The 55337-nt window shown below is 72.4% G+C and carries 52 protein-coding genes; 23 read left to right on the top strand and 29 right to left on the bottom strand.

The features are described from left to right. Window positions 1-36 precede the first annotated feature (36 nt). Complete coding sequence (locus tag Pme01_RS06920) at window positions 37-447, bottom strand: DUF2795 domain-containing protein (RefSeq protein WP_203935472.1); 411 nt, start codon at window positions 445-447, stop codon at window positions 37-39. Window positions 448-610: 163 nt separating this feature from the next. Between Pme01_RS06920 and Pme01_RS06915 the strand changes: the two genes are divergently transcribed. Beyond that, window positions 611-1387, top strand: coding sequence for a hypothetical protein (locus tag Pme01_RS06915; protein ID WP_168114857.1), 777 nt, complete (start codon window positions 611-613; stop codon window positions 1385-1387). A 68-nt stretch (window positions 1388-1455) separates the two neighbouring features. Here the strand turns inward: Pme01_RS06915 and Pme01_RS06910 are convergent, their stop codons facing one another. After that, complete coding sequence (locus Pme01_RS06910; protein WP_168114856.1) at window positions 1456-2253, bottom strand: SigB/SigF/SigG family RNA polymerase sigma factor; 798 nt, start codon at window positions 2251-2253, stop codon at window positions 1456-1458. Between the two features lie 364 nt (window positions 2254-2617). Here Pme01_RS06910 and Pme01_RS06905 point away from each other — a divergent pair, with 364 nt between their 5' ends. The 8 genes from Pme01_RS06905 (at window position 2618) to Pme01_RS06870 (ending at window position 13608) form a co-directional block, all read left to right on the top strand. Beyond that, window positions 2618-3340 (top strand): hypothetical protein, encoded by a 723-nt coding sequence (locus Pme01_RS06905; protein ID WP_168114855.1) that lies wholly within the window; start codon window positions 2618-2620, stop codon window positions 3338-3340. Window positions 3341-3441: 101 nt separating this feature from the next. Then, window positions 3442-4047, top strand: coding sequence for a hemerythrin domain-containing protein (locus Pme01_RS06900; RefSeq protein ID WP_168114854.1), 606 nt, complete (start codon window positions 3442-3444; stop codon window positions 4045-4047). A 95-nt stretch (window positions 4048-4142) separates the two neighbouring features. Next, window positions 4143-5033 (top strand): AraC family transcriptional regulator, encoded by an 891-nt coding sequence (locus tag Pme01_RS06895; protein WP_168114853.1) that lies wholly within the window; start codon window positions 4143-4145, stop codon window positions 5031-5033. Between the two features lie 44 nt (window positions 5034-5077). Continuing rightward, the gene (locus Pme01_RS06890; RefSeq protein WP_168114852.1) at window positions 5078-6337 is read left to right on the top strand and encodes a fibronectin type III domain-containing protein; all 1260 of its coding nucleotides are present in this window, start codon (window positions 5078-5080) and stop codon (window positions 6335-6337) included. Between the two features lie 97 nt (window positions 6338-6434). Continuing rightward, on the top strand, window positions 6435-9077 hold the full coding sequence (locus Pme01_RS06885; RefSeq protein WP_168114851.1) for a fibronectin type III domain-containing protein: 2643 nt from the start codon (window positions 6435-6437) through the stop codon (window positions 9075-9077). A 31-nt stretch (window positions 9078-9108) separates the two neighbouring features. After that, window positions 9109-10104: an AAA family ATPase gene (locus Pme01_RS06880; RefSeq protein WP_168114850.1), complete on the top strand. Its 996-nt coding sequence runs from the start codon at window positions 9109-9111 to the stop codon at window positions 10102-10104. A 13-nt stretch (window positions 10105-10117) separates the two neighbouring features. Then, complete coding sequence (locus Pme01_RS06875; protein ID WP_168114849.1) at window positions 10118-11305, top strand: DUF58 domain-containing protein; 1188 nt, start codon at window positions 10118-10120, stop codon at window positions 11303-11305. Continuing rightward, on the top strand, window positions 11281-13608 hold the full coding sequence (locus Pme01_RS06870; RefSeq protein ID WP_239088060.1) for a transglutaminase TgpA family protein: 2328 nt from the start codon (window positions 11281-11283) through the stop codon (window positions 13606-13608). The genes Pme01_RS06875 and Pme01_RS06870 overlap by 25 nt, the downstream gene beginning before the upstream one ends. A 6-nt stretch (window positions 13609-13614) precedes the next feature. Here the strand turns inward: Pme01_RS06870 and Pme01_RS06865 are convergent, their stop codons facing one another. Together Pme01_RS06865 and Pme01_RS06860 are read right to left on the bottom strand one after the other, a co-directional pair. Next, window positions 13615-14403, bottom strand: coding sequence for an SDR family oxidoreductase (locus tag Pme01_RS06865; protein ID WP_168114848.1), 789 nt, complete (start codon window positions 14401-14403; stop codon window positions 13615-13617). 2 nt (window positions 14404-14405) lie between these two features. After that, complete coding sequence (locus Pme01_RS06860; protein WP_168114847.1) at window positions 14406-15401, bottom strand: LLM class F420-dependent oxidoreductase; 996 nt, start codon at window positions 15399-15401, stop codon at window positions 14406-14408. 139 nt (window positions 15402-15540) lie between these two features. Here Pme01_RS06860 and Pme01_RS06855 point away from each other — a divergent pair, with 139 nt between their 5' ends. The 4 genes from Pme01_RS06855 to Pme01_RS06840 are packed head-to-tail and all read left to right on the top strand — an operon-like array spanning window position 15541 to window position 19763. Beyond that, on the top strand, window positions 15541-16041 hold the full coding sequence (locus Pme01_RS06855; RefSeq protein WP_168114846.1) for a hypothetical protein: 501 nt from the start codon (window positions 15541-15543) through the stop codon (window positions 16039-16041). Further along, complete coding sequence (locus tag Pme01_RS31405) at window positions 16038-17420, top strand: hypothetical protein (RefSeq protein WP_168114845.1); 1383 nt, start codon at window positions 16038-16040, stop codon at window positions 17418-17420. The genes Pme01_RS06855 and Pme01_RS31405 overlap by 4 nt, the downstream gene beginning before the upstream one ends. After that, complete coding sequence (locus Pme01_RS06845; RefSeq protein ID WP_168114844.1) at window positions 17417-18598, top strand: S8 family serine peptidase; 1182 nt, start codon at window positions 17417-17419, stop codon at window positions 18596-18598. The genes Pme01_RS31405 and Pme01_RS06845 overlap by 4 nt, the downstream gene beginning before the upstream one ends. Before the next feature lie 22 nt (window positions 18599-18620). Further along, complete coding sequence (locus tag Pme01_RS06840) at window positions 18621-19763, top strand: hypothetical protein (RefSeq protein ID WP_168114843.1); 1143 nt, start codon at window positions 18621-18623, stop codon at window positions 19761-19763. 3 nt (window positions 19764-19766) lie between these two features. Here Pme01_RS06840 and Pme01_RS06835 read toward each other — a convergent pair whose 3' ends face one another. Both Pme01_RS06835 and Pme01_RS30775 read right to left on the bottom strand, forming a co-directional pair. Further along, window positions 19767-20432: a response regulator gene (locus Pme01_RS06835; RefSeq protein ID WP_168114842.1), complete on the bottom strand. Its 666-nt coding sequence runs from the start codon at window positions 20430-20432 to the stop codon at window positions 19767-19769. After that, window positions 20429-21664: a sensor histidine kinase gene (locus tag Pme01_RS30775; RefSeq protein WP_168114841.1), complete on the bottom strand. Its 1236-nt coding sequence runs from the start codon at window positions 21662-21664 to the stop codon at window positions 20429-20431. Before Pme01_RS30775 ends, Pme01_RS06835 begins: the two co-directional genes overlap by 4 nt. A 230-nt stretch (window positions 21665-21894) precedes the next feature. Between Pme01_RS30775 and Pme01_RS06825 the strand changes: the two genes are divergently transcribed. The 3 genes from Pme01_RS06825 to Pme01_RS06815 all read left to right on the top strand — a co-directional run bounded on the left by Pme01_RS06825 (window position 21895) and on the right by Pme01_RS06815 (window position 24213). Next, complete coding sequence (locus tag Pme01_RS06825; RefSeq protein ID WP_239088059.1) at window positions 21895-22416, top strand: DUF1707 SHOCT-like domain-containing protein; 522 nt, start codon at window positions 21895-21897, stop codon at window positions 22414-22416. Between the two features lie 106 nt (window positions 22417-22522). Continuing rightward, window positions 22523-23335 (top strand): metal-dependent hydrolase, encoded by an 813-nt coding sequence (locus Pme01_RS06820; RefSeq protein WP_168114881.1) that lies wholly within the window; start codon window positions 22523-22525, stop codon window positions 23333-23335. Then, window positions 23335-24213, top strand: a complete 879-nt coding sequence (locus Pme01_RS06815) for an amidohydrolase family protein (protein ID WP_168114840.1) — start codon at window positions 23335-23337, stop codon at window positions 24211-24213. Before Pme01_RS06820 ends, Pme01_RS06815 begins: the two co-directional genes overlap by 1 nt. Window position 24214: 1 nt before the next feature. Here Pme01_RS06815 and Pme01_RS06810 read toward each other — a convergent pair whose 3' ends face one another. After that, window positions 24215-26995: a helix-turn-helix transcriptional regulator gene (locus Pme01_RS06810; protein WP_239088058.1), complete on the bottom strand. Its 2781-nt coding sequence runs from the start codon at window positions 26993-26995 to the stop codon at window positions 24215-24217. An 82-nt stretch (window positions 26996-27077) separates the two neighbouring features. After that, entirely contained in the window at window positions 27078-27200 is a 123-nt protein-coding gene (locus tag Pme01_RS31400; RefSeq protein WP_275408503.1) for a hypothetical protein, read from the bottom strand. A gap of 181 nt (window positions 27201-27381) precedes the next feature. Here Pme01_RS31400 and Pme01_RS06805 point away from each other — a divergent pair, with 181 nt between their 5' ends. After that, complete coding sequence (locus tag Pme01_RS06805) at window positions 27382-27891, top strand: NUDIX domain-containing protein (RefSeq protein WP_168114839.1); 510 nt, start codon at window positions 27382-27384, stop codon at window positions 27889-27891. Here Pme01_RS06805 and Pme01_RS06800 read toward each other — a convergent pair. From Pme01_RS06800 to Pme01_RS06780, 5 genes are all read right to left on the bottom strand, one after another. Then, window positions 27873-29552 carry a bifunctional 3'-5' exonuclease/DNA polymerase gene (locus Pme01_RS06800; protein ID WP_168114838.1) on the bottom strand — a complete coding sequence of 560 codons (1680 nt, stop codon included), beginning with the start codon at window positions 29550-29552 and terminating at the stop codon, window positions 27873-27875. The two genes, Pme01_RS06805 and Pme01_RS06800, sit on opposite strands and share 19 nt — an antisense overlap. Before the next feature lie 132 nt (window positions 29553-29684). Next, window positions 29685-30599 carry a carbohydrate ABC transporter permease gene (locus Pme01_RS06795; protein ID WP_168114837.1) on the bottom strand — a complete coding sequence of 305 codons (915 nt, stop codon included), beginning with the start codon at window positions 30597-30599 and terminating at the stop codon, window positions 29685-29687. Window positions 30600-30612: 13 nt separating this feature from the next. Continuing rightward, window positions 30613-31518, bottom strand: a complete 906-nt coding sequence (locus Pme01_RS06790) for a carbohydrate ABC transporter permease (protein ID WP_168114836.1) — start codon at window positions 31516-31518, stop codon at window positions 30613-30615. A 14-nt stretch (window positions 31519-31532) separates the two neighbouring features. After that, the gene (gene ngcE, locus Pme01_RS06785; protein ID WP_168114835.1) at window positions 31533-32957 is read right to left on the bottom strand and encodes an N-acetylglucosamine/diacetylchitobiose ABC transporter substrate-binding protein; all 1425 of its coding nucleotides are present in this window, start codon (window positions 32955-32957) and stop codon (window positions 31533-31535) included. A 90-nt stretch (window positions 32958-33047) separates the two neighbouring features. Further along, on the bottom strand, window positions 33048-34007 hold the full coding sequence (locus Pme01_RS06780; protein WP_168114834.1) for a MurR/RpiR family transcriptional regulator: 960 nt from the start codon (window positions 34005-34007) through the stop codon (window positions 33048-33050). Between the two features lie 318 nt (window positions 34008-34325). On the opposite strand from Pme01_RS06780, the gene Pme01_RS06775 reads away from it, so the two are divergent. After that, the gene (locus Pme01_RS06775) at window positions 34326-35339 is read left to right on the top strand and encodes a coiled-coil domain-containing protein (protein ID WP_168114833.1); all 1014 of its coding nucleotides are present in this window, start codon (window positions 34326-34328) and stop codon (window positions 35337-35339) included. A gap of 10 nt (window positions 35340-35349) precedes the next feature. Here the strand turns inward: Pme01_RS06775 and Pme01_RS06770 are convergent, their stop codons facing one another. The 5 genes from Pme01_RS06770 to Pme01_RS06750 all read right to left on the bottom strand — a co-directional run bounded on the left by Pme01_RS06770 (window position 35350) and on the right by Pme01_RS06750 (window position 40437). Beyond that, window positions 35350-36993 (bottom strand): PucR family transcriptional regulator, encoded by a 1644-nt coding sequence (locus Pme01_RS06770; protein ID WP_168114832.1) that lies wholly within the window; start codon window positions 36991-36993, stop codon window positions 35350-35352. Between the two features lie 3 nt (window positions 36994-36996). Next, window positions 36997-37809 (bottom strand): TrmH family RNA methyltransferase, encoded by an 813-nt coding sequence (locus Pme01_RS06765; RefSeq protein WP_168114831.1) that lies wholly within the window; start codon window positions 37807-37809, stop codon window positions 36997-36999. Window positions 37810-37875: 66 nt separating this feature from the next. Further along, window positions 37876-38943, bottom strand: a complete 1068-nt coding sequence (locus Pme01_RS06760; protein WP_240947922.1) for an SPFH domain-containing protein — start codon at window positions 38941-38943, stop codon at window positions 37876-37878. Window positions 38944-39043: 100 nt separating this feature from the next. Beyond that, window positions 39044-39472, bottom strand: a complete 429-nt coding sequence (locus tag Pme01_RS06755) for an NfeD family protein (protein ID WP_168114829.1) — start codon at window positions 39470-39472, stop codon at window positions 39044-39046. A 128-nt stretch (window positions 39473-39600) separates the two neighbouring features. Continuing rightward, a complete protein-coding gene (locus tag Pme01_RS06750; RefSeq protein WP_168114879.1) occupies window positions 39601-40437 on the bottom strand; it encodes a DUF3097 domain-containing protein in 837 nt (278 codons plus the stop codon). A 117-nt stretch (window positions 40438-40554) separates the two neighbouring features. On the opposite strand from Pme01_RS06750, the gene Pme01_RS06745 reads away from it, so the two are divergent. Continuing rightward, window positions 40555-41340 (top strand): Rv1486c family protein, encoded by a 786-nt coding sequence (locus Pme01_RS06745; protein WP_168114828.1) that lies wholly within the window; start codon window positions 40555-40557, stop codon window positions 41338-41340. Window positions 41341-41376: 36 nt separating this feature from the next. Here the strand turns inward: Pme01_RS06745 and Pme01_RS06740 are convergent, their stop codons facing one another. The 6 genes from Pme01_RS06740 to Pme01_RS06715 form a co-directional block, all read right to left on the bottom strand. Then, complete coding sequence (locus tag Pme01_RS06740; protein ID WP_168114827.1) at window positions 41377-42201, bottom strand: hypothetical protein; 825 nt, start codon at window positions 42199-42201, stop codon at window positions 41377-41379. A 49-nt stretch (window positions 42202-42250) separates the two neighbouring features. After that, window positions 42251-42766 carry a hypothetical protein gene (locus Pme01_RS06735; protein ID WP_168114826.1) on the bottom strand — a complete coding sequence of 172 codons (516 nt, stop codon included), beginning with the start codon at window positions 42764-42766 and terminating at the stop codon, window positions 42251-42253. A 12-nt stretch (window positions 42767-42778) separates the two neighbouring features. Continuing rightward, window positions 42779-43726, bottom strand: a complete 948-nt coding sequence (locus tag Pme01_RS06730) for a hypothetical protein (RefSeq protein WP_168114825.1) — start codon at window positions 43724-43726, stop codon at window positions 42779-42781. Beyond that, window positions 43723-44106, bottom strand: a complete 384-nt coding sequence (locus Pme01_RS06725; RefSeq protein ID WP_168114824.1) for a hypothetical protein — start codon at window positions 44104-44106, stop codon at window positions 43723-43725. Before Pme01_RS06725 ends, Pme01_RS06730 begins: the two co-directional genes overlap by 4 nt. A gap of 159 nt (window positions 44107-44265) precedes the next feature. Beyond that, window positions 44266-45051, bottom strand: coding sequence for an HAD-IIA family hydrolase (locus Pme01_RS06720; protein ID WP_203935471.1), 786 nt, complete (start codon window positions 45049-45051; stop codon window positions 44266-44268). Between the two features lie 76 nt (window positions 45052-45127). Continuing rightward, window positions 45128-46162 (bottom strand): ferrochelatase, encoded by a 1035-nt coding sequence (locus tag Pme01_RS06715; RefSeq protein WP_168114823.1) that lies wholly within the window; start codon window positions 46160-46162, stop codon window positions 45128-45130. A gap of 136 nt (window positions 46163-46298) precedes the next feature. Here Pme01_RS06715 and Pme01_RS06710 point away from each other — a divergent pair, with 136 nt between their 5' ends. The 4 genes from Pme01_RS06710 (at window position 46299) to Pme01_RS06695 (ending at window position 50544) form a co-directional block, all read left to right on the top strand. Beyond that, window positions 46299-46634, top strand: a complete 336-nt coding sequence (locus Pme01_RS06710) for an effector-associated constant component EACC1 (protein WP_168114822.1) — start codon at window positions 46299-46301, stop codon at window positions 46632-46634. A 1-nt stretch (window position 46635) separates the two neighbouring features. Further along, entirely contained in the window at window positions 46636-47901 is a 1266-nt protein-coding gene (locus Pme01_RS06705; protein WP_168114821.1) for a YqgE/AlgH family protein, read from the top strand. 15 nt (window positions 47902-47916) lie between these two features. Beyond that, window positions 47917-50076, top strand: coding sequence for an SIR2 family protein (locus tag Pme01_RS31395; protein ID WP_203935470.1), 2160 nt, complete (start codon window positions 47917-47919; stop codon window positions 50074-50076). A 108-nt stretch (window positions 50077-50184) separates the two neighbouring features. Then, a complete protein-coding gene (locus Pme01_RS06695) occupies window positions 50185-50544 on the top strand; it encodes an antitoxin Xre/MbcA/ParS toxin-binding domain-containing protein (RefSeq protein WP_168114819.1) in 360 nt (119 codons plus the stop codon). A gap of 9 nt (window positions 50545-50553) precedes the next feature. On the opposite strand, the gene Pme01_RS06690 is transcribed toward Pme01_RS06695, so the two are convergent. The 5 genes from Pme01_RS06690 to Pme01_RS06670 form a co-directional block, all read right to left on the bottom strand. Then, window positions 50554-51129 (bottom strand): hypothetical protein, encoded by a 576-nt coding sequence (locus Pme01_RS06690; RefSeq protein ID WP_168114818.1) that lies wholly within the window; start codon window positions 51127-51129, stop codon window positions 50554-50556. 219 nt (window positions 51130-51348) lie between these two features. Continuing rightward, window positions 51349-51915: a class IV adenylate cyclase gene (locus Pme01_RS06685; protein WP_168114817.1), complete on the bottom strand. Its 567-nt coding sequence runs from the start codon at window positions 51913-51915 to the stop codon at window positions 51349-51351. Window positions 51916-51945: 30 nt separating this feature from the next. Beyond that, on the bottom strand, window positions 51946-53166 hold the full coding sequence (locus Pme01_RS06680) for a radical SAM protein (protein WP_168114816.1): 1221 nt from the start codon (window positions 53164-53166) through the stop codon (window positions 51946-51948). Between the two features lie 129 nt (window positions 53167-53295). Next, window positions 53296-54063, bottom strand: coding sequence for an enoyl-ACP reductase FabI (fabI, locus tag Pme01_RS06675; protein WP_168114815.1), 768 nt, complete (start codon window positions 54061-54063; stop codon window positions 53296-53298). A 13-nt stretch (window positions 54064-54076) separates the two neighbouring features. Next, window positions 54077-54781: a beta-ketoacyl-ACP reductase gene (locus Pme01_RS06670; protein ID WP_168114814.1), complete on the bottom strand. Its 705-nt coding sequence runs from the start codon at window positions 54779-54781 to the stop codon at window positions 54077-54079. Between the last annotated feature and the right edge of the window lie 556 nt (window positions 54782-55337).

Below are 55337 nucleotides of genomic sequence, written 5' to 3'. Positions count from 1 at the left end.
CCGGTCGCGGCCTTCCGCTGTCGTGTCCGGATCTGATCAGACCCGCCGCTCCTCGTTGTGCCCGCCGAGGGCGGCCCACACCTGGTTGATCGTCTCGAATACCCGGTCCGCGGGCAGACTGGCCAGCCGGTCGATGACGTCGTCCGGCGCCTCCATCTCCTCGGCGGCGGCGAGCAGGTCGTCGCGGTCGCCGGGCAGCGCCGACATGGGGATGAAACGTCCGATCCGGCTGCGCTGATCGACCTCCTCCGGGGTCATGCCGATGGGTGCGCCGGCCCGCTCGTACCCGCGGGGCGCACGGGTAGCGGTCGGCTGGTCCTCACCGGGCGGCTCGGGATCGCGCCACTCCTCCACGCGGGTCTCGACCCCGCCCTGGAGCATGCCGCGAACCTCGTGTTCCATCTCGTCATCGAGCCGTGGCCCGTGCTTTGAATTGCCGCGTTCCATGGCACGTGGGTACCCGCCACTCCGCCTACGCAAACCACGACACAACCGGGCCAACCCCACCGTGTAGCGGGCGCCACTGGTGGGTACTTCATCAATATGTCCCGCCCGCGGTGCGCCCCCGTACCGCGTACCGAGGCGGCGGGCGAACCATAGGAGGTGCGTGATGGCCACTGGCCTGGACAAGCAGCAGACCCGCGACGGGCGGGACGCGGATCAGGTAACCACGACCGCTACGACACCCGACGACGCGCCGGCCACCGGCAAGACCGCCGGCCAACGGCGCTACCTGCCGGACACGGCGAGCGACGCGGGCGCCGTCGACGGCGTGCGGGGCGCCGCCCTGCCGCGCCACCAGCGGTCCGGCGACCAGCCGGTCCCTACGGGTGGCGCCGTCGCCTCTCCGGTCCCTCCGGGTGGCGCTGTCGCCCCGGTCCCTCCGGGTGGCGCTGTCGCCCCGGTCCCTCCGGGTGGCGCCGTCGCCGCTCCGGCGGAGCAGACCCGGCGGCTCGACCCGGTCCGCGACCCGGTCCTGCTGGAGCGCGGCTCGACCGCGACCGAGCGGGACGAGACCGCGGCGGCCGACCGGGCCGAGGTCGCCGAGCCGGTGCGCTGGGCTCGTACCAGCTTCACCGCCACCCTCAGCCTGATCATCGGCGTGACCGCCACCCTCGCCGCGCTCAGCGGACGGCTGGCGCCGGTCGCCATCGCGGTCGGCGTACTCGGCCTGCTGTTCGCGGCGGCGGCGCTGACCGCGGTCTCGCGCCGGCACGTGACCGGCCACCACGTGGCGCTGTTCGGGCTGGTGTTCAGCATCGCCGGTGTCGTCTTCGGCATCCTCGCGATCAACAAGTCGCTGCCCTGGCTCAACGGCGGGGTCGACCAGGCCGCCGCGCTGCGCGACTGGCTCAACGCCCACCTGCCCTGGCTGAGCCGCTGGTAGTTCGGTACCCCTCAGTGATCATGCGGCGCCGGTGACACCGGCGCCGCATGATCATGGTCAGGGGCGGGTCAGTCCGCCAGCAGGGCCTCGCGCAGGACCCGCAGCGAGCGGCCGAGCAGCCGCGACACGTGCATCTGCGAGATCCCGGTCTCGGCCGCGATCTGCGACTGGGTCATGTTGGCGAAGAAGCGCATGCCGAGGATCCGCTTCTCGCGATCGGGCAGCCGGGCGATCAACGGTCGCAGCGTCGCCCGCTGCTCCACCCCTTCCAACAGCGGGTCGGCCGCGCCGAGGGCGTCCAGCAGCTCCGCGCTCTCGGTACCGGGGAGCACCGCCTGCAGCGACAGCGCCCGGTACGCGGGGGCACAGACCAGCGCGGCGATGATGTCCTCCTCCGGCTCGCACAGGTCCGCGGCCAGGTCGGCGACGGTCGGGGACCGCCCCAGCCGCTGGGTCAGCGGCCCCGCCTCCCGCGAGATCCGGAGCTGAAGCTCCTGCAGGCGCCGGGGTACCCGCAGCGCCCAGGCCCGGTCCCGGAAGTGTCGTTTGATCTCACCCAGGATCGTGGGCACCGCGTAGTTGCCGAACAGCACTCCACGCTCCGGGTCGTACGCGTCCACCGCCTTGATGAGCCCGACGGTGGCGATCTGTACCAGGTCGTCGAGCGGCTCCCCCCGGTTGCGGTACCGCCTCGCCAGGTATGCGGCCAGCGGCCGGCACCGATTGATCAACTCAGCGCGTACCTCGGCCCGGGCGGGATCGTCCCGCGCGAGCGCGCACATTCTCGCCAGTAGACCGGGAACGCGCCCGTCGAGGTCCCCGTCGGACGGGGACGGTCGGCGGGCCCGGTCGATCGCGACGGTCATCGCGGTTCGCCCCCTTGTGCACCCCGACGGGCCGGCGCACCGGGTCGGTCGGGGTCAACTCGCACAAACACGGCTTCGCACGAAGCTCGCACACACACGGCTTCGCACGAACACGGCCTTGCACACAAACGGCCCAGGAGGCCCGGCGTCCGATCCGGACGCCCAGCTGGCGGCCGCTTCGGGCACGACCCGCCCGGCGCGGCGGCGTCACCGGGGCGGACGCGGCTCGCGTGTCGCCGGCCGGTCGGTCACCGGCTCGGCGCAACGCAGAACACGGTACGCCCCGGTACGAGATCACCGAGTAAACACGCCGGATCCGGGTAACGGACGAGGGCCGACCGGCCGGCACGAGGAGGCGATACCCGTGACCGCTGAGACCCGTCACGCCGTCCGCGCCGGTGCGCTTCCCGGGCCCCACCCGGTCATGGCCGAACACGCCCAGCTCGCCGGCCGTACCCAGGTCGCGTCCTTCGCCCGGTACGCCGATGCCGAACGGACCGTCGAACTGCTGGCCCGTACCCGCTTTCCGCTGCACCGCCTGTCCGTGGTGGGCGGTGACCTGAAACTGGTCACCGAGCCCGGCGCGACGGTCACCGCGACCCGCGCCGGATCGGTGGGCTTATGCTGCGGGCTGTGGATGGGCGCGCTGCTGGTGCTGTTCACGTTCCTGGTGGACCGGCCACCGCTCGGCGAACTGCTGTGGGGGCTGCCGCTCGGCGCGCTGTTCGGCGGCGCGCTGGGGCTGGCCGGGTACGCGGTCCTCAGCGGCACCCGTGACCTCACGCCCCGCCGGCGCCTGGTGCCGGCGCGCCACGAACTCCACGTCGACGCCGAGGTGGCCGCGTCGGCCTGGCGACTGCTGCTCAAGCTGCACCCGGCCGGCATGACCCTCGTCGACCGGGTACCCCCTCAGGTGGTGGCGCTGCCGAGCGACCTCGCCCTGATCGAGGCGTTCGAATCCCCCGAACCCGCGGCCGAGCCGGCCTCGATGCCGTCGCCCATTCCGGAACCGTCGCCATCACAGCCGCAGTCGCGGCAGCAGACCTCGCCGCCGCTACGGCCGGTCGTCGAGCTGCCCGCGGTCTGATCGCTACGTCGGCCGTTCCAGCTGTGCGAATGCGTTGATTCTGATCGTTTCGCCTGCTCATCGGCGGGTACGACGGTGACAGTCGAGAATCAGGAGGAATCATGGCGTCAGATGCGGTCACTCTGATCATGAACGACCACCGCCTCATGGAGAGCATGTTCGAACAGGTGCAGGCCGGCGAGGGCGACCGGCGAGCCCTGGTGGAGGAGATCGCCGCGCGGCTCACCGCGCACGCGCGCGCCGAGGAGAAGAAGGTCTACCCGGCGCTGGCGAGGGCCGAACCCAGCGAGAAGGACGAGGTCCACCACGGCGTCGACGAGCATCACGAGGCCGAGGAGCTGCTGGAGAAGGTCATGCAGAACCTCGACTCGCCGAAGTTCGACCAGATGTTCAGCGAGTTCGCACAGGCGGTCAAGCACCACGTCGAGGAGGAGGAGAGCGAGATCCTGCCGGCGCTGCGGGACGCCGTCGACCGCTCCACCCTGGAACAGCTCGGCGATGAGTTCATGCGGGCGCGCCTGGCGGAGCTGCGCAGCGCCGGCTACGACTCCGACGACGAGCACGCGGCCGCGTACGACAAGGGCCGGTCGGACCTCACCGAGGCGACCCGCGACGAGTTGTACGAAATGGCCAAGGAGGCGGACATCTCCGGACGGTCCACAATGAACAAGGACGAACTCGCCGAGTCCCTGCGCCGGGAGCGCTGACCGGTCAGGCCGGCGCGAGTACCGGCGGCCCGGTGCCCGCGCCGGCCTTCTTGACCTGCTCAAATCGCTCCGATCGAGTACAGTAGCGTTTGATCATGGTCGAAGTCGGGCAGCTCCTCGTCGCGGCCGGCAGCCCCGCCACCGGCCTCGACGTGTTGCGCCTGAGCGACCTGCGGCGACGCCTTCCGCCGGCGCTGCTGACCCGGCCACTGCTCGCCCCGTGCCACGTGCTCATGCTCTTCACCGCCGGCCGGGGCCGGCACGCCATCGACTTCGTCGACTACGGTTGCCGCCCCAGCACGCTGCTGTGGGGCCGCCCGGGCCAGGTCCACCAGTTCGGTACCGAGCCGGGGCTGGACGCCAACGTGCTGCTGTTCACCCCGGAGCTGCTGCCCGCCCCGGACGGGCCCGGCGACCCGCTGCGCGGCCTGCTGCGCGACCCGTTCGCACCGGTCAGCTGGCTGCCGACCGGCGAGGACGAGGAGGCGATAATCAGCGAGTTCACCCAGCTCGCGACCGATCGGGAGCGATACGCCGCCGGCGAGGGCGTACCGGTCGAACTGCTGCGGCATCAGCTGGCCGTCCTGGTCGTACGGGTCGCCGCCCTCGCCGGCGCGTCGGCCACCCGGTGGGCCGGCGACGCGGTCCTGACCCGCTTCCACCGGGAGCTGGCCGCCTCGTTCGCGGTGACCCGGCGGGTCGAGGACTACGCCGAGCGGCTCGGCGTCTCCGTGCGTACCCTCACCCGCGCCTGCCTGGCCGCCACCGGCCGCAGCGCCAAGCAGGTCATCGACGCGCGGGTGGCGCTGGAGGCCAAGCGCCTGCTGGCGTGCGGCGACGACCCGGTAGCCGCAATCGGCCGGCGGCTCGGGTTCGGCGAACCCACCAACTTCGGCCGCTTCTTCGTCCGCGAGACCGGGCTGACCCCCGGCGAGTTCCGGTCGGCTCTGGTCACCGAAATCACCGCGCGCCCCACGTCGGGGTGAGGGGCGGGTAGCGGACCGCCGGGTCGGGAGGGCAGCATAGCGGCGTGTCCGTGCCCGATCACCTCACCACCGTCTCGCACCACGCGCGCGCCCTCGCCACCCGGGGCGACCTGCGGGGCGCGCAGGCGATGCTGGACCAGGCACTCGAACCGGCGGCCGCGATGCTCGGCCCCGACCACCCCGAGGTCCTCGCCGCCACCCGACTGCTCGCCTCGCTGCACCGGGACTCGGGCGACCTGTCGGGCGCGCGCCGGCTACTGGAGGAGGCGATCGCCGCCGGCGAGTTCACGCCGGGTGGGGACAGCCCGACGCTGCTATCGCTCTCGTACGACCTGGCGATGCTCGCGGACGAGCTGGGAAACCGGCACGAGGCGCGGCGCAACTTCACCCGGCTGCTGCGGCAGGGCCCGGCGGTGCTGGGCCCCGACCACGAGTACGTCCGGGCGGCACGGCGCTACCTCGATGCCGGCGCGTCGACGCCCGCGTCCGCGCCGCCGGTCGCGCCGGTGACGCCGGCCCCACCGGCCACGTCGGTGACACCCCCGGTCCCGCCGGCCACGCCCGCTGCCCCGCCGGTCACGCCCGCGCGGCCGACCCGGCAGGCGCCGCATCCGCCACACCCGACACCGAACCCACCACAGTCGACGCACCGTGCGACACCGTCACCGGCAGCACCCCCGCCGGTGGTTGCACACCCCGCCGACCCGGTGTCGCCGGTCGCGCACCCGTCCGACCCGGTGCCGCCGGTGTGGCACCCGAGCGACCGGATCCCGCCGGCCGCTCCCCGCTCCGCGCCGCCCATCCCGCCCTCGGCACCCCCCGCGTTCCGGCCGACGCCGACCTGGTCCCCCGACGACCGGGACGAGCGCCGCCACTCCCGCGCGCCGTTGCTGGTACTGGTCGTCGTCGCGGCGATGGCGCTGGTCGGTGGCGGTATCGCCGGCTTCCTGGTGCTCCGCACGCCGCCCCGCGACCCGGGCCCGGCGGCCAGCGCGACGGCCGGCGCCGACGCGCTCAAGCCGCCCGGCGACCTCAAGGTGCGCGACGACGGCTCTTCCGTCACGTTGACCTGGACAGATCCGTCAAACGGCACCGTACCGTTCATTGTGGCCGGCGGCCGGGAGGGCAGCGGGTTCAGTCCTCTTCAGTCCGTCGAGTCCGGAAAGACGACCTACACTCTCCACGGCATCAGCTCGACGGCCGACTATTGTTTCATGGTCGCGGCGGTGTATTCGTCCCAGCGCACCGTCCCGTCGCAACTCGCCTGCACCAGGCGCGGCGCGTCCCCCACCCCACGGGGCTGAACTGCGGTTACCAGAGTTTTCCACAGCAATACCACACGGGTATCGACGCCGCTCGAGCAGCGAATAAGATGGGCGCCGGTTACGGGGAGGAGTGCTGATGGTCAGCACACGAATGCGCAGGCTGGCGCGTGGACGCGGCGGTCTGGTGACGGTCGGCACCGTGACCGCGCTGCTGCTCGGAATCGGCGCCACCCTCTTCGGTCTCGGCGCGGCAAACAACGCCATCGCCAACTTCGACGCGGCGTCGTGGCTGTGGAGCACCAACAAGGGCGAGGTGGCCCGGGTCAACGGGGTCACCGGCCGGGTCGACACCCGGTACAAGGTCTCCGACTCCCTCGGCCACACCGTGCAGGTCAGCCAGACCGACCGGTACGTCATCCTCCGCGACCTGACCACCGGCAAGGTGAGCGTGCTCGACCTGGCCAGCCTGCAGTTGGCCGCCAGCACCCAGACCACCGCCGGCCTCGGCGTCACGGTCGCTCTGCACGGGGACGCAGCCTTCGTCATCGACGCGGTGCAGGGTGTGGTCAGCCAGCTCAACCCGGCCACCCTCACCCCGATCGGCGCGCCGCTGCGGTTCATGCCCGGCCTGTCCGGCGGGGAGTTCGACTCCGACGGCCGGCTGTGGCTGCTCGTACCGGGTGAAGGCACCGTGGCCGCCATCGAGCCGGCCGAGGTGCCGGCCGGCAAGCCGTCGGCCAACGGCGGCGCCGGCGGATCGGCCGCCGGGGAACCGAAGGTCAAGACGTCCCAGGTTGCCGACCCCAGCCACGACCTCACCCTGTCGGTGCTCGACAGCGGCGTGGCCGTGCTCGACAAGACCGCCGCCGTGCTCACCACCTTCCGCGGCGACGTCACCAGGACGATCTCGCTGTCGCTGTCCGGCCCGGGTGCGATGCCGCTGCGCACCAACGGCGCGGATGTGCCGGTCACCGTCGTGGACGGTCGCAACGTGTACGTGGTGAGCGGCGACCGGGTCACCGGCACGTTCACGGTTCCCGGCGAGGGCGCGAAGCTGAAGCCGTGCGTGGCGTGGGCCAAGCGGCTCTACTGCGGCGACGAGGCCACGGGCAACGTGTACGTCCTGGACGTGGCGGGACACCTCACCACCACCCTCACGCTGCCCAACTCCGCCGGCGGCCTCCTCGACCTCGAGGTGCGCGAGGACCACCTCTTCATCAACGCCCCGAGCGGGTCGAACGCCCAGGTCGTCGACCTCCAGGGCCGCGCCAAGCTGGTCGACAAGTACGCCAACAACGTCCTCGGCGGCGACCCACCGCCGCCGGTTCCGCCACCACCGCCGCAGCGGCCGCCGGTTGGCCCGCCCAGCGCGCCGGTCAACGTGCGCGCCGCCGCCGGCAACGCACAAGCGCGGGTGACCTGGAACCCGGCGCCGCCCAACGGCGCGCCCGTCATGAAGTACGTCGTCGAAGGCGACGGCAAGCCGCACGAGGTGGGCGCCAACCAACGGTCACTGGACGTGACCGGCCTGACCAACGGCCAGACGTACACCTTCACGGTGTACGCGGTGAACGCCAAGGGCAGCGGCCCGAAGCGCGCGGCCAACCCGGTCGTACCCACCGCCGAGGTGCCGGACGCGCCGACGAGCGCCACCGCCGCCGACAACAAGGACGGCACGGTGACGGTCACGTGGCCGGCGGCCAACGGGCAGGGCCGCAAGGTGGTGCGTTACCTCGTCTCCGCCATCTCGGCCGGCGGGCCGCCCGTCCAGGTCGCCGAGACCGACAAGACGACGGTGAGCATCCCGGCAGGCCAGCAACTGGCCTACGGCACCCAGTACGCGTTCACCGTGACCGCGGTCAACGACCGGGGCGCCAACTCCAAGCCGTCGCCGCTGAGCAACACCGTCGTGCCGTACGCGGTACCGGGCAAGCCGGCGAACCTCGTCGCGCGAACGGCGACCGACAAGGCCGGCACGGTCACGGTGAGCTGGAACCCCGCCGCGTCGAACGGCCGACCCGTCACCGGCTACGTGGTGACCGCCAACGGAAAGACCCAACAGGTCGGCAGCGGCACCACGTCGACCACGATGAACGGGTTCGGCAACGGCGAGAAGGTGAACGTCGCGGTGCACGCCGTCAACGCCGCCGGCAACGGTGCGGACGCGACGACGACCGCCACCACCATCAAGGCGCCGGGCGTCACCGTCACCGGCTCGTCGGCGGCGAGCGCCACGTCCATCTCGGTCACCTTCTCCGCCGACAAGGGCGGCGCGACGACGGCGACCTGCACGGTGTCGGCGGGCGGGCAGCAGGCGAGCAACAACTGCGGCTCGAACACCCTGACCGTGGGCGGCCTGCGCCCCAGCACGGCGTACGACTTCACGGTCACCATCACCACGCCGGCCGGGTCGGCGAGCGGCACCGGTCGGCAGGCCACCGCCGACGTCTGGGGCCAGGCCTACTGCCAGAACTACAACGGCAGCGACCCCGCGACCCGTACCTGGTGCAACAGCCCTGACAACGCGCTCGAGCTTCAGACCAGCCCGGCGGTCCTCCACAAGACGGTCGTGGGCAAGACCACTCACAAACAGAACTACAAGGCGTTCTGCTGGACCACGGGTGACCGCGTGTACGCCTACAACTACAACAACAACAAGGACAGCACCCGCTGGGTCCGGATCGAGGCCAACGGCGGCCAGTACTACACGCCACTGGCCTGGTTCAACGTCGACGGTAACAACAGCAACAACTACGTGGGCGCACTGCCGCAGTGCTAGCCCGTACGCTCCCCGAACAGAAGGCACATCCGTGACCCAAGCACCGCCCCGCACCACGGCCTCGCTCACGCCCGAGGAGGTGCACGGTTTCGCCACCCTGGTGGCGAGCCTCGCCGCCAACATCGAGTCGGTCGTGCTCGGCAAGCCACAGGTGGTGCGGCTGGCGCTGACGGCGCTGCTGGCCGAGGGGCACGTCCTGCTCGAGGACGTCCCGGGCGTGGGCAAGACGACCCTCGCCCGGGCCATCGCCGCCTCGGTGCAGGGCCAGTGGCGGCGCATCCAGTTCACACCGGACCTGCTGCCGTCCGACGTCACCGGCGTGACCATCTTCAACCAGGCCAGCCGCGGCTTCGAGTTCCACCCGGGGCCGGTCTTCGCCAACATCGTCATCGCCGACGAGATCAACCGGGCGTCCCCGAAGACCCAGTCGTCGCTACTCGAGGTGATGGAGGAGCGCAAGGTCACGGTCGACGGCGTGCCGCACGCCGTACCGCGCCCGTTCCTCGTCGTCGCCACCCAGAACCCGGTGGAGATGGACGGCACCTACCGGCTGCCGGAGGCCCAGCTCGACCGGTTCCTGATGCGACTGTCGGTGGGCTACCCCACCGAGGACGCCGAGATCGACGTGCTCAAGGGCGCCGCCATCGGGCACAGCCCGGACAGTCTGCAGCCGGTCACCGACACCAGCGTGGTCAGCCAACTCGTCACGCTGGCCCAGCGCGTACACGTCGCGGAGCCGCTGCTGGCGTACACGGTGCGGCTGGCCGCGGCGACCCGCGAGCACCCCCAGGTACGGGTCGGGGTGAGCCCGCGCGGTGCCATCGCCATCACCCGGGCCGCCCGCGCGTACGCGCTCACGGCCGGCCGGGCCTACGTCATCCCGGAGGACCTGAAGGAGCTGGTCGAGGCGGTCTTCGCGCACCGGCTACTACTCTCCCCCGACGCGCAGGTACGCGGCGTCACCGCTCTCGACGTCCTGCGGGAGGCGGTCGAGGCGGTCGCCGTCCCGATGCCCACCACGGTCTGACCGGCAGGCTCACGTGAGGATCACCGCGCGCGGCGCGGCCCTGCTCATCACCGGCCCGGTCCTGCTCGCCATCGGCTTCGGGTTCGGGTACCCGGAGCTGGCCGTGCTCGGCTGCGGCGCGCTCGTCGCCGTGCTGCTCGCCGTCGGGTACGCCCTGTGGCGTCCGGTGCTGGGCGTGACCCGGCGGGCCGAGCCGGACCGGGTGATGCGCGGCGAGGACTGCGGCATGACGCTCACCGTCCGCAACGGCAGCCGGCTGCTGGCCGCCACCCTCGTCGCGGACGACCGCTGCGGCCCGACCGTGGTACCCGTACCCGTGCTGCGCCTGCGCCCCGGCAACGACACGGTCACCGAGTACCCGGTGCCGACCAGCCGGCGCGGCATCGTCACGATCGGCCCGCTGCGGGTCGTCCGCCGCGACCCGCTGGGCCTGGCCACCGTCGGCCGCGCGCACGGCGAGGTGGCGCGGGTCTGGGTCTACCCGAGGGTGCACCTGCTGTCGGCCGTACCGGTCGGCGTGGTCCGCAGCCTGGACGGCCGCGTCGACCGGGTGCCGCACGGCACCATCACCTTCGACGCCCTCCGGGAGTACGTGGTCGGCGACGAACTGCGGCACGTGCACTGGCGGACCACCGCCCGCATCGGCGAGCTGATGGTCCGCGAGCACCTCGACACCAGCCTGCCCCGGCTGGTGTTGCTGCTCGACGACCGCCTCGCCGCCCATCCGGACGGTACGACCGGCACCGGCAACGACCTGACCGCCGACAGCTTCGAGGCGGCGTGCGAGGCGGCCGCCTCGATCGTGATGGCCACGCAGCGCGAGGAGCTGCCGCTGGCGTTGCAGACGGTCAGCGGCGAGGTCGTCGGCGGCGACGGCCGGCGCCCGGCCACCGCCCGGTCGTACCTGGACCTGCTGGCCGAGGCCCGGCTGCACCCGGCGGGCGACGGCGACGACCTGGACGGGGCGGTGGCCCGGCTGCGCCACCGGCGTGCCGGCGACACGCTCATCTACCTCACCGGTCCGGGGACCAACGCCGACCTCGGGCTGGTGGGCTCGCTGCGCGGTGCGTACCCGACGATCGTCGTCGGCGCGCTCGGCGCCGCGCAGGCGATGAGGGCAGGCGTGGAGGGCATGGTCGTGCTGTCCGCTGCGGACGGCGCGGAGTTCGCGTCCGAGTGGGACGGGGTACGCGGGTGGTGACCCGCTGGCTGCGCCGGCTTGCCGTACCGCCGGCTCTCATCCCGGTCGCCCTGGTCGGGATGCTGGCCATCGCCGGCCTGGCCCTGGGCCGCATCTACTCGGCGCCGCTCGCCGCCCAGCTCTTCTTCGGTGCCGCCGCCGGCTCGGTCGCCGTCAGCGTCGCCGCCCGGCGACTGCCCTCGTGGTCGGTCGGCCCACTGTCGGTCCTCGCTCTCGCCGGCTACACGTGGGTGGCGGTACGGCTCACCGCCCCGGCCAGCCGGGTCGACGGCACGCTGACCCGGCTGACCGTCGATGCCCTGCTCAACGGCGTCCCGCGGGTCCTCACCGCCATGATCCCGATCGAACCGCAGCCGGACACCGTCGTCGTGCCCGTCCTCGCGATCTGGCTGGCCGGGCTCGCCGGAGCCGAGCTGGCGCTGCGCGGCCGGCGGATCCTGCTGGCGTGCCTGCCGGCCGGGCTGCTGTACGCGACGGTGCTGTACGCGATCGGCCCCAACGCCGACCGGGCGCTGTGGCAGCCGCTGTGCTTCGTTGCCTTCGCCGCGGCCGCCCTCGCCGTGAGCGGCCGGGACCGTGGTGCGGCGCTCCCCGACCTGACCGCCGCGCAGCGGGCGGCGCTGCGGGTACGGGTCGTCGCCGGCACCGCCGTCGGCCTCGTCGGTACCCTCGCGGTCGTCGCCGCGGTCGGGCCGGTCGTCGCCAGCGGGGTGGATCGGCGCCCCACCGATCCACGCAAGTACGTGAAGCCGCCGCAGCTGGACATCCTCGACGAGAGCCCGCTGGTCCGGCTGTCCGGCTGGGCGCTCAACCCCGACCAGCACCTCTTCGACGTACACCTGTCCGGGGCCACGCGACAGGACACCCGCATCCGGCTGGCGGTGCTGCCCGACTACGACGGGGTGACCTGGCGGGTCGGTGCGACGTACCGCACCGCCGGGCGGGTCCTCGTCGGCCCGACCGCGGACGAGGAGCGTGCGGCGCCGGTCAGCCAGCGGATCACCATCGGCGAGCTGGACGGCCGCCTGGTGCCCGCCGCTGCCCTGCCCGAGCGCATCGAGGGGGCCAGGGTCGCGTACGACCAGGCGAGCGGCACGATCGCGATGCCCGAGGGGCTGCGGCCGGGGCTCGAGTACAGCGTGGTGTCCCGGGCGCCGAGGATCGACGTCAACCTCGTCCCGTCGGCGGACGTGCCCAGCGGCCCGACGGTGGCCCGGTTCCTGCAGACGGGCAACGCCGCGCCCCGGGAGATGCAGCAGCTCGGCGAGAAGCTGGCCGAGGGCAATGCGGCCGCGTTCTCCCGTGCCCAGGCCATCGAGCAGTTCCTCGCCGAGCACTACCGGCTCGTGTCGGACGCGCCCAGCGGCCACGCGTACCCGAACCTGAACTTCTTCCTGTTCGGCCCGCCGGGCGGCGGCGGCCAGAAGGGTACGTCCGAACAGTTCGCCGCCGCCTTCGCCGTGCTGGGCCGGCTGGTCGGGCTGCCGACCAGGGTCGTCGTCGGCTTCCGCCCGGAGCCGGGCCGTACCTCGGTGCGCGGCGCCGACGCGATCGCCTGGCCGGAGGTGCTGTTCACCGGCGTCGGCTGGGTGCCGTTCAACCCGCTGCCGCAGCCGAACACCCAGCCCCGACCGGTGGAGGACGACTTCAAACCCAAGCCCGAGCCGTCCACTCCCCCGCCGTCGACCGGCCCGACGCCGTCCGCCGCGCCGACGTCGGCGCAGCCCAGCCACTCCGCCACGGCCGCACCGCCCCCCGGTACGCCGGCCGGCGTGGTCGCCGCGGCGGTGACCACCGGGCTCTTCCTCGTCGTGGCGGTGTGCGCCGCATGGATCGTGCTGCTGCGCCGGGCGCAGCGGCGGCGGCGCCTGTACGAGGGCGATCCGCCCGGCCGCATCCTCGGGGCGTGGCTGGAGGTACTGGACGCGCTGCGGCTGGCCGGCCGGCCGCCGCCGGGACACCTGGCCGCCACCGAGGTCGCCGAGCACGCGGCCCGCACGGCCGAGGGCTTGTCCCGGCCCCGGCCGCCCGGATCCTCGCCGGACGCCGAGGGCCCGCCCGGATCCTCGCCGGACGCCGAGGGCCCGCCCGTGATCCGGCCGGCGGCGCCGCCCCTCGACGACCTGGCGGTCCTGGTCAACGCGGTCGCGTTCGCACCACAGGCCGCAGACGCGGCGCAGGCCGACCGGGCCGCCGCGCAGGCCGTCGCGTACGTCGAGGACCTGCGGGCGCGGCGGCCGTGGTGGCGGCGGCTGCTCTGGTCGGCCGACCCCCGTCCGATGTGGTGGGACCGGCGCCGTTGAACCGCCTCAGCCGAGGCCGGCCGCCAGCCGGCGCATGCCGCCCAGCCAGCGGTCCGGGTCCTGCGTCTTGTGCGCCAGGTAGGTGGCGACCTCCTGGTGCGGCAGGATCAGGAACCGCTCGTCGGCGAGCCCGGCGACCACCGCCTCGGCCACGTCCTCCGGTGACAGGACGGCACCGGCGGCGGCCGTCACCTTCGCCCCCACGTGGCCGACGGCCAGGCCGTCGCGCAGCATCGGGGTGTCGACGCCCTGCGGGCACAGGGCGCTGACCCGGATGCCGCGGTCGCCGTACGTGATGGACAGCCACTCGGCGAACCCGACCGCGGCGTGCTTGGTCACCGTGTACGGCGCGTCGCCGACCGCGGTGAGCAGGCCGGCGGCGGAGCAGGTCTGCAGCAGGTACCCCTCGCCCCGGTCCAGCATGGCGGGCAGCACCGCGCGGGCACCGTACACGTGCGCCCGCACGTTGACCTCCCACGACCGCTGCCAGGCGTCGCCGCCGTCCTCCAGCCCGATACCGGACGTGATCCCGGCGTTGGAGCAGAACAGGTCGATCCGCCCGTACCGCTCCAGCGCGGCGTCGACCAGCGCCCGTACCTCGTCCTCCACGGTGACGTCGGTGCGCACCCCTAGCGCGTCGACCGGCAGCCCCCCGGCGAGCGCGGTCACCGCCTCCAGATCGAGATCCGAGAGTACGATTCCGGCCGCACCCTCGGCCGCGAACCTCCGCGCCAGGGCCGTGCCGATGCCGCCCGCCGCGCCGGTGATGACCGCCACGCGTCCAGCCAGCTGCATGTTCAGACCTCCGTAACCGGCGGTGCCAGATCGAGCAGTACGGTCCGCAGCACCCCGCCCGAACCGGTCGCCAGCTCCGGGGTGGGCAGCAGCGCGATGACCGGCGTCTGTACGCCCTGGCGCACGTACTCCTCCACCTTCGCCCGGCAGGCCTGCGGGTTGCCGTGCAGGATCAGCGCGTCGACCACCTCGTCCGGGATTGCGGCGGTCGCCGCCCGCCGGTCCCCCGCCGCCCACGCCGTCCACATCGGTTCGAGCACGTCGCTCCGGCCCAGCCAACGGTGGAACGCCGCGTACGCCGGCACGGTCAGGTAGCCGGCGATCATCCGGCGCCCGAGTTCGCGCGCGTACCGCTCGTCGTCGGTGGGGCAGACGAAGATCCGGGCGACCGTCTCGAATCCTTCCTTCGCGCCGGCCAGTTCGGCCCGGACGCGCGGCAGGTCGTCGGCGGCCAGCCAGTTGAGTATGACGCCGTCGGCCTCGGCGGCGGCCAGCCGGAGCATGCCGGCGCGCAGAGCGGCCAGCAGGATCGGCGGCGGGCTCGCCGGCGGCCGTTCCAGTTTGAACCGGCGTACCGCGAACGTCGGGTACTCCTCGTCGACCAGCTCACCAGCTAGCGCTCGCTTGAGGAACCGCAGCGTGTCGCGGGTACGCCCGAACGGGTCCCGGTACGGCTGCGCGTTCCAGTCCTCGACCACCACCGGCGACGACGCCCCGATCCCCAGGACGAACCGGTCGGGCGCGGCCTCGGCCATGGTCGCCGCCGTCATCGCCAACAGCCCCGGCCCGCGGGTGAAGACCGGTGCGATCGCGGTACCCAGCCGCAGCGTCGGCGACCAGGTCGATGCCAGCGCCAGCGGGGTGAAGGCGTCGGTGCCGGCGACCTCCGACGACCACAGGTCGGTGTAGCCGGCATCGGCCAACTCGTCCAGCAGCGGCCGGTGCGAGATCAGCGGTACCCCGGTCAGCGGGACGGTGAGCCCCCATCGCGCACGCATCCGCCGATCATCGCACGGAGCCTGCCGGCGGGCGCCGGTACCGGCCGCCATGGGGCAGCCTCGGGTTGACCTGGTTCGATAATCTGGGTATCGACATCTGGCGCCGTATCGACCTCTGACGCCACTGCGGGGAGTTGCGATGGGTAATACGTTCAATTGGCGGAACATACCGGAGGAAGACCGGCCGCCGGGGTGGCTGCGCGACGAGGAAACCATCGACGTCCAGGTCGAGGGGTTGCAGACCTTCGCGAAGGCGTTGCTGGCGGACCTGGACAAGAACTTCGGTCCGCACCTGCCCCAGGTCTACGAGCCGATGGCCAAGCACGCCTGCGTCGGCGACGGCATGTTCTTCGCGGAGATGGACGCGGCCCGCCAGAAGCACTACGAGTGCCTGACGTCCGTCGTCAACCTGCTCCAGGGGTACGCCTCCGGCACGTTCGCCGTGGGGAAGGGCGCCGAGACGGTCGCGAAGAACTACGGCAACGCCGATGACATGGCCAAGGTGAGCGTCGCCGAAGTACACCAGGTCCTGCAACCGGGGACTCCCGGGGCGACTCTCCACAACACCGTGGCCACGTCGACTCCGATAACGGCGTCTGATCCATCTGACCCTGGGCTGACCGACAGGGGGACCCGATGATCCCTAGCGATGGTGGCGGCGGCACGGCCTGGAGCGCGTACAGCATCGAGGAACTGCACGCCATGGTGCAGGCTGTGGATGACGGCCAGATCAGCACGAGTCATGAGCAGGTCACGGCCTGGCGGAAGACCCACGAGTTGCTCGACGACCACATGGGCACGCTCAAGTACTACAAGCAGGGTCTGGTCGACAACTGGCCGCCGGAGAAGAGCCCGGCCTCGGCCGCGTTCGTCAAGTACGTCGACGACCTGATCACGTCGCTGGAGACGGCGTCCCAGGCCGCCAAGGCCAACGAGAGTGCGCTGTACAGCCTCACCACCGGGGTGGTGAAGGCCCGTGACGAGGTCAAGGCTGCCTACCGGGAGTACGCGGCCAACAAGGCGAAGCTGGACGCGGCGGCCAAGACGTCCACCCCGAGCGTGACCCCGACGCCCACGCCGACACCGACCCCCAGCCCAGGGCCGCCGCCGGTGGCACCCGGCCGGCAGGAGGAGCTCACCCAGCGGGCGCAGGCCGCGATGGCGACGCTGTCCACGACCGCGAATCAGTCGCACGCGCAGATGAAGGTCCCGCCACCGTACACGCCGCCACAGGGCGGTTTCATCCAGAATCGGGAACACATCGACACGCCGGCCGCGGTGATGATGACGCCGCCGGTGATCCCGGCGCCTCGCACGTCCGCGTCGCAGGGGGGCCTTGCCGCGGCACCGGCTCCCAACGCACCGTTCCCGACCACCGTTACCAGTGGCGGCGCCCCGGTCCTGACCGGCGGCGCGTTCTCTCCGCCGCCCACGATCACGCCCACGCCACCGATCGCTCCCCCGATTACGCCTCCTCCCGGCGGCGGGCCGCTCCCCGGCGTCATCGGCGTGCCCGGTGGCTTCGGCGGCGGCAAGAACCCGCCGAAGGGGCCCGGCCTGCCCAAGGTCGGCCCGCTGAGCGGCGGTGGTGGTCCCGTGCCGGGGCTTCCGGTCGAGGGCCACGGCCCGACCGCTGCGCCGGCCCGGCCGCTCGCGCCGGGAGGCGTGATCGGCGGTGCCCCCGGTATGGGCGGCGGTGCCCCCGGTATGGGTGGCGCCCACGCGGCGACCGGCGGCGGGCGGCCGGGCGGCCCCCGACCGAACCCGGTCGGCGGCGTCCTCGGACAGGGCGGCGGCGCCGGCGGGCCGGCGAGCCCTCACGGCGTCGGTGCCAACGCGGCGGGTCAGCCGCCCCTGGCTGGTCAGCGCCGCACTGGCGGCGACCGCGACGACGAGTCGCAGCAGTGGGACCCGGACGACCCGTGGGCGGTGGAGCGTGGCGTGGCGCCGGTCCTCCAGCCGAGCACGGAGCAGTCTTCGCACGAGCCCGGGCCCGGGGTCATCGGGATCGATCGGTGAGGTCACGCACCGGCCGGTTTCTTGCGGTGATGGTCGGCGGCGCCGCGGCAGTGATGCTTGCGGCGCCGCCCGCCGTCGCGGACTCCATCCGCGACCGGCAGTGGCACCTGACCTACCTGAACGTGGCACAGGCGCAGGCAGTCAACCAGGGCGAGGGCGTGACCGTCGCCGTGGTGGACAGCGGCGTGAACGGCAGCCATCCAGATCTGGCCGGGAACGTGCTGCCTGGCGTCGATGTCTCCGGCGCCGGGGTACCGAACGGGCAGACCGACGCCGACGGGCACGGCACCGGCATGGCGAGTCTGATCGCGGCTCACGGCCACGGCGGCGGTGACGGCGTGCTCGGCATCGCCCCAAAAGCCAAGATCTACCCGATCCGCAACGGCGTGACCGGGAAAATCGATCCTGAATTCATGGCCGCTGGCATCGACGCCGCGGTGAAGTCGGGCGCCAAGGTGATCTCCATCTCGGAGAGCGGCTCAGACGACCTGCGCGTCCGAGCGGCGGTCCAGGCCGCGCTCGCGACAGACGCTGTCGTCGTGGCCGGGATCGGAAACAAGCCGGACGACAAGAACTGGACTCCGGGTGCTCCGGGGGGCTTTCTTCCTGAGGCTCCGGCCATCTACGACGGCGTCGTCGCCGTCGGCGCCACCGACCAGAACGGCAACGCTGCCACCAGTATCGGCATCACCGGCAACGCCATGGTGCTGAGCGCTCCCGGCGCGCGCATCGTCTCCGCCGACAAGACCGGGTACGCGATCGGTGACGGCACGAGCGCCTCCACCGCGATCGTGGCGGGCACGGCCGCCCTGGTCCGGTCCAAGTACCCGAACCTCTCGGCAAAGGAGGTCGTGCACCGGCTCACCGCGACCGCCACCGACAAGGGTGCACCCGGCCGCGACCCGCAGTACGGGTACGGCATCGTCAACCCGGTCGCCGCGCTGACCGCCGACGTACCGCCGGCCGCTCCGAGCGCCACCCCGACCACCCAGGCCCCGGCACCCGCACCGGCGACCACCGGTCCCACGAACGCGGCCGGGCCCGACAAGGTCAGGCCAACGAGGATCATCACCGCGGCCGTGATCATCGGCATCTCGGCGGTCGTCGTCCTCCTCGCGGCGGGCGGCGTCGTGGCTTGGCTCCTGCTGCGCCGACGGGGGCAGCCGCCCGCCGCGTGACCGTACCGGAGATGATGGCCGGGTGCGGGTGTTCGCCGGCCTCCTCGGCGTGGTCCTGCTGGTCGGGACCATGGTCAACGTCGTTCGCACCCTGGTTCTGCCGCGCGCCATGGCCTCGCGGTTGCTCACGACGCTGTGGCGGTTCTGGCGGGCCGTGCTGCGCGGTGTCGCCCGGCCCCGGTACCGGTACGAGCCGCTGGACCGGCTTCTGGAATGGCTTGCCCCGCTGATCCTGGTCTCACAACTGCTGGTCTGGCTGCTCACGCTGTTCGCCGGGTTCGGGCTGCTCATCTACTCGGCCGCCCCGGGGATCGGCTGGTCGGTGGCGCTCCGCGAGGCCGGTTCGAGCCTGTTCACCCTCGGCTTCGCGGTACCTCACCGGCCAGAGCTGACGACGATCGACTTTGTCGCCGCAGCCTCCGGACCGTTGATGATCGCGCTGCAGATCGCGTACCTGCCGACGCTGTACGCCACGTACAACCGTCGGGAGACCGAGGTGACTCTGCTGCGGTCGCTGGCCGGCGAGCCGTCGTGGGGGCCGGAGCTGCTGGCCCGCCAGTGCCTGGTCGGCACCGTCGACAATCTGCGGCGGGTGTATCTGGGCTGGGAACGGCTGGCCGCCGACATCGGTGAGAGCCACGCCAACTACCCGATCCTGATGGCGTTCCGCTCGCCGAAACCGTACCGGAGCTGGATCATCGCGATGCTCGCGGTGATGGACGCCGCCGCCATCCACCTCACCCTCGCTCCGGGTACCGCACCCTCGGAGACGCGCCTGGTCCTCCGCGCCGGGTTCCTGGCGCTGCGGGACATTGCGGACGCGCGAGGGATCCCCTACGATCCCGACCCTCGGCCGGACGCACCGATCGCGCTCACCCTCGAAGACTTCCGCCAGGGCGTCACCTGGGCCACCGCCTGCGGGTTCCGGCCCGAGCGCGAGGTCGACGACGCCTGGTCGGACTTCAAGGGCTGGCGGGTCAACTACGAGTCCCTGGCGTACGCGCTGGCGCGCCGGCACGACGCGGTACCCGCACTGTGGAGCGGCCCGCGGGACTGGCCGGCCGACCCGGTTCCGCCGATGCGACCGCCGCACCGGCAACCGGGCGCGCCGGAGGTGAGGTTCTTTCCCGGGCTGGCCGCGAAACAGCGTGGCCGGGAAACCTGAGGATCAGCCGAGCCAACCGGGCCGCACCAGGCCGGCCTCGTACGCGTACACGACGAGCTGCGCCCGGTCCCGCGCCCCGAGCTTGATCATCGCCCGGCTCACGTGGGTCTTCGCCGTCGCCGGACTGACCACCAGCTTCGTGGCGATCTCGTCGTTGGACAGGCCGGCACCGACCAGTGCGAGCACCTCGCGCTCCCGCTCGGTCAGCGCGTCGAGCTCACGCGGCGGCGGTGGCGCGGCGGCGCGCGTGGCGAACTGCGCGATCAGCCGGCGGGTCACGCGGGGCGAGAGGAGGGCGTCGCCGGCCGCGACCGCGTGTACCCCGCGCAGCAGGTCGACCGGTTCGGTGTCCTTGACCAGGAAGCCGCTGGCGCCCGACCGGAGCGCCTCGAACACGTACTCGTCGAGGTCGAACGTGGTCAGGATGACCACCCGGGTGGCCGCGCAGCGCGGGTCGGCCACGATGCGGCGGGTCGCCTCCAGCCCGTCCAGCAGCGGCATCCGGATGTCCATCAGGACCACGTCCGGGATCAGGTCAACAGCGAGTTGGACGGCAAGAGCGCCGTCGGCGGCCTCGCCCACCACGTCGATGTCGTCCTGGGCGTCCAGCAGCGCCCGGAACCCGGCCCTGACGAGGGCCTGGTCGTCGGCGAGGAGTACCCGGATCATGGCTGCCCTCCCAGCGGGAACCGCGCGTACACCTCGAAGCCGCCGTCCGGCCCCGGCGCGGCGCGGAACTCGCCACCGAGCGCCTCGACCCGCTCGCGCATCCCGACGACGCCGGAACCGGGGGCGAAAGATCCGGCCGGAGCACCGTCGTCGGCGACCGCGACGACCACCTCGTCGGGACCGTACGCGAGCCGTACCGTCGCGGTGGCCCCCGCCCCGGCGTGCCGGCGCACGTTGGTGAGCGCCTCCTGCACGATCCGGTAGGCCGCCCGGTCCACCTCGGCCGGCAGCGCCCCGGCCCGGCCGCCGACGTCCAGCAGAACCGGGAGCCCGGCCGCCGTGACGTCGGAGACGAGGGCGCGCAGACCGGCGAGAGGCTCAGAGTCATCGCCGGACAGCCCCGGGGCCGGTGCCCGTGGCGGCGACTCGTCGTCGGGGCGCAGCGCGCCGAGGACGGAGCGGACCTCCCGCAGCGCCTCGGCGCTGGCCTGCTTGATCGCGGTCAGGGCGGCCCGTGCCTGCTCCGGGCGGTCGTCCATCAGGTGCAGCCCCACGCCCGCCTGCACGTTGATCAACGACAGGTGGTGGCCGAGGACGTCGTGCAGTTCCCGTGCGATCCGCAGCCGCTCCTCGCTCGCCTGGCGGCGGCGGTGTTCCTGGCGGGCCTGCTCCTGGTCGGCGAGGGCTCGCTCGCGTTCGGCCCGGGCCTGGACGAGTTCGCGGAGGTGGGCGGCGCGTACCCGCACGGCCTCGCCCAGCGCGAACACGACGAGCAGCCAGGCACCGGTCATGACCAGCCGGGCCGGTGACGGGTGCGCGGCCGCCGGCCACACCCGGCCGGCGAGCGCGTACGTGAGGTAGGCGACCGTCACGACCGTCACCGCGAGTGCCCGGTGCCCGGCGCGCAGGGCGCCGAGCACGGCGGCCAGGGCCGCGAGGAACACCGGGCCGGCCGGGTACCCCAGGATGGCGTACGCGGCCGTCGCGGCGACCGCGCCGACCAGGGCGACCGGGCGCAGCCGGCGCCGTACCAGCAGCGCGGCCGGACCGGCGAGCAGCAGCGCGTACGCCGCCGGTGGCAGGTCGAGACGCTCGCGGTGGGCGGCGGCGGTGCCGAGCACCTGGATCAGCGCCAGCACGAGCGGCAGGACGAACACCCGCGGCACCGGTGGGCGGCCGGGCGCCGACCCGCGACGGCCCCACGGGCCGTGGTGGTGCCGGTGCGGGTACACATCCCGAACGGTAGATCAGCGGCCGACGCGTGGGCATCGGGCTACCGGCCCACCGTCGTGTACCGCCCCCGTGGCAGCTAGAGGCGTCGCCGTACGCCGGTGGGCGTAGCGCGCGACGGCCGGATCCACCGGCGTCCGTACCGCGAAAGCCGTCCCCGCGCCGACGACGACGGGCCCGGTACCGGCGCAGCCTGGAAGCCGACCGACACGCCAACCAACGGGAGGCAGCGATGTCCAGCGAACCGCGCCGGGTGCGCGCATCCGACGCCGAGCGCGAGGAGTACGCCCGGATCGTGCGGGGCGCCATGGGCGAGGGCCGGCTCACCCTGGAAGAGGGCGAGGAGCGGCTGGCCACGGTGTACGCCGCGAGGTACCGCGACGAACTGCCGCCGTTCGTCGCCGACCTGCCCGACAGCGAACCGGAGAGTCCGCCCGGGCCCGAGCACAAGGAATCGAGGGAACGGCGCCGGGCAGGAAGCAGGATCACCGTCGCCGCGGCCGTCACGGCCGTCCTCGTCGGGCTGTGGGCGCTCTCCGGGGCGCACGTCTTCTGGCCGTTGATTCCCCTGTTGATCATCTGGTTCGGCCTGCTGCGACGCCACTGGTGGCGGCACTGCGGAGACTGGCCCGGCCCGGGTCCGTGGGCCGGGCGAGGTCCGTGGCCCGGCCCGGGTCCGTGGGCCGGGCGAGGTCCGTGGCCCGGCCCGGGCCCCGGGGAAGGACCCGCCGGAGGGGTCAGCGGGAATCAGTAACGACCGGGAGAATCCGGTACGACACACCCATAGGACCATCCTCGTCATGATCAGTTCGTCCCTGGGATACTTCGCCAACGTTTCCACGGGGAGGACTGAGCACACGATGATGGGCCCCTCACACGCCCTGTCGGGCGCGGCCGGGTGGCTGGTCGGATCGCTGGCGCTGCAGCAGTTCGCCGGCATCCACCAGACCCCGGTGCAGCTCGCGGTCGGTACTGCGATGTGCGCCGGCGGCGCGCTGCTGCCCGACATGGACATGTCGGGTCGGGTGACGACCAACCAGGGCGGCGCCACCGTGGCGCGTACGTTCGGTGTGGTGTCGCTGTTCCTGGCCGAGTGCATCGAGAAGCTGTCGCTGGGGATCTACGCCGCGACCAGGGGTAGCCGCGACCGGCGCCGGGACAACGGGCACCGGACGTTCACCCACACGCTGCCGTTCACCGCCGTCGCCGGGTACGGCGCGTTCGCACTGTGCCTGCACTTCGGCAAGCCGGCCGTGCTCGGCATCCTGTTCTTCACGTTCGCCATGGCGCTGCGCGGCCTGTTCGAGAAGTGGGCGCACCGGGCGGGCTGGGTCATCGTGACGCTGGTCGCTGCAGCCGGCACGGTCGGCACGTACGAGACGCTGCCTGCCGGCCGGGGGTACCCGATCCTGGGTGTCGCCCTCGGCGTCGGCGCCCTGATCCACATCCTCGGCGACATGCTCACCAGCCACGGCTGCCCGGTGCTGTGGCCGATCCCGACCGGCCGCGGGCGGATGTGGCGCTGCTTCGGCCTGCCCGACTCGATGGCGGTCACCGTCGGCGGCAAGGTCGAGGTGTACGTGCTGCGCACGGCGTTCTGGGTAGTGTCGGTCGCCACTGCGGGCTGGATGCTCTACCAACCGCTGCTGCAACGGTTCAACATCAAGGTGTGATGATCGACGACTCAGGGGTGCCCGCCTTCTGGCGGGCCCTCGGCCTGCCGGGCCTGGCCGACGTACACACCCACTTCCTGCCGGAGCGGATGCTGCGCCGGGTGTGGGCCCACTTCGACGAGGGTGGACCGCTGATCGGCCGGGAGTGGCCGATCCGGTACAAGTGGAGCGACACCGAGCGCATCGGCCACCTGGACGCGCTCGGGGTACGGATGTTCAGCGCGCTCGCGTACGCCCACAGGCCCGACATGGCCGCCGATCTCAACGACTGGACGCTCGGATTCGCCGCCGCCACCCCGGGCTGCCTGCCCAGTGCGACGTTCTTCCCCGAGCCCGGCGTCGTCGACTACGTACGCGACGCACTGGACCGCGGCGCGCGGATCTTCAAGGTGCACCTGCAGGTCGGCGGGTACGACCCGCGTGACGAGGCGCTCGACCCGGTGTGGGGGCTGCTGGCCGAGGCCGGTACGCCGGTCGTCGTCCACGCCGGCTCCGGGCCGGTCGCGTACGGCTTCACCGGGCCGGACCCGATCGGCGGCGTGCTCGCGAAGCACCCGCGACTCTGCGCGATCATGGCCCACATGGGCGCGCCCGAGTACGAGGGCTTCCTGGAGCTCGCCGAGCGCTACGACCGGGTCCGGCTGGACACCACGATGGCGTTCACCGACTTCTTCGAGATCATGGCGCCGTACCCGCGCTCGCTGGACGAGCGACTGGTCGACCTCGGGCTGGCCGGCAAGGTGCTGCTGGGCAGCGACTTCCCCAACATCCCGTACCCGTACGCGCACCAACTGGAGGCGCTGGCGCGCCTGGAGCTGGGCGACGACTGGCTGCGCGCGGTGTGCTGGCACAACGCGGCCCGCCTGTTCGATCTCTAGGTCAACCGGGGCGGTGGCGCTGTAGCCACGCCGCGACCTGGGTCCGCGAGGACAGTCCGAGCTTGCCCAGGATGTTGGAGACGTGCACGGCGGCCGTCTTCTTGGAGATGTACAGCCGGCGCGCCAGCTCGGCGTTGGTCAGCCCCTCGGCGATGAGCGCGGCGACCTCGCGTTCGCGCGGGGTGAGGACGGCGTCGTCGATCCCGACCGCGGCGGGCGCCGGCAGGCCGACCCGGCCGCGTAGGGCGTCGACCTCGGCGACCCGCCAGCCGCCCCACCGCGCCAGCGCCTCGGCCGCCGCGGCGACGTGCTCGCGGGCCCGGTCGACGTGGCCGAGGTCGATCAGGCAGCGCGCCGCACCGGCGTGCGCACTGGCCCGTACCGCCGGGCCGAGGTCCGGCGACCCGGCCGCCTCCTCGTATCCGACCAGCGCCTCAGCGGCGCGGCCGTCGGCCTCGTCGAGCTGGGCGAAGACCAGCGCACGCCACCGGTGCGCCGCGTCGGACCAGGACACCCGCTCGGTGAGCGGGCGCAGCCGCTTGCCGGGCAGCCCGGCCGCCAGGCCGGCGGCGACCAGGTCGTGGACCTGCTCCCCGTACGGGGCGCCGATCCGGTCGACCCCCGCGTAGAAGTCGTCCAGCGCGGCCTCGGCCGCCGCCGCGTCGCCCCGCCGGCAGGCGAGGTGGAAGACCAGGCCCAGGACGGCCAGAGAGGGCTTGCCCTCCGGCCCGGTCAGGGTGGCGAGGACCGACTCGGCCCGGTCGAGGTCGCCGGCCTCGAGGGCCAGGCCGGTCAGGAAGACGCCGTGGTAGTTGGTGCCCCGGCTGGTACGCAGGTAGCCGCGCTCGCGCCGGTGCCCCTCCTCCAGCGCCGTGATCGCGGCGTGCAGGTCACCGTCGTCCATGGCGAAGCGCGCCCGGCCCTCGAAGTACGCGGCCACGGCGAGCGACTCGAAGCCGGCCCGCTCGGCGTCGGCGCGCATCCGTTCCAGCAGCTCGTTGCCGTCGGCCAGGGACGATGGCGGCACGATACCGATGATGTTGTGCAGGGCCCGTGCGGCGGTCAGCCACTCCCCGGCGGCCTCGGCGTCCTCGGCCACCGCCAGCAGCAGGGTACGGCCGGACTCCACCCGGTCGGGCATGCTCAGCAGCGCCGAGCCCTTCTCCACCGCGGCGGCCAGCCGCACGCCCGGCAGGTCCAGCTCGTCGGCGAGGGCGATCGTGCGGTCGGCCCAGGCGATCGCGTCCGGCAGCCGGTCGGTGAGCATGTACGACTGCGCCACCGTGCCCATCGCGTGCGCCCGTTCCGCGCCGCGCGGGAGCTGGTCGATGATGTCGAGGATCTCCTCGGTGAGCGCCTTCGCCTCCTCGCGCCGCCCGTCCTCCCAGGCGACCCGTGCGAGCAGGCGCAGCGCGGCCGAGCGGTCCGCCGGAGCGGCCGCGTCCCGGGCCCAGCGACGGGTGTGCTGCCAGGCGTCGTGGAGCAGGTTGGCCAGCCACGCCGCGCGGGCGGCGCCGGCCCGTAACTCCAGGTCGTCCGGCGCCTCCTCCAGCCCCATCTCGGCCAGCGACAGCGCCTGGTGCGCCGCGCCGATCGCCAGGTAGCGCGCGCAGCCGGAGCGGGCGGCCCGGATCAGGTCGTCGTACCGGCCGGCGCCCCGGGCGTGCCGGGCCACCAGGGCGGGATCGGCGTCGCCCGCGGCCAGCAGCGCGTCGAGGGCCAGCTCGTGCAGGCGGCGGCGCTCGCGCCCGAGGAGCTGGTCGGCGACGGCCTCCCGGGCGAGGGCGTGGCGGAAGCCGAACTCGTCCTCGCCGGTCTCGATCATGAGGCCGCGCCGGACCAGGTCGCGCAGCACCACGATCAGGTCGTACTCGGGCAGCTCGGTCACTGCCGCCAGCACGTCGAACGGGACCCGGTGGCCGAGGACCGCCGCCGCCTCGACGACCCGCTGCTGGCGCGGGTCGACGTCGTCGAGCTGGCGGCGCAGCGCCTCGGCGAGGTTCCACGGCAGCGGCTGCTCGCACAGCCGCTCAAGGTCCAGGCCGCCGTCCCCGCCGGCGCGCAGCAGCTCCTCGAGGAAGTACGGGTTGCCGCCGGTGCGGTTGTGCAGCGACGCCGCGGCCCGGTACGACGGCGGCCGGCCCGAGACCGCCTCCAGCAGTACCGAGGTCTCGGTCAGCCCGAGCCGCTCCAACCGCAGGTGGGTGACCGGGTAGCGGCGTTCGAGGCGGGTGAGCAGCTCGGCGACCGGGCTGCGGCGGGTGACCTCGTCGGGCCGGTAGGTGCCGACCAGCAGCCGCCGCCCCGTCAGGTCGGGGATGCGCTCGAACAGCGCCGTGCTCTCCGGGTCGGCCCAGTGCAGGTCCTCGAAGACGACGACCGCCGGCTGCGCGGTGAGCACCTGGACGATCCCGGCCGCCGCCCGCAGGCGTTCGACGATGCTGTGGCCGGGATCGCCGAGGATCCGGAGCGCGTCCGGGTCGACGCTCCCGGCCGGGGCCGGGTCGTCGGCGGAGCCGGCCGGGGCCAGACCGTCGACGGCGTCGAGCAGCAGCCCGAACGGGCGGCCGAGGGCACCGGGGTCGGCCTGCGCCACGAGTACCCGGGTGTCGGCCGGCAGGCCGTCGAGCAGTTCCTGCACGAGCCGGCTCTTGCCGACCCCGGCCTCGCCGGCGACGAGGGCGATCTGCGAGCCGGGGCCGGCGGCGAGCCGGACGAGGCGACGCAGTTCGGCGTCGCGCCCCACCATCACGGGACTGAGCCCTCCACGATCGACCCGCACGCCGAAAGAGTACCGGCGCGGCGGCGCGGCGCCGGGTACGTCCGCGCCGCGCCACGCGCCGCCGTGCCGGTCACCGCGCTGGTCACCACCAGTGCCTCCGGCGCCGGCCACGCTGGTACCGCCGCCGCTCGGCGGCCTCGTCCAGCAGCTCCCGCTGCCGCTGCCTGGCGAGGATCATCGTGGTGTACGGGTGGTTCACGCTCATGGCCCTTGTCCTTCCGCTCGATCTGGTACCAGCATCGAGCAGTAAGGGGCACGCGACATCGGAACCGGTTACCTATCTCTGCCGGCCCTAGGTACCTAGGCGGTGCCCTAGGCGTCTAGGTACCCCTACGCCACCGGTGCGCCCCGCCCGGACGGGCCGGGGTCAACTAGGGTCGGATCTCATGCAGCACTCCCACTGCTCGTACTGCGGCAGCCCGTACACGCCCGAGACGCCCTGGCCGCGGGAATGCTCCGAGTGCGGCGAGACGACCTGGCGTAACCCGTTGCCGGTGGCGGTGGCCCTGCTGCCGGTCGACGGCGTGAACAACCGCGGCCTGGTGGTGGTACGCCGTGACATCGAGCCCGCCCGTGGCCAGCTGGCCCTGCCCGGCGGGTACATCGAGGTCGGCGAGTCGTGGCAGGAGGCGACCGTCCGGGAGCTCCGGGAGGAGACCGGCCTGGTGGCGGATCCGGCCGAGGTGACGCTGTTCGCGGTGCACAGCGCCCCGATGGGGACGGTCAACATCTTCGGGCTGCTGCCCGCGCGGCGCGCGGACGACCTGCCGCCGTCGGCGCCGACCGAGGAGGCCACCGAGTGGCTGGTGCTGACCGAGCCACGGCGGCTCGCCTTCTCCACGCACACGCAGGCCATAGCGGAGTACTTCGCCTCCACCTACTTCGCGTCGGCGTAGCACTCCACCGTGGACACTCCGAGCGGGAACCGGACCGGGGTGTCGCCGAACAGCAACCGGCGGGCATCGTCGGCGGCGGCCTCCACGGCGGCGACCACCGCCGCCGCCTGCTCGCCGGGGCAGTGCACGACGACCTCGTCGTGCTGGAAGAAGACCAGTTCGGCCGGGGTACCGGCGAGCGCGGTGCGCAGCCTGGCCAGCAGCGCGAGCGCCCACTCGGCGGCCGTGGCCTGGATGACGAAGTTACGGGTGAACCGCCCTCGGGCCCGCACCGCCGCGTCGGACCGGCCGCCGTCACCGTCGTCGACGACCTCCAGGTCGAGGCCCTCGTCGCGCACGGTCACCGACGGCGGCGGGCAGGTCCGGCCGAGCCACGAGCGCACGAGACCGCCCGCGCGGCCGGCACGCGCGGCCTCCTCCACGTACTCCCACGCCGTCGGGTAGGACCGGCGCAGGGCCGCGAGGGCCGGGGCGGCCTGACCGCCGGTCTGCCCGTACATCGCGCCGAGCAGGGCGACCTTCGCCCTGGCCCGGTCGCCGCCGAAGGCGTCGGCGGCGAGCGCCGCGTACAGGTCGCCACCGCGGGCCGCCTCGGCCAGCCGCCGGTCGGCGGAGACGGCGGCGAGGACGCGCGGCTCCAACTGGCCGGCGTCGGCCACCACGAACGTCCAGCCGGGGTCGGCCACCACCGCGCGCCGGACCACCTTGGGGATCTGGAGCGCGCCGCCGCCCCGGGTGGCCCACCGTCCGGAGACGACGCCGCCGGGCACGTACTCGGCGTGGAACCGGCCGTCGCGCACCCACTGCTCCAGCCAGGACCAGCCGTGCGCGACCCAGATCCGGTACAGCTCCTTGTACTCCAGCAGCAGCGGTACGGCGGGGTGCTCGACGCGCTGGAGCACCCAGGCGCGGGTGTTGGGCACCTGGATGCCGGCGCGGGCGAAGGCGCGCAGCACCTCGGCGGGTGAGTCGGGGTGGATGCGCTGGCCGAACGCCGCCGCGATGGCCTGCGTCAGCTCGACCAGCCGCCGGGGCGGCCCGCCGACCGGGGACGGCTCCCCCAGCAGGTCGATGAGCAGACGGTGGTGCAGGTCGGCCCGCCAGGGCAGCCCGTACCGGCTCATCTCGACCGCGACCAGACCACCGGCCGACTCGGCGGCGACCAGGAACCGCATCCGTCCGGGCTCGGCGGTGGCGGCGATGCGGTCCCGCTGCGCCCGGTACACCCCGATCATCGCGTCGATCGGGTCGGCGCCGAGGTCGGGCACGGCCGGGTCGGCGTCGAACAGTGCCTCCTGCGCCGTGCCCGGTGGCGCGACCGGGCGGGCCGGCGGGTCGGCCGGCACCGGCGTGCCGGTCAGCCGGGCCCAGGCCGCAGGGAGCGCGCGGGGCTGGCCCCAGCGCCCCTCGTACCCGAGCAGCAGCGCCTCGGTCAGTTCGAGATCGTGGCAGCGCTCCACCCGTACGCCGGCCGCCAGCAGACGCGGGTAGGTCTCCGCCGTCGACGCCCACAGCCACCGGGGGCCGTGGGCGATCTCCCGCGCGGCGACCGCGGCGGCGAGGTCGGCCACCGGCACGGCCGCGCCGTCGGGCCGCCCGTCGTCGGAGAGTTCCCGCAGGTGCCCGCCGCCGCCGGGGTGCGGGTGGACGGCGACGATCATGCCTCGATTACACCGCACGCCCCCGACATTTCCCCGCCGCCGCGCCCCGTCCCACTCCCATGATCACCGAGGGCTTGCGGCGTTGTCGCACCGGCAACTCTCGGTGATCATGGGGAAGGTCGGACGAGCGCGCTACTTGACGGCGCCCGCGGTCAGGCCGGCCTGGATCTGGCGCTGGAAGATGCCGTACACCACGATCATCGGCAGGATCGACATGCTCAGGGCGGCGAACAGCCCCGACCAGTCCGCCTGGTACCCCGCGTTGATCGAGATCTGCGCGATGCCCTGGGTCAGGACGTACTTGTTCTGGTCGGAGATCAGGAGCACCGGCAGCAGGTACTGCGCCCACTGCCCGATGATGTTGAAGATCGCCACGCTCACCATGCCCGGCTTCGCCATCGGAAGCATGACCTGGAAGAAGAGCCGGGTGTGCGAGCAGCCGTCGATCACCCCGGCCTCGGCCACCGAGGTGGGCAGCGTCTTGAAGAAGGCGGTCAGGAAGAAGACGGTGAACGGCAGCGAGTACGCGATGTACACCAGCACCAGGCCGGTGTGCGTGTTGAACAGGCCGAGGTTCTTGACGATGTAGAACAGCGGCACGATCGCCAGGAACATCGGGAACGCCAGCCCGGCCACGAACAGGTAGTAGACGAGGCGGTTGCCGAAGAAGCTGTACCGGGCCAGCACGTACGCGGCCATCGAGCCGAGCAGCATGGTGCCTGCCGTGCTGAAGGCCACCACCAGGACGCTGTTGACGAAGTACTGCCCGACGTGGGCCGTGGTCCAGGCCCGCGACCAGTTCTCCACCCGCAGCTCGGCCGGCATGGTCCAGGGGCTACTGAAGATCTCCGCGGTGTTCTTGAACGACGCCAGGAACGTCCACAGGATCGGCCCGATCACGATGACGGTCCACGCGATCAGCGCCAGGTAGCCGAGCCGGGAGAAGATTCGTACCTCTTTGTGGGCCGCCGCGTGCGCGCCGCCCCGACCGCCGTCTGTCGGCGGGCGGGTGGGCGCCGGTGGGACCGGTTGGGTCTTGGTCGTCATCGTCGGATCCCACCTAGTACTCGATGGCTTCACGCCGGGTGACCCGGAGCGTGAGCGCCGCGAACGTGAGGGTCAGGAAGAACAGCGCGACGCCCAGCGCGGACGCGTAGCCGAGCTGGGAGAACTTGAAGTTGCGGTAGATCTCCTCGGCGAGCACCGTGGTGGAGCCGTCGGGGCCGCCCTGGTCGACCGAGAGCACGTCCACCACGGCGAACGCGTCGAACGCCGCGATGCCCAGGTACACCCAGGCGACCTGGATCGTGTCCCACAGCAGCGGCAGCGTCACCCGGAAGAAGAGCGTGACCCGGCCGGCGCCGTCGATCTCGGCCGCCTCGTAGATGTCCTTGGGGATCGACGCCATGCCGGCGGAGAAGAGCACCAGGTAGAAGCCGACCGACTGCCAGACCAGGACGGCGATGATCGACCACAGCGCCAGGTTCGGCTTGATGAGGAATCCGACCGGATCGAAGCCGAGCTTCATGAGCACGCCGTTGATCAGGCCGGACGAGTTCGGGCGGTACACCGTCTGGAACAGCACCGCGATGATGGGAAGCGCCAGGAGCTGGGGGAAGAAGAACACCACCCGGTAGAACTTCGACCCCCAGACCCCCTGCATCGTGCCGCCCCGCGCGCCCCCCGCCACGTTCAGCAGGAACGCGAAGAACAGCGCGATCGCGATCGTGACCAGCGGCAGGGTCACCAGCATGATCCCGTGGTGCGACACCGCCTTCCAGAACGCATCGTCGTCGATCAGCTTCCGGAAGTTGTCGAAGCCGATCCACCTGGGCGGGGCGAACCCGCGCCAGGCGGTCATCGAGATGTAGAACGCCTGGGCGTACGGTGCGATCACGAAGACCACGTACAGCGTGATCGGTGCGGCCAAGAAGCCGACGATGAACGGGTACCTGCCGTGCCGCATGGTCTACGCTCCGGTCAGCGCTTGAACTTGATGATGGACTTGTCGTTCTTGACCTCGTCCGCCTTCTTCTGCACCCGCTCGCAGAACTGGTCCGGGGTGATGCGCCCGAACATCAGCGCGTTGGTCTGGGTCCGCGCCTCGACGTCCAGCGGCTTGTAGTCCTTGTCCCAGGTCAGGTCGAAGGTGTCCTGGCCGGCGGCCTTGAACGCGGCCCGCGAGCTGGTGACGCCTGGCGGGAACGTGACGCCCTCCGAGCCGGCAGTCATGACCGTCGGAGACTTGATCAGCTCGGCGAAGCCCTTGGCCCCGTCCATCGACAGCATCCGGCGCAGGTACTCCATGCCGCCGGCCTTGTTCTTCGACTTGGCCGGTACGAAGTAGCCCTCACCGGCGCCGGCCCGCACCGCGGCCGCCGACAGCTTGCCCTTCACCGGCACCGGCATCATCTGGTACTTGAAGTCCGCCGGTGTGTCCTTCTTCTGCTCGTTCTCCAGCCAGTCACCGCTGGGGTAGAACGCCAGCTTGTACTGGTTCTGCTGCAACTGGACGTCGGTGTGCCGGAGCCCCTCGTACGCCTTGTCCATGTACTTCGCGCCGACCTCGGCCCAGGCCGTCGCCGCCTGCTTGATCGCGTCGTGCTTCCACGCGCCGTCCTCGAGGTTGTCGATCGCCTTGACGACCTCGGGGCCGCCCAGCTTCGCGGCGTGGGTGAGGATCACGTTCCACATGTAGTAGGCGGCGTTGGCGCCGGCGTAGCCGAACGGCGTGATCCCGGCCTTCTTGATCTCCTCGCACAGCGCGAGGAAGGCGTTCCAGTCGCTCGGCGCGCTCCAGCCGCGGTCGGTGAAGAGCTTCCCCGAGTACCAGACTCCCCACACGGTCGAGACGTAGAAGAGCACGTAGGGCTTGCCGTTGTAGGAGCCGAAGTCGACGGTGCCCTTCTGGAGGGTGTCGCGCACCTTCTTGCTCGGGTCGTGCACGCTCGGCGCGTCCAGCAGCGGGGTCAGGTCGGCCAGCTGGCCGTCGTTGACGAGCGCGCCGAAGTCCATCTCCTTGGACCCCGAGTTGTTGACCATGTCCGGGATGTCGGTGCCGCTGGCGAAGCGGGGGCGTAGCGTCGTGTCGATCTCGGTGACGGCCTCGTGCTTGATTTTGGCCTTCGGGAACGCCGTCTGGTACAGCGGCTCGTGGATGTCGGTGGCGTACTTGTCGGTGTAGCCGCCGGGGAAGATGACGACGTCCAGCGGCGCGTCCTCCTTCACGCCGAGCGGGTTGGCAGCGGTCTTCTTGCCACCGCCGGTGTCACCGCTGTCGCCGCCGCCGCTGGTCGCGCAGGCGCTCAGCAGGCCGGCGCCCGGGAGCGTGACTAAGCCGACCGCGGCCGCGCGGCGTAGCAGGGCACGGCGGTCGATGGTGGATTCCTCGGGAGAGACGGACATGTGCGGCTCCTCGGTTGGAGGTCAGGCGGTACGTCGGATCCGGCCGGCATACCGGGGTTCGAGGGTGATGAGTTCGGCGGTCGCCGGCATCTACTCCACCTCCTTCGAGGCGCGATGGCCGGCCACCGCCCGTGCGGTGACCTGGAAGTACGCGTGCGCGCGCTCGTGGGTCCGCTGCGCCACCGCGATGTAGAGCAGATCGAGGACGACCAGCTGCGGGTGGCGGGCGGACAGTGCGTCGGGGCGGAACGTGGTGCCCTGCGCCGCGGTCAGCAGTACGAGGTCGGCGACCTCGGCCAGCGGCGAGCGGGGGAAGCTGGTCAACGCGACCGTGGTGGCGCCGTGGCTGCCGGCCTCGGCGAGCATCTCGATCGTCTCGCGGGCCTGGCCGCTGTGCGAGACGCCGATGGCGACGTCGCCCGGCCGCAGCAGCGCCGAGCTGGCGAGTCCGTTGTGGACATCGGTCCAGGCCCACGCCGCCACCCCGATGCGGTGCAGGCAGAACTGCATCTCGGCGCCGACGAGCGCGCTGCCGCTGGCACCGTAGATGTCCACGCGCGACGCGGCGGCGATGGCGTCGGCCGCCCGCTCGACCTCGCGCAGGTCCAGCAGGGTCGCGGTGTCGTGCATGGCGCGGGTGTCCGCCGCCATGATCTGGCCCAGCACCCGCTCGAGCGGGTCGGTCGGCTGGATCTCCCGGCCGATGTCGTCGGCCCACCCGCCGGTACGGGCGGCCCGGCCGGTCTCCCCGGCGATGCCCAGCCGCAGGTCGGAGTAGCCCTCGAAGCCCAGCGCCCGGCAGAACCGGGTCACCGTGGCCGGCGAGGTACCACTGCGCTCGGCGAGTTCGACGATCGTCGAGCGGGCGGCGCCGGCCGGGTCGGTGAGCACGAGCTCGGCCACCCGCTGGAGGGCACCGGTGAACTCGGGCAGCCGGGACCGTACCCGGGCGAGGACGCCGTCGGACGGACGCAGCGGCGCGTCGGTCGCCGTGGCCGCGGCCGGAGCCGCCGCACCGGCCGCGGGCAGGCCCGCGTCGTACGCACCCATGCCACACCCTTCGCAAGGACTGTTAACTGTTAGTGGTAAAAGTTCTTACTGCGGCCCCTGTTTCGTCAAGGCTTTGAGCGAAGTTTTCAAATCGTTACATGCCTCGATCGCTCCACGCCTAACGGTCAGTTATCAACCGGCAGCGATACGCGACCTGACCGAACGGCCCACCCGTCCTGACTCGGCGAGCGTCACGCGATCCGGTAAGCTCACCGCGGTCGATGCTGGCCAACGGCATCACCGCACGTGGAGTGCCCGTTCGAACCGAAGGAACCGACCGGCGTCCCCCCAGTCGGCCGGAGTGAGGAACGAACCCAGGTGAAGTGGAAGGCATTCGTCCGGCGGCGACTGTCTGTAACCGTCGCACTGCTGGCGTCCGCGCTGCTCGTCGTGGGCGGCGTGGCTCCGGCCAACGCCGAGCCCACCGACCCGGACGGTGCCAGCAACCAGTCGCTCAAAGAGAAGCTCGACACCGCCGCCCGGGCGTACGTGGACGCCCAGGCCAAGCTCGACGCCTCCCGTACCAAGCAGGCCGACCTGCAGCAGCGTCTGACCGCCGCCGAGCAGCGGCTCGGCGCCCTGGAGACCGAGGTCGGCCCGATCGCGGCCGCGGCCTACCGGGGCAACCGCCTCAACATCTCGATGGTGCTCCTCGACGGCGAGTCGCACGCCGACCTGCTGCACGACGCCGCGACGATCGCCTACCTCACCGAACGCGACGACCGCGAGATCCGGGAACTGAGCAGAGCGAAGAAGGAGTACGCCGGGCAGAAGGCGGCCCTGGACGCCGAGATCAGGATCCAGGAGCAGCAGGTCACGGAGATGGCGAAGCGCAAGCAGGACGCCGAGCGGGCGCTGGGCAACCCGCGCGCGGGCGTCGCGCTCGGCGCCGGGCTGTCCGCATCCGCCAACCCCGCGCCCCGCAACCCCGACGGAAGCTGGCCGCGGGAGTCCTGCTCGGTCGACGACCCGACCACCTCCGGCTGCCTGACCCCGCGTACCGCGCACGCGCTCCAGCAGGCGAAGGCCGCCGGTTTCACCCGCTACACGGCCTGCCACCGCTCCGGCGGCGGGGGCGAGCACCCGAAGGGCCGGGCGTGTGACTTCTCGGCCAACGCGAGCACCTTCCAGAACGCACGGGCCTCCGGCGGCGACAAGGCCTACGGCGACCAGCTCGCGGGCTGGTTCGTGGCCAACTCCGGCCGGCTCGGGGTGCTGTACGTGATCTGGTACAAGCAGATCTGGTTCCCGGGTATGGGTTGGCGCGCGTACAGCGGCGACGGCACCCCGGCCGGCGACCACTACAACCACGTACACCTGTCGGTGCACTGACGCGCGCGGCTCAGCCGTCGCGTACCGCGTCCAGCGCCAGCAGCGCCACGTGCAGCGACAGGCACACGTCGACGGTGTCCAGGTCGGCGCCGACGATGCGGGAGATGCGCGCCAGCCGCTCGTAGAACGCCGGCCGGGACAGGTGGGCCGCCTCGGCCGCCGCGGACTTGTTGCGCCCGCACTCCAGGTACGCCCGGAGCGTGTCGAGCAGCCGTTCGCGCGGGTGCTGCGCGTCGTACGCGAGCAGGCCGCCCAGCTCCCGCTCCACGAAGGTCTGCAGCCGGGGGTCGTCACGCAGCAGGTGGAGCAGGCCGGCGAGGCCCACGTCGGGTAGCCGGTACACGGTACCGGGGCCGGCGCCGGAGAGCCGCCGGTCGCGGCGGGCGGCGTTCGCGACCTGCCGCGCCTCCAGCAGCGAGCGGCGCGCCTCCCGCGGCGAGTCCACTCCGGACCCGGCCGCGACCACGAGGTCCGCCCGGGCCAGGACGCGTACCGCCGACGCGAACCGGTACAGCGCCGCGTCGACCTCGGCCGGGCTCCGCACCGTCAGCAGCGCCCCGACGGCATGGTCGTCCAGCACACTCGCCAGGCCGGCCAGGCGCGCCTCGCGGAGCGCGTGCCCTACCGCCTCGGCCAGGTCCCGCAGCCGCGCCTGCGCGGAGGTGGGCGCCTCCGGCGGGTCGCCCCGGTGGCGTACCACCACGCCGACCAGGTGGCTGCGCTCCAGCGGTACCCCTAACGCCCGCGCCCGCAGGCTGACCTCGTCGACCGGTCTGGTGTGGTCGAGCAGCGCCGTCAGCAGGGTGCGGTGGATCTGGCGGTCGAGGTCCTCGGCGTCCCGGCGGATCAGCCGGCCCAGCGCGAGAGCCGAGGCGGCCCGCTCCAGCAGGATCGACAGGCGCGTCGGGGGTACGCCGTCCCGCTCGCCGTTCGGCGCCGGCCAACGCAGCAGCAGCCGACCCCAGTCCTGGCCCCGCGCGCCGACGACGGTGACCAGCCAGCCCGCGTCCGCGTCGTAGCCGGTACGCCCGGTCGGCTGGATCCGCCGCGAGTACGCCTCCCAGCCGTCGAGCAGCAGTTCGGCCCGCTCCCCCGCGGCGTCGTAGGCGAGCACCCGCCGGGCCAGGTTCTCCAGGACCACCGGGGCGCCGGCGAGCGCGGCGGCCTGCGCGACCACCTCCGCCGGCTCGGCGCCCTCCACGGAGAGTTCGGTGAACCGCTGGTGGATCTCCTCGGTGGCGCGCAGCTCGGCCAGCTGCGCGTCGATGATGAGCGCATGCACCGCCTCGGTCACCGGTACGAACGGCGTGGCCCGGTGCAGCTCGATCAGCGGCAGCCCGGCGCGCTCGGCGGCCGTGACCATCGCCTTCGGCACGCAGGTGGCGTACCGGCGGCCGAGTTCGAGAATCAGGCCACAGGCTCCCACCTCGGCCAGGTCCGCCACGAACCGGCGCAGCCCCTCGTCGTCCGCGGGCAGCCCGATCCCGGTACTCAGCACCAGTTCCCCGCCGCGCAGCAGGTGCGCGATGTCGGGTACCTCGGCGACGTGCACCCACCGTACGGGCCGATCGAGCGCGTCGGCGCCGGCGACCACCCGCGGGGAGCCGTGCCGCACCGCGTCGAGGGCCAGTACCTCACGGACGGTCGGGAACACCGCTCAAGTCTCCCGGCACAGTTCCCAGAAGGCCACGGCGGCCGCCGCGGCGACGTTGAGGGAGTCGACCCCGGCGTGCATCGGGATCACCACCGCCCGGTCGCTGGCGGCGAGGGCCCGGTCGGTCAGCCCTGCCCCCTCGGCGCCCAGCAGCAGAGCGGGCCGCTGCCGCTGCTCGGCGGTCAGCTTCTGGATCGGGAGCGCGTCCGGGGCGGGCGTCATCGCCAGCAGCGTGAAGCCGGCCTGCCGCACCTGCTCGAGCCCGGCCGGCCAGGGGTCGAGGGTGGCGTACGGCACCGCGAACACCTCGCCCATGCTCACCCGTACGCTGCGCCGGTAGAGCGGGTCGGCGCAGGTCGGCGAGAGCAGTACCGCGTCCATGCCGAGCGCCGCGGCGCCCCGGAAGATCGCACCGATGTTGGTGTGGTTGTTGACGTCTTCGAGGATCGCGATCCGCCGGGCGCCGGCGAGGACCTCGGCGACGGCGGGCAGCGGGCGGCGGTGGAACGACGCGAGGACGCCCCGGTGGACGTGGAACCCGGTCACCGCGTCCATGACGGCCTGGCTGGCCGCGTACACCGGGGCGTCGTCTCCGAGGTCGTCCACCTGCCGGACCCGCTTCTCGTCGATGAGCACCGAGCGCATCCGGTAGCCCGCCCGCAGGGCGCGGCGCAGCACCAGCTCGCCCTCGGCGATGAACAGCCCGCTCGGTGGCTCCCAGCGGGTACGCAGCTCGAGATCGGTCAGGGCGCGGTAGTCGGCGATGCGCTCGTCGTCCGGGTCGGTGATCGGGATGGGGCTCGGCACGCCGCCCATTGTGACGCAGCGATGATCGGCGGAGAGCCTCGCACCGGGACCTCTCCGCCGATCATGCCGTAGGCGTCAGGACTGTCCGGGAACCCGGACCGGCCGGGTCTCCTCCTCCAACAGCGAGCTGGCTGGAGTGTGCGGCGACGCCTCGATCTGCTGGGTCTCCTCGACCGAGGCGCGCGGCGTCGTCACCCCGCCCACGTCGCCCGGGCCGCCGACCGCGACGCTGGCCTCCTTGGCGGCGTCGGCGGCCGACGTGGCCGCCGCCCGGGCCTCCTCCGCGGCAGCCTCCGCCTCGGCCACGCCGGCATCCTCGACCGCGCGGCCCGGCCGGTCCTCACCGGGGGCCGCGCCCATCCCGTTCAGGCCGCCCAGCGCGCCGCCGATGCCCTCGAGCGCCTTGGTCAGCTCGGCCGGGATGATCCAGACCTTGTTGGACTGACCGGCCGCGATCTGCGGCAGCGCCTGCATGTACTGGTACGCCAGCACCTGGGGGTTGGGGTCGGCGGTGTGGATCGCGTCGAAGACGGTCTGGATCGCCTTCGCCTGGCCCTCGGCCGTCAGGATCCGCGACGCCCGGTCGCCCTCGGCACGCAGCACGGCCGCCTGCTTCTCACCCTCGGCGGTCAGGATCTGCGCCTGCTTGTGGCCCTCGGCGTTCAGGATCGTGGCACGGCGCTCCCGCTCGGCGCGCATCTGCTTCTCCATCGAGTCGCGGATGCTCGGCGGCGGCTCGATCGCCTTGATCTCCACCCGGGTCACCTTGATGCCCCACCGGCCGGTCGTCTCGTCCAGCACGCTGGACAGGTGCCGGTTGATCTCGTCGCGGCTGGTCAGCGCCTTCTCCAGGTCCATCGAGCCGATGACGTTGCGCAGCGTCGTCACGGTCAACTGCTCGATCGCCTGGAGGAAGTTGGCGATCTCGTAGGTGGCCCGGACCGGGTCGACGACCTTGAAGTACAGCACCGTGTCGATCGACACGACCAGGTTGTCGGAGGTGATGACCGGCTGCGGCGGGAAGCTCACCACCTGCTCCCGCATGTCCACCTTGGAGCGGACCGCGTCGAGGAACGGCATCAGCAGGTTGAGCCCGGGCGGGAGGGTGCGATGGTACTTGCCCAGTCGCTCGACGACGTCCATGCGCTGCTGGGGCACCACCCGCACCGACTTCACCAACGTGATCACCACGAACAGCGCGATCAGCGCCACGAAAACGAGGACTATCACTTCCACGTCTGTCTCAGTCCTTCCACACCATCGCCGTTGCGCCCTTGACCTCGATAACCCGGACCCGCTCGCCGGGCTCGAACTCCTGAGTCCCGTCGTACGACCGAGCCCGCCACATCTCGCCCTCGATCTTCACCAGGCCGGAATCCGCGTCGACGCGCTCGAGGACGGTACCGGTCGACCCTTCGATGGCGGCCAACCCGATCGAGGAGTCCTCGCCGTGATGATCGAACCGCCGCTTGAGGGCGGGACGCACCGCGACCAGCGCGAGCGCCGAGACCACGGCGAAGACCAGGCCCTGCGCCCACAGCTCACCGCCGACGGCCGCCGTCCCGGCCGCGGCCAGCGCCCCGGCGGCCAACATGATCAACACAAACGTACCGGTGAAGGCCTCGGCTATCGCGAGCCCCACCGCTACCGCAAGCCACAGCAGCGCGTCCACGACTCGATCGTGTCATGTCGGCGCACGTCCCCGCGACGCCCATAAATCGCGGCCGTGCCACTGCCAGCGGACACCGTCCGCCGCGACGCCTGGCCGGCGCTGTAGCGGCACCTACTCGCCGGCCGTGGCTACTCCCCCGGCTCCGTCACGAAGTCGATCAACCGCTCCACCGCGCCGATCAGCGGCGTCTCCACATCCCGGAAGCTCGACACCGAGGCGAGGATGCGCCGCCACAGCTCGGCCGGCTCGGCCACGCCGAGCGCCGCGCAGACGCCCTCCTTCCACGGCTGGCCGCGCGGCACCTCGGGCCAGGCGCGAATACCGAGCCGCTCCGGCTTGACCGCCTGCCAGATGTCGACGTACGGGTGGCCGGTGACCAGTACGTGCGGGGAGGTGACCCCGGCAACGATGCGGCTCTCCTTGGAGCCGGCGACGAGGTGGTCGACCAGGACCCCGAGCCTGCGCTGCGGGCCGGGCGCGAAGTCGCGGACCGCCTCCGGGAGCTCGTCGATGCCGTCGAGCGGCTCCACGACCACTCCCTCGATCCGGAGGTCGTCGCCCCAGATGCGTTCGACCAGCGCGGCGTCGTGGATGCCCTCGACCCAGATGCGGCTGGCCCGGGCGACCCGCGCGTCGACGCGATCGAGCGCGACCGAGCCGGACGCGGTACGCCGGGGCTTCGCGGCGACGGGCGCCGCCGCGGGCCTGCGCAGCGTCACGACCTGACCGTCGAGCAGGAACGCCGCCGGTTCGAGCGGGAAGTTGCGCCGCCGGCCGTGCCGGTCCTCCAGGATCACCGCGCCGTACTCGAACCCGACGACGGCGCCGCAGAAGCCGGAGCCGGCGTCCTCGACCACGAGATCTGGCTCCGCGTCGACCTCGGGCACCACCCTGCGCCGCCGCCAGTTGCCCGCGAGCACGTCTTCGCCATACCTGCCCACGACGGCGAGGGTATCGGCGTCGATCCGGTTCGGCACGGCGACGCGCCCGGGCCCGGCCGGAAATACGGGTGCCGGGCCGTGCCGCGACCCGTGGTCATCGGACACGAGACAGTCGCGCACACAGCACGTACAGTTGCGGGCATGTCCCCCGCAGCGCACGCGGCGACCTTGACCGTGCGCCGGTCGACCCGGTTCGTGGCCTGGGTACGTGCCTGGCGCGCCGGTCTGGTGCCGTACGACGACGTGGCCGAAGAGATCGCCGCCGACGAGGAGCACCTGGTCGCCGACGCCCCTGGCGCCTGGACCGACGTTCCCCTCGCCGAGGGGCTCACGGCCCTGTCCAAGTGGCACCCGGACGAGATCCGGCTGGTGCTGCCCGCCCCCGGTGACCCGCGGGGCCTGCCCGGCCCCGGCCCGTTCACCGGCGCGGCGCTCGTCGCGGGCGAGGGCGTGGTGACCCCCGGTCTCGGGCTGGTCCCGGAGGTCCGTACCCATACCTCCGGCTCCGGCGTGACCTTCGAAACCGTGCTGTGGCGCTGCTACGCGCTGCCGGAGCCGGCGCTGCGGCCGGTGGACGAGCTGACCGCGGCGGAGGCCGAGGCCGAGCTGTCCCAGACGCTGGTCGAGGCGACCAGTACGCTCGCCAAGCTGGACATCGCCCAGTGGCGTCCGGAGCTGGCCGGGGCGCTCGCGGCGATCCGCAAGCCGGACGGCTGCACCGACCTCCCGCCCGGGTACGACCCCCGCGCGCGCCGGCTGTACGCCCGCGCGAGCATCCTGGACCGGGTGCTGGCGCTGGCCGAGCACGCCGCGCCCGGTGGTGCGGTCAACGGGTACGAGGCGCAGCAGCGCGACGCGGCGCTGCGTCCCCTGGTGGCGTCGTGCCGGCGCGCCCTCGTGGCCGCCTGCAACTCCCCGATGATCTAGATCCGCACGATTCTGGAAGTTGTGGCGATCAACGCGCTAGGTGTTGACCGGCTCGCCAGACTGCCCGGTACGCACCGGCGGCGGAGCAAGGTCGCAGTAGAGCGTTACGTCGGTACGGTCCAGGTCGGCCGCCGCCGGGATGGTCCGGAGCCCCGCATCGGCCGTGCCGGTGCGAAGGCCGGACCCTGCCATCCCGGGGGCGAGACGGGGCCCGCACACCGTGTGATTGCGCGTGGTGTCGAGGTTGCCTCCCACGATCCTGCCGGTCACGTCCCGGAACACGAGTGAGGTGCCCCGGGACACCAACGGCACACAGTTCGCCGACTCGAAGGTGTAGTCGATGAAACCCGAACCATCGGGGGCACGCCTCCCGCTGCCGCGCACTACCTTCGCTGTCACGGCAGCGAGGCCGTTCTTCCCGTCACCTGCCGCCAGCCACTGCGTGACGACGGGGGTGATCGAGATCCGGGCGACCGCCTTGCGGTCGGCCCGCGCCTCGTCGCTCAGGGCGACGGCGTCGCCGACGGAGACCGTGGCGCCGGGCAGGATGATCGGGACCTCCTGCACCAACCAGGACCGGTGCAAGCTGTAGACCAGGCTCTCGTTTCGCGCACCGAGGACGTCGAACGCCACCCGGGTGCGGTAGGCGACCCGGTCGGTCGTGTTCTGGATGACGGCGCCCATGCTGATCATCGACGAACGTGCGGGTATCTGACTGTATCCCTGGTCGATGATCCGCAGCCCGGAGCTGTCGGCGGCGGTGGCCGTGCCCGAGGGCGGGGCGACGAGGCGGCAGCCGGGCGCCGACGGGTTGTCGTGGCTGCCGCGCAGGACCACAACAACGCTGACGACCACGAGCACGACAGCCAGAGTGCCGGCAGCCAACCACCATGTCCTGCGTCGCACCGGCCTACCCCTCCGGTCCCTCGTAAATCTTGTACTTGAGTCGGGCGATCTTGCTGAACTGGTCCTCGATGAGCTCGGCAGCGGCCTGCCCGACCGCACTCCCGAACTCGTGCTCGTCGAGCGCGCGCACGGTGCCCGGGGCGACGCGGACCGTCCACCGTCGCATGCCTTCGACGGACAGGCAGACACGGCCGTCCGCCGAGGAGCCACGGGCGACCAGCGCCTCGCGGGCCTCCGCGAATTTCACGTCCCGCGGGCTGACCGGCTTTTCCTCGTGAGTGGCGTCGTCGCCGGTGACGTCGCTGACCGTTCTCCAGTACTCGCGAGTCCGCGCCACCCACAACAGGCTCGCCAGGGCGGCGAGCCGCCGCTCCAGGTCGCGCTCGTCGCAGCGGTCGTACCAGCCGGGCGCGAAGGCGAGCGTCACCTCGCTGCGGTGCCGCAGTGCGGTCGTCACTCTGCCGTCCGGCGTCGACGCCCGGACCTGCATGGCGTGGATCCGGTCCGCGAGCTCACCCATGGCCGTCAACGCTCATATCGACTCACCCAGCCCTCTGGGTCCGGTGACCGTCCTCGCGTCGGCGTCGGCTAGCGACGGCCGAGCCGAGATGAACCTGTCCCGGTTGCCGGCGATACAGGAGGCGGAGGCCGACACGGCGCCAGCGATGGCCAGTTCCTTGGTGTCGATATCGGCCACCAGGATGTTCAGCGCCGCCTGTACCTGGCCGATGATTGCGTCGGGGGTCTTGCCGCTGAACTCCACCTTCTTCGGCTCCTCGCGCGGGATCCCGGAGCCCACCTGAGCCGCCGCACCCGCCACCGTCAACGCGATCGCGGCGCCCCCCGTCGTCACGCCCGCCGCGACTGCGAACACCGACGAGGCCACCGTGAGCAGCGCCGTCTGGTCCTTGGGGTTGCAGTCGTTCATGACATCGAGCGCCGCCTGCGCCTTGTGAGCGATCTGGTCGACACTGTCACGCGCCGCGCCCCACAGGGCCTGCTCCGCGTCGATGGCGCCCTTGAGGGTCGCGACAACGGCGAACTGGTTCGTCGTGATGGCCGGGAACGGCTCGACGAAGTTCTGCCGGAAGGCCACGGCCGCCACTCCTCGCCAGTCCTGAACGGCCCTGCCGACCGTGGTCATGCCCTGGAGGTCGTCGTTTGCCGGCACGTCGGCCTTGTAGACCGGGTCGTTTCCCGGCTGCCCGGAGGAGAGAGCGCGCATGGCGGTCTTGAGGTAGCCGATCATCGGTTTGAACTTCGCCGGATCCGGCATCCCGAGGAACGGCGTGAACATGCCCGCGACGCCCTGGTACCGCGAGACCGTGACAGCCAGGGCCGCCCGGACGGTCTCGTCGTCCAGGTTCGGGTCGCGCCAGTTGCCGCTGCGGTCCTTCATGAAGCCGCGCTGTTTGAGGGACTCCTCGATGGCGCTTCGCTCGATCTCCGCCGCGTGCTGCGCCAGCTGCTCGTAGGTCATCTCGGTGGCTCCATGCCGTCGTCCTTGTGCGCCTCGATGACGGCCGGCTTCAAATCGGTAAACGTCCGCTTCGCGTCCTCGTCGGTGTCGGCGTACCGGTTCGCGGCCAGGATCAGCGCGTCGCCGGTCAACTCCAGGTTCTCCGCGGTCTGCCGCAGGATGTCCACGACCTCGTCGCGGAAGTCCGCCCAGACCTGGCGGACCGGACCGTACGGCCCGCCGAGCTTGGTGTCCCGCCAGAAGTTGTATTCGCATTCTTCGGTACGCGCGAGCTGCGCGGCCGCGTCGCGGAACTGCGCTCCGAGCGGCTTCAGCTCGTAATTGCCGGCCTGCCAGAGGTCGACGCAGTCGGCGCCGAGTTCCTCACCGGTATGTCCCATCGCCCTGCATCCCCTCGCCGGACGTATCGACAACCTCGATTGCCGCCAGAGTAACGGCCCGACGGAAGGGGGGACGGTCCCGATGACCCGGGTTCAGAGCTCAATGCGCCTCGATCGTCACAACCTCCGATGCGGACGTTGTGACGATCGAAGCGGCGATCAGACCTCGTCGAGCAGGTCGGCGATCGACGTGATGACCCGTGACGGCCGGTACGGGAACCGGTCCACGTCGGCCCTGGTACTGATCCCGGTCAGCACCAGGATCGTCTCCAGCCCCGCCTCCAGGCCGCACAGCACGTCGGTGTCCATCCGGTCCCCGATCATCGCGGTCGTCTCGGAGTGCGCGTTGATGGTGTTGAGCGCGGCGCGCATCATCACCGGGTTGGGCTTGCCGACGAAGTAGGGCTCCACCCCGGTCGCCTTGGAGATCAGCGCGGCGACCGAACCGCACGCCGGCAGCACGCCCTCGTTCGACGGCCCGGTCGGATCCGGGTTGGTCGCGATGAACCGCGCCCCGCTGGCGATCAGCCGGATCGCCGTGGTGATCGCCTCGAAACTGTAGGTGCGCGTCTCGCCCAGGACCACGTAGTCGGGCTCCTGGTTGCTCAGGATGTATCCGACGTCGTGCAGGGCAGTGGTCAGCCCGGCCTCGCCGATGACGTACGCGGTGCCGCCGGGCCGCTGGTCGTCCAGGAACTGCGCGGTCGCGAGCGCCGAGGTCCAGATCGAGGCCTCGGGCACGTCGATGCCCATCCGGTGCAGCCGCGCGCAGAGGTCGCGTGCGGTGTACATGGAGTTGTTCGTCAGCACCAGGAACGGTCGGCCCGAGGCGCGGAGCCGGCCGATGAACTCGGGGGCACCGGGTATCGGCTGTCCTTCGTGGACGAGCACGCCGTCCATGTCGGTGAGCCAGGACTCAACCGGCTTACGGGGCCGCACACTCATGACGCCGCCTCCCTTCGCTCACCGGCGCCATGAGACTCCACCGCGCTCAGCCCCCTGATTCGCTCGCTTCGCTCGCTCATGACGCCACCCTGTGACGGGCGGCCGGCTCGCAGTGGCCGGGCGGGCAGACGTCATGCGTCGGAATCCGGCCGAGTGCCCGCCGCGGGGTCGCCGGGTCGGTCCGTTCCCGGATCAGCTCCCCGACCATGCTGACGAACCGCGGGTCGGTCCCCGGGGTGGCCGCCCGGGCGAAGTTCAGGCCCAGCCGCCGCGCGGTGTCGGCGGCCTCGTTGTCGAGGTCCCACAACACCTCCAGGTGGTCGGAGACGAAGCCGACCGGCGAGACCACGACGTTGCGGACCCCGTCCGCGGCGAGCGCCTCGAGGTGATCGTTCACGTCCGGCTCCAGCCACGGCACCTGCGGCGGGCCGGAGCGGCTCTGCCACACCAGATCCCACGGCAGCCCCGGAGCCGCCACCCCGGCGACCAGGCCGGCGGTCTCGCGTACCTGATCCGAATACCGGGCCCCGGACGGGCCGCTGCTCGCGTCCATCGCGTTGGGGATCGAGTGCGCGGTGAAGACCAGCCGGGTACGGGCGGGGTCGCGGTCCGGCAGCGTACCGAGGGCCGCGATGACGGCGTCGGCGTGCGGCTCGACGAAGCCCGGGTGGTCGTGGAAGTGGCGCAGCTTGTCGATCACCGGCGCCCCCTCGCCCACCTCGGCCCGCGCCCGCGCGATGTCCTCCAGGTACTGCCCGCACGCCGAGTACGACCCGTACCCGCTGGTCACGAACGCGATGGCCCGGCGGATCCCGTCGTCGCGCATTTGTGCAACGGTTTTGGTCAGGTACGGATCCCAGTTGCGGTTGCCCCAGTACACAGGCAGGTTGAAGCCCGCCCTGGGCAGCTCCTCCGCGAGCGCCGCCAGCAGCTCGCGGTTCTGGGCGTTGATCGGCGACACCCCTCCGAAATGCCGGTAATGCTCGGCGACTTCGGTCAGCCGCTCGGGCGGTACGCCCCGGCCCCGCGTCACGTTCTCCAGGAACGGCATGACGTCGTCGGGCCCCTCCGGACCGCCGAAGGACACCAGCAGGAACGCGTCGTACTCCATGTCGCTATCTTGCTCGGTAGTCCGGGCGCCGCGTCGGCCACCCCTCCAGGCCCCCTCACACGGTGACATTATGCGGCCACCTTCGGTATGGTCGGTAGCTTTCAACCAGCTGGATCAGTCGATGCGAGGTGACGCGGTGCAGGTCCGCGTACGGATGGCGGACGGCTCGATCGAGGAGCTGCGGTCACTGCTCTCCTGGCTCAGGGACGAGCCGGCGGTACGCCGTCACGGCGGGCTCACCGTCGCTCCCGGCGACCCCGAGCCCGGGTCCATGACGACCGCATTCGAGGTGCTCGTCCTCGCCCTCGGCCCCGGCCTCACGGCCGCGCAGCTCGTGACCTCGATCATCATGTGGCGCAGCTCCCGCGGACCGGTACGGGTGATCATCGAGCGGGACGACCGGGAAGCGGCGATCGAGACCGACGACGCCGGCGAAGCGGACGCGATCGCCGCCAAGCTCGAGCCGAGCTGACGTGGCCGAACTGTCCGACCCGAACCGCTCCCGGGCAGTCCTCGTCGGAGCCGGTGCGTACACCCAACTGCAGCCGTTGCCGACGGTCGCCGACAACCTGAGCGGCCTCGGCGACGTGCTGACCGACGCCCGCCTGTGGGGGCTGCCGGCCGCCAACTGCCACCTGGTGGGCGACCCGGCGACGCCGCAGGAGGTCGTACGGACACTGCGGACAGCGGCCCGTACCACCGGCGTCGGCGGCCTGCTGCTGGTGTACTTCGCCGGCCACGGCGTGGTCGACGAGCGCACCGGCGAGCTGCACCTGGCGGTCGGGCAGACCGACCGGGAGGCCGCCTACGCCACCGCCGTGCCGTACGAGTGGATCCGCCGCGCGGTCCTGGAGAGCCCCGCCAGCCGGCGCCTGGTGATCCTCGACTGCTGCTACGCCGGGCGGGCGATCAGCGGCATGGGCGACGACGACCTGTCCGCGGTCGCCGACGAGGTCGAGATCGACCGGACCTGCGTCCTGGTGGCGACCTCACCCAACCGGACCGCCCTGGCACCGCCGGACGAGAAGTACACGGCGTTCACCGGTGCCCTGGTCAACGTGCTTCGCCAGGGCGTACCCGACGGTCCGGACCCGCTCAACGTGGCCACCGTGTACGACGAGGTGCTGCGCGACCTGCGGCGGCTGGCCCGCCCGCTGCCGGAGCTGCGGGCCCGCAACCGGGGCGAGACGCTCCCGCTGGTACGCAACGCCGCCCACCCGGCGCGGCCGGCCGCGCCGGTGCCGGCGACGGTACCCGCGCCGTTTTCACATGCCGGCATGGTGCTGGTCGCGGGTCCGGGGGTGAGCGATCCTGAGCTGCGTGGCGCCAGCCTGGCGATCCTCGCGCACAGCCCAACGACCGGCGCCCTCGGAGTACAGCTGAACCGCGGGACCTCACGCTCGGCACGCGACGTCTTCGACGAGCCCACCCCCGAGGTGCTCACGTCCGCTCCGGTGTTCGACGGTGGTCCGGTACGTGACGTCGTGATACTGCTCGCCGCGCCGCGCACCGGTGCCGCCGAGCCGGCGGGCTTCCGGCCGCTACGCGGCCGTGGACTGGGCACCGTACCGGTGCCGCTCACTCCGGCGGCGGCGGCCGGGCTGTCCGCGGCGTGCCTGTTCGTCGGCTACCTCGGCTGGCGGCCCGGCCAACTGGAGGCCGAGTTGGCCGCCGGTGAACTGGTCGTGACGAACAGGTCGCTCGAGACGTGGTTCTGGCAGCAGCACGATCGACACTGACGAGGAGGGTTTGGCGTGGCTAGCGAGGCCGGGCTGGTGAACCGGCTGGCGACGGCAGTGCGGCGCGGCCGCCGGGTCGCGCTGGTCCTCGGCTCCGGCGTCACCGCCCAGGCGGTACCGGGGGTGGCCGGCATGGTCGACCTGGCCGACCAGTTCGTCTCCGAGGGGATCCAGAACCCCGACCTCGCCGCGGCGCTCGCCCGGGTCCGCGCCGACCACGCCGACGCGCCGGTGGAGCTGTACGTGGCCTACCGGCGCACCTTCACCGAGTGGGTGTCGCCGGTCGAGTTCGACATCGTCGTACAGCAGGCGGTGCTGCGCGCTCACCGCTCCCGCGACGGCGGCGCGCCGGGGCGCTGGGAGCGCATCGGGTTCCAGCGCGGCGCCCAGCTCGAGGCCGAGCTGGGCAGCTGGCAGCTGCCGGCGGGGGTACGGGCGCTCGGCGCCCTGCTGGCGAGCAGGCCGGCCAGCTTCGGGCACCGGGTACTCACCACCAACTTCGACCCGTTGATCGAGATCGCGGTACGGCTGGCCGGCGGGCAGGCCCGCAGTCTCTCGCTCAAGCGCGACGGCTCGTTCGACTCGCTCGTGGCCGACCAGGGCACCGTCAACGTGGTGCACCTGCACGGGTACTGGCGGCCGACCAACGAGGCCGACGACCGGGCGATGTTGCACGACCCGGAGCAGTTGCGCGCCGACAGGCCGACGCTCGCCCGCGAGCTGGCCGACCTGCTGCGCGACGAGACGGTCTGCGTGGTGGGGTACAACGGCTGGGACGACGCCTTCACGGCCGCCCTGCACCGGTTGACCACCGGCCGCGACGCCGACGTGCTGTGGGCACTGCACGGCGAGAGCCCGGACGGGCCGGTGCCGCTGCCGCGGCCCGCCGACGGGTCACTCGCCGTGCCGGTCTACCACGGCGTGGACAGCAACCGGCTCTTCCCCGCGCTGGAGCGCGTGCTGCGGGCCCCGGTACCGGTGGGCGGGATGCCGGCGTCGGCACCGGTGACGGCCCCACCCCGGCCGGTCGCCCCGACACCCGGTACCGGCGTACCGGTCGCCCCGACACCCGGCACCGGCGTACCGGTCGCCCCGACACCCGGCACCGGCGTACCGGTCGCCCCGACACCCGGCACCGGCCACCGGGTCCGGCACACCGAGCTGGAGCGCCTGCTGGGCGCCCGCGCGTCAGCCGACGAACTGCTCCGCCAGCTCGACCGGGAGTTCGGCTGGCGCCTGGAGGGCGGGTTGGCCGAGGCGCCGCCGTCGGTGCTGTACTGGCCGGTCCAACTGCGCCAGCCGACCCTGATCCACGCGGTACAGGCCCTCGTCGCGGCGGCGCTGTCGGCGCGCGGCATGACGGTCGTGCTCTGCTTCGACGACCTTGCCGCCGACACCCACCCCGACGAGCTGCGCCGCGTCCTGCGCGCCGACGTGCAGCGCTGGTTCCGGCTGGTCGACGGCGCGAGGCCGGTCACGGTGGAGTCGCTGGAGTCGTTCTGCGAGCCGGGCCGGGTCGCCGAGCGGCTGCTCGACCCGGCCCTGCTGGAACGGCCGACCCACCCCTGGGCGGTCGAGCGGGACTACTACCGCCACTGCACCGTGTACGACCTGGCCAGGACCGTCAAGGCGATCCCCGACGCGGACGCCGACGACGCCGACGCGGTGGCCGTGACGATGGGGCTGACGACCACCCGGGCCGAGCGCCTCTGGAGCCCCCTCGCGGTCTGGGCGTACCTGCACCACCTCCTGCTCGGCAGCCGGGCCGAGGGGGTGGTCACGCTCGGCGGCGACGACGAGGCGACCATGTGGCGGCTGTGGCACGAGATCTTCGCCGACCCGGTACGCCACCTGTACAACCCGCGGATCGTCAACCTGCGCCAGGACGCCGGCATGCTGCGCTGCACCAGCTTCCAGGAGCTCAAGACCCACCTGGAGCGCAGCTGCGAGCTGCCGACCTGGCGGACCGAGGGGCACTACCTGCACTGGATCGTGCGGAACGGGCTGCTGCTGTCGCAGTACCTGCGCAACCGCCCGGCGCTGTCGGTCGGCGGCCGGCCGCTGGACAGCTGGCCGGCGGTCGTGGCGGCGCTGGAGGTGCCGGCCGAACGGCCGCGCGTTCTCCAGGCGATCGCCCGGGAGGTGTCGGCGCTCTTCCTCGGCGAACCGGGGTGAGCGGCTGACCACTCGGGGCGAGCGACGGCGCGGACCGGGTGACTGACACCGGCGCGTCGGCGGCCACGCGGGTCGCCCGGCGGTGACCGCGCAGGTTACCGTCGAGGCATGGCACACGACGCGGCGGCCTGGACGGCGCCGCTGACACAGGCGGCTCCCGCCGGGCCGCTCGCACTCGAGGAGTGCGCCCTGGCCTACGGCCGCGATCTTCTCGCCTATCTGCTCGGCGCCGGCGCCGGGAAGCCGCTGGCGACGTGGCGTCTGGAGACGCAGACGTCGAGGGGTGCGCGGGACCGGCTCCGGGTCTGCTACTGCGTTCTCCAGGTGTTCAAAGATCCCCGGCTGGCGCGGGCCTGGATGCGGCGGCCGAGGCCGCGGTTCGGCGGACGCACCCCGGCCTGGGCGGTCCGTACCGGCGACCCCGCCCTGCTCGCGGCCGTGGAACGGGAGGCCGCCTGCGGGGCGTGACCCCGCCGGTCAGGAGCCGAGCAGCCGGTCCAGGAAGTCGCGGTACCGGTGGACGGCCGCACGCAACTGCTCGGTGTCGCCCGGCCCCGACCGCCAGGCGTCCAGGTCCTTCTTGAAGGCGTTCAGGGACGCGGTGAGCGCCTCCACCGTCTCCTCGACCACCCGCTCGGCGTCGTTGGCGACGGAGTGGGGATCGTCGATGAAGCGCAGCTGCAGCTCCCGCCAGCGTTCGCGTACCGACTGCGCGTAGCCGTCGCTCCACATGCCCAGCGGCGGCATGGCAGGCATGTCGCCGAGCCCCGCCCCGGACGCGAGCGTCGGCGGCGGCTCGCTCCGCATCCGGTCCTCCATCGGCGGCACGTCGACCGGGGGACGCTGGGACGTGGTGACCGCGTGCAGCGGCGTGGTTCTGGTGGTGGTGGTCGTCGGCCCGTCGTCCGGCGTGGTCATCTCGGCGGTGCTCGGCTCGCCGGGTGGAGCGTTGGCGGCGTTGGGCCGCCCACCCCCACTTGGACGGATAAGGACCCAGGCGCCCGCCACCAGGGCGAGAATCACGAGAATCCATGTCACGTAGGTCGAGAGCAAGGCGTTCCTCCTTTTGCGGGAGGTAACCGCACCGAGCGTACCGCCAAACCGGCTCCGAACCACTCAAATGTAGCGCGGCCGGCGGGCACCGCCAGACCACGACGCCGCGAATCGTCGGCTCGACGCGGGCGCCGGAAAGCCGCTGAATCGAGCGTACCGCCGTATCTCGCGCAGCCGGATGTGAAACAGTCTCGAGTGGACTCGCTACGTGAAAGCGACTCAACCCGGGAAGGTGAGCGCGGTGGTCACGCTCCCGCGCCCGGTCATCCACCGCACCGCCAGGTCGCGGTAGTTCAGCGGCTCGGCGGGTCCGATATGGGCGCCGAGCGCGCCCCGTACCCGGACGATCTCGTCCGGCTCGCCCTCGAGCTCGACGAAGTCGCCGAGCCCGGGCAGCTCGTCCAGGCAGACCACGATGGACCGGCCCGGGCTGCGGTACTCGCGGCGTCGCTTGTCCAGTCGCCAGACCCGGACCAGGCCCTGATCCGCCAGGTCCGCCCGTACCTCGTCGGCCGCGGCCACCGGCAGCTCCACCTCCAGCCGGGCGTGCGAGCCGTCCGGCAGGTACGTCCGCGGCCCCTTGAAGCCGGCGGTCACACGGCCTTCGACCAGCCGCAGCCGTACCACCATGTCCGCCGCGCGCAGCAGCCCCGCCGGCGTGTCGTAGTACTCGTCGGCCTGCAGCGACACCGGCCCCGCCCGGAAGCCGAGCCGGTCGAGCACGACACCCAACCCGGTCTCGTCCAGGACCCGGTGCTTGCTCTCGGTCTCCACCGTCCCGGCCACGGCATCCCGCCGTCTCTGGTCGCCGTCACCTCACCGCGCGTACGGGAATGGTTGGATGCTCCCATTGAGGTACCGGCTTCCATGTTCCACCAGGTTGACATGGCAGCGAAAGGCTTCGATGACATCGGCCCGCGAGTCGCCCGGCCCGGCGATGCGCGACTTGCCGCCGAACTCACGCTCCACATAGAGGTCGCCACGGCTGCCGATCAGCAGCACGGAGTTGGGCGCCCGGTGGGTGCCGGTCACCCTGATGTTGAGCGGGAGCCGTTCGTCCTCGGACACCTTCACCAGCCGGGCCAGGGTGGGCAGGACGTACGGGCCGGGTCGCAGCTGCCGGTTGCGGGGCAACGCCGCCTTACCGGCCGGGACGACCACGTGCAACACCCAGTTGCGGACGCCCAATGTGAGCAGACCGTCGCGTACCGAACACAGCTGGTCGAGGTCCTCGTTGCCGGCGGTCACCACGGTCTGCACGGTCGTGTCGAGCCCGGCGGCGGCCACATCGGACAGCGTGCGCAGCGCGAGCCGGCCAGCGCTGGTGCCCACCGGCAGGTACCGCCGGTTGACCGGCCGCAGCCGGTCGTTGCCGGCCGGATCGAGACTGTCCAGTGAGATGCGTACGTGTACGTGGTGCTCGCGCAGTACCGGCAGCACGCCGTCGAGCCGGCCGACGCCGGAGGTGTCGAGGACCACGGCCTTCCCCGCCGCCGCCAGCTCCCGGACCAGTACCGCCGTGCGCTCGGGCCGGATCAGCGGCTCTCCCCCGGTGACGACCGCGACGAGCGCGGGTACGACCGCCGCCATCCGGGCCACCTGCCACGGCTCGTCGTCGTTCTCGGTACCGCGGTAGGACTGCATCAGGTCGTCGGCGTGGCAGTACCGGCACCGAAGTGGACAGTGGGCGGTCGCGAAGCAGTTGACGACCAGGGGTTCGGTCACCACGGGCGGCTTGTCGAAGTACCCGATCAGTGACGCGCCGTAGTGCGGGCGCTGCGGCCGGGCGGGTACCGTGCGCACGATGCCGACCTCGGCCAGGAACCGGACCGTACCGGCATCACCCGGGCCGACCTGGTCACCCCGTACGACGGCGGCGACGACCCGCGCGGCGGCGCCACTGAGCCCGAAGAAGTGGTCGCGCTCCGGCACGTAGGCCACCGCACCGAACCGCTCCTCGCGGACGATGACCCGTGGCGCCAGGGTCGCCGACGGCGTCGCCGGCACACGGCGAGCCGGGGCCCGGACGCTCGACACACCAATCCCCTCCCGCGGCGGGGTCGGAATCAGGAGGTGCGACGGCCCCTGGTCGGTGACGACAGAGTTGTATCAGGCATCCGCTCGAACGGATAGCAACTCGCCGAAAACCTCCCCGGCAAACGCGCGCTACGCGCCGATCGCGTGGTAGCCCCCGTCCACGTGCACGATCTCGCCGGTGGTGGCGGGGAACCAGTCCGACAGCAGCGCCAGGCACGCGCGCGCGGCCGGCTCCTGGTCGGTGAGGCTCCAGCCGATCGGCGACCGGCTGGTCCAGGCCTCCTCGAACTGCTCGAAGCCGGGGATGGACTTGGCCGCCATGGTGCGCAGCGGGCCGGCGGAGACGAGGTTGGCCCGGATCCCCTTCGGCCCCAGGTGCATGGCCAGGTACCGGTTGGCCGACTCCAGGCCGGCCTTTGCCACGCCCATCCAGTCGTACACCGGCCAGGCCTGGGTGGCGTCGAAGGTCAGGCCGACGACCGCGCCGCCCGGGCTCATCAGCGGCAGGCACGCCATGGCGAGGGACTTGTACGAGTACGTGGAGACGTGCAGCGCGGTGGCGACGTCCTCCCACGGGGCGTCCAGGAACCCGCCACCGAGGCAGCTCTGCGGCGCGTACCCGATGGAGTGCACGACGCCGTCGAGTCCGTCGGCGTGGTCACGGACCCGGTCGGCCAGCCCTTCGAGGTGCTCGGAGTTGGTCACGTCGAGCTCGATGACCGGCGCCTCGTTCGGCAGCCGCTTGGCGATGCGCTCGACCAGCGACATCCGGCCGAAGCCGGTGAGCACGACCTGCGCGCCCTGTTCCTGGGCGATCCGGGCGATGGAGAACGCGATCGACTGGTCGGTGATGACACCGGTGACCAGAAGGCGCTTGCCGGCGAGCAGTCCTGACATGTCCAACCTCTCCTCAGTGCCCCATACCCAGGCCGCCGTCGACCGGGATGACGGCGCCGCTGATGTAGCCCGCGGCGTCGCCGGCGAGCCAGGTGACCACCTCGGCCACCTCGTCGGGCGTCGCGAACCGGCCGAGCGGAATGGCTTCCCGGTACGCCTTCTTGCGGTCGTCGGACAGGTCGGCGGTCATGTCGGTCTCCACGAACCCGGGGGCGACGACGTTGGCGGTGATGTTACGGCTGCCCAGCTCTCGGGTGATGGACCGGGCGATGCCGATCAGCCCGGCCTTGCTCGCCGCGTAGTTGACCTGGCCCGGGCTGCCGTACAGGCCGACCACCGACGAGATGAAGATCATACGGCCCCACTTCGCCCGCAGCATCTTCGACGAGGCGCGCTTGGCGCAGCGGAAGGTGCCGGTGAGGTTGGTGTCCACCACCCGGGTGAACTGGTCGTCGGTCATCCGCAGCAGCAGCGTGTCGTCGGTGATGCCGGCGTTGGCCACCAGCACCTCGACCGGGCCCAGTTCGGCCTCCACCTTGCTGAACGCGCTGTCCACGGAGGTCGGATCGGTGATGTCGCAGACCACGCCGAACAGCCCTTCCGGTGCCGTGCCCGTACGGTGCGTCACCGCTACCCGGTCACCCTGCGCCGCGAACGCCCGCGCGATCGCCAGTCCGATACCCCGGTTACCGCCTGTGACCAGTACCGTGCGCGCCACTCCATCCCCCTCCAGTACGTCCGGATCGTGCCCCTAGGACCGGAGACTATGTGCTACCGACGGGTACACAGAAGTCCGACTCCCCACTCGCGTGCTGAAGTGCGACCGCCATAGGTGTACGATGATGGCCGCTTGCGGTGGGGCGATCCGCCCCACCCACCGGCCCCGACCCCAGGAGGTGATCGCTGTGCGAGATAGCGATCCTCCGAGTCGTGGCCGGCTCCGCGTCACCGTCTGACGCGCTGCCGTCGCTGCCCCCAACCGCGCCCCGTTCCCCGACGGGGTTACCGGCACGTGGAGTTCGACCCCCACGTACGGGCCGCCGCGACATCGGCCACGGCTCTGACCCCGCGCAGGTCCATCCGTCCTTGTGTTCCTCCCCGGGAGCCGTCGATGAGCCGTTACCTCGCCCCGCTGGGCTTCACTCTCGCCACCCTGTGGGTCGCCGTCATCTTCGTTCTGACCAGCGCCCATTGAAGTTCCGGTCGGCGCCCATCGAAGTTCCGGTCGGCGCCCATCGAAGTTCCGGTCGGCGCCCATCGAAGTTCCGGTCGGC

Origin of the sequence: Planosporangium mesophilum (genome assembly GCF_016863255.1) — a bacterium.
Lineage (GTDB): Bacteria > Actinomycetota > Actinomycetes > Mycobacteriales > Micromonosporaceae > Planosporangium > Planosporangium mesophilum.
The sequence above is the reverse complement of the archived record's forward strand: the minus strand, read 5'-3'. Positions and strand labels throughout refer to the sequence as shown.

Excerpts from the sequence above, each read along its gene's own strand:
- Pme01_RS06920 (WP_203935472.1), bottom strand. The coding sequence starts at position 447 with ATGGAACGCGGCAATTCAAAGCACGGGCCACGGCTCGATGACGAGATG.
- Pme01_RS06915 (WP_168114857.1), top strand. The coding sequence starts at position 611 with ATGGCCACTGGCCTGGACAAGCAGCAGACCCGCGACGGGCGGGACGCG.
- Pme01_RS06910 (WP_168114856.1), bottom strand. The coding sequence starts at position 2,253 with ATGACCGTCGCGATCGACCGGGCCCGCCGACCGTCCCCGTCCGACGGG.
- Pme01_RS06900 (WP_168114854.1), top strand. The coding sequence starts at position 3,442 with ATGGCGTCAGATGCGGTCACTCTGATCATGAACGACCACCGCCTCATG.
- Pme01_RS06895 (WP_168114853.1), top strand. The coding sequence starts at position 4,143 with ATGGTCGAAGTCGGGCAGCTCCTCGTCGCGGCCGGCAGCCCCGCCACC.
- Pme01_RS06885 (WP_168114851.1), top strand. The coding sequence starts at position 6,435 with ATGGTCAGCACACGAATGCGCAGGCTGGCGCGTGGACGCGGCGGTCTG.
- Pme01_RS06865 (WP_168114848.1), bottom strand. The coding sequence starts at position 14,403 with ATGCAGCTGGCTGGACGCGTGGCGGTCATCACCGGCGCGGCGGGCGGC.
- Pme01_RS06860 (WP_168114847.1), bottom strand. The coding sequence starts at position 15,401 with ATGCGTGCGCGATGGGGGCTCACCGTCCCGCTGACCGGGGTACCGCTG.
- Pme01_RS06855 (WP_168114846.1), top strand. The coding sequence starts at position 15,541 with ATGGGTAATACGTTCAATTGGCGGAACATACCGGAGGAAGACCGGCCG.
- Pme01_RS31405 (WP_168114845.1), top strand. The coding sequence starts at position 16,038 with ATGATCCCTAGCGATGGTGGCGGCGGCACGGCCTGGAGCGCGTACAGC.
- Pme01_RS06835 (WP_168114842.1), bottom strand. The coding sequence starts at position 20,432 with ATGATCCGGGTACTCCTCGCCGACGACCAGGCCCTCGTCAGGGCCGGG.
- Pme01_RS06825 (WP_239088059.1), top strand. The coding sequence starts at position 21,895 with ATGTCCAGCGAACCGCGCCGGGTGCGCGCATCCGACGCCGAGCGCGAG.
- Pme01_RS06820 (WP_168114881.1), top strand. The coding sequence starts at position 22,523 with ATGATGGGCCCCTCACACGCCCTGTCGGGCGCGGCCGGGTGGCTGGTC.
- Pme01_RS06815 (WP_168114840.1), top strand. The coding sequence starts at position 23,335 with ATGATCGACGACTCAGGGGTGCCCGCCTTCTGGCGGGCCCTCGGCCTG.
- Pme01_RS31400 (WP_275408503.1), bottom strand. The coding sequence starts at position 27,200 with ATGAGCGTGAACCACCCGTACACCACGATGATCCTCGCCAGGCAGCGG.
- Pme01_RS06805 (WP_168114839.1), top strand. The coding sequence starts at position 27,382 with ATGCAGCACTCCCACTGCTCGTACTGCGGCAGCCCGTACACGCCCGAG.
- Pme01_RS06800 (WP_168114838.1), bottom strand. The coding sequence starts at position 29,552 with ATGATCGTCGCCGTCCACCCGCACCCCGGCGGCGGCGGGCACCTGCGG.
- Pme01_RS06795 (WP_168114837.1), bottom strand. The coding sequence starts at position 30,599 with ATGACGACCAAGACCCAACCGGTCCCACCGGCGCCCACCCGCCCGCCG.
- Pme01_RS06790 (WP_168114836.1), bottom strand. The coding sequence starts at position 31,518 with ATGCGGCACGGCAGGTACCCGTTCATCGTCGGCTTCTTGGCCGCACCG.
- ngcE (WP_168114835.1), bottom strand. The coding sequence starts at position 32,957 with ATGTCCGTCTCTCCCGAGGAATCCACCATCGACCGCCGTGCCCTGCTA.
- Pme01_RS06780 (WP_168114834.1), bottom strand. The coding sequence starts at position 34,007 with ATGGGTGCGTACGACGCGGGCCTGCCCGCGGCCGGTGCGGCGGCTCCG.
- Pme01_RS06765 (WP_168114831.1), bottom strand. The coding sequence starts at position 37,809 with ATGGGCGGCGTGCCGAGCCCCATCCCGATCACCGACCCGGACGACGAG.
- Pme01_RS06760 (WP_240947922.1), bottom strand. The coding sequence starts at position 38,943 with ATGGACGTCGTCGAGCGACTGGGCAAGTACCATCGCACCCTCCCGCCC.
- Pme01_RS06745 (WP_168114828.1), top strand. The coding sequence starts at position 40,555 with ATGTCCCCCGCAGCGCACGCGGCGACCTTGACCGTGCGCCGGTCGACC.
- Pme01_RS06735 (WP_168114826.1), bottom strand. The coding sequence starts at position 42,766 with ATGGGTGAGCTCGCGGACCGGATCCACGCCATGCAGGTCCGGGCGTCG.
- Pme01_RS06730 (WP_168114825.1), bottom strand. The coding sequence starts at position 43,726 with ATGACCTACGAGCAGCTGGCGCAGCACGCGGCGGAGATCGAGCGAAGC.
- Pme01_RS06725 (WP_168114824.1), bottom strand. The coding sequence starts at position 44,106 with ATGGGACATACCGGTGAGGAACTCGGCGCCGACTGCGTCGACCTCTGG.
- Pme01_RS06720 (WP_203935471.1), bottom strand. The coding sequence starts at position 45,051 with ATGAGTGTGCGGCCCCGTAAGCCGGTTGAGTCCTGGCTCACCGACATG.
- Pme01_RS06715 (WP_168114823.1), bottom strand. The coding sequence starts at position 46,162 with ATGGAGTACGACGCGTTCCTGCTGGTGTCCTTCGGCGGTCCGGAGGGG.
- Pme01_RS06695 (WP_168114819.1), top strand. The coding sequence starts at position 50,185 with ATGGCACACGACGCGGCGGCCTGGACGGCGCCGCTGACACAGGCGGCT.
- fabI (WP_168114815.1), bottom strand. The coding sequence starts at position 54,063 with ATGTCAGGACTGCTCGCCGGCAAGCGCCTTCTGGTCACCGGTGTCATC.